This window comes from Achromobacter sp. (assembly GCF_032102605.1).
Taxonomy (GTDB): Bacteria; Pseudomonadota; Gammaproteobacteria; order Burkholderiales; family Burkholderiaceae_B; genus Achromobacter.
In genome coordinates, this window is the sequence record NZ_DAMDGT010000020.1 from 1 (window position 1) to 54,744 (window position 54,744).

At 64.2% G+C, this 54,744-nt stretch carries 56 protein-coding genes and 4 tRNA genes (1 of these 60 only partly in view); 35 read left to right on the top strand and 25 right to left on the bottom strand.

From position 1 onward, the window contains the following. Window positions 1-61: 61 nt before the first annotated feature. From RT614_RS26945 to RT614_RS26955, 3 genes are all read right to left on the bottom strand, one after another. Entirely contained in the window at window positions 62-754 is a 693-nt protein-coding gene (locus RT614_RS26945; protein ID WP_313625442.1) for a cytochrome b/b6 domain-containing protein, read from the bottom strand. A gap of 88 nt (window positions 755-842) precedes the next feature. Next, window positions 843-1,124: a hypothetical protein gene (locus tag RT614_RS26950; protein ID WP_313625444.1), complete on the bottom strand. Its 282-nt coding sequence runs from the start codon at window positions 1,122-1,124 to the stop codon at window positions 843-845. Window positions 1,125-1,895: 771 nt separating this feature from the next. Continuing rightward, complete coding sequence (locus RT614_RS26955; protein WP_313625446.1) at window positions 1,896-2,255, bottom strand: hypothetical protein; 360 nt, start codon at window positions 2,253-2,255, stop codon at window positions 1,896-1,898. A gap of 240 nt (window positions 2,256-2,495) precedes the next feature. On the opposite strand from RT614_RS26955, the gene RT614_RS26960 reads away from it, so the two are divergent. The 4 genes from RT614_RS26960 (at window position 2,496) to RT614_RS26975 (ending at window position 6,458) form a co-directional block, all read left to right on the top strand. Continuing rightward, a complete protein-coding gene (locus tag RT614_RS26960) occupies window positions 2,496-3,209 on the top strand; it encodes a DUF3053 family protein (protein WP_313625448.1) in 714 nt (237 codons plus the stop codon). Between the two features lie 89 nt (window positions 3,210-3,298). Next, window positions 3,299-4,390 carry an AI-2E family transporter gene (locus RT614_RS26965; RefSeq protein WP_313625450.1) on the top strand — a complete coding sequence of 364 codons (1,092 nt, stop codon included), beginning with the start codon at window positions 3,299-3,301 and terminating at the stop codon, window positions 4,388-4,390. A 106-nt stretch (window positions 4,391-4,496) separates the two neighbouring features. Next, window positions 4,497-4,718, top strand: coding sequence for a hypothetical protein (locus RT614_RS26970; RefSeq protein ID WP_313625452.1), 222 nt, complete (start codon window positions 4,497-4,499; stop codon window positions 4,716-4,718). A gap of 165 nt (window positions 4,719-4,883) precedes the next feature. Then, a complete protein-coding gene (locus RT614_RS26975; RefSeq protein WP_409558524.1) occupies window positions 4,884-6,458 on the top strand; it encodes a diguanylate cyclase in 1,575 nt (524 codons plus the stop codon). Between the two features lie 24 nt (window positions 6,459-6,482). On the opposite strand, the gene RT614_RS26980 is transcribed toward RT614_RS26975, so the two are convergent. After that, on the bottom strand, window positions 6,483-6,725 hold the full coding sequence (locus RT614_RS26980; protein WP_313625456.1) for a 6-phosphofructokinase: 243 nt from the start codon (window positions 6,723-6,725) through the stop codon (window positions 6,483-6,485). Between the two features lie 98 nt (window positions 6,726-6,823). On the opposite strand from RT614_RS26980, the gene yddG reads away from it, so the two are divergent. Then, window positions 6,824-7,732 carry an aromatic amino acid DMT transporter YddG gene (yddG, locus tag RT614_RS26985; protein WP_313625554.1) on the top strand — a complete coding sequence of 303 codons (909 nt, stop codon included), beginning with the start codon at window positions 6,824-6,826 and terminating at the stop codon, window positions 7,730-7,732. Window positions 7,733-7,761: 29 nt separating this feature from the next. Here the strand turns inward: yddG and RT614_RS26990 are convergent, their stop codons facing one another. Beyond that, window positions 7,762-7,953 carry a hypothetical protein gene (locus tag RT614_RS26990; RefSeq protein WP_313625457.1) on the bottom strand — a complete coding sequence of 64 codons (192 nt, stop codon included), beginning with the start codon at window positions 7,951-7,953 and terminating at the stop codon, window positions 7,762-7,764. 257 nt (window positions 7,954-8,210) lie between these two features. Between RT614_RS26990 and RT614_RS26995 the strand changes: the two genes are divergently transcribed. The 3 genes from RT614_RS26995 to RT614_RS27005 all read left to right on the top strand — a co-directional run bounded on the left by RT614_RS26995 (window position 8,211) and on the right by RT614_RS27005 (window position 9,909). Beyond that, on the top strand, window positions 8,211-8,462 hold the full coding sequence (locus RT614_RS26995) for a hypothetical protein (RefSeq protein WP_313625458.1): 252 nt from the start codon (window positions 8,211-8,213) through the stop codon (window positions 8,460-8,462). A 147-nt stretch (window positions 8,463-8,609) separates the two neighbouring features. Continuing rightward, on the top strand, window positions 8,610-8,807 hold the full coding sequence (locus RT614_RS27000) for a hypothetical protein (protein WP_313625460.1): 198 nt from the start codon (window positions 8,610-8,612) through the stop codon (window positions 8,805-8,807). A 187-nt stretch (window positions 8,808-8,994) separates the two neighbouring features. Continuing rightward, window positions 8,995-9,909, top strand: coding sequence for a hypothetical protein (locus tag RT614_RS27005; protein WP_313625462.1), 915 nt, complete (start codon window positions 8,995-8,997; stop codon window positions 9,907-9,909). Window positions 9,910-10,368: 459 nt separating this feature from the next. Here RT614_RS27005 and RT614_RS27010 read toward each other — a convergent pair whose 3' ends face one another. The 6 genes from RT614_RS27010 to egtD all read right to left on the bottom strand — a co-directional run bounded on the left by RT614_RS27010 (window position 10,369) and on the right by egtD (window position 14,574). Continuing rightward, entirely contained in the window at window positions 10,369-10,590 is a 222-nt protein-coding gene (locus tag RT614_RS27010) for a hypothetical protein (RefSeq protein WP_313625464.1), read from the bottom strand. Between the two features lie 42 nt (window positions 10,591-10,632). After that, complete coding sequence (locus RT614_RS27015) at window positions 10,633-11,094, bottom strand: type VI secretion system amidase immunity protein Tai4 (RefSeq protein WP_409558525.1); 462 nt, start codon at window positions 11,092-11,094, stop codon at window positions 10,633-10,635. Continuing rightward, window positions 11,091-11,429 carry a T6SS effector amidase Tae4 family protein gene (locus RT614_RS27020; protein WP_313625466.1) on the bottom strand — a complete coding sequence of 113 codons (339 nt, stop codon included), beginning with the start codon at window positions 11,427-11,429 and terminating at the stop codon, window positions 11,091-11,093. The genes RT614_RS27015 and RT614_RS27020 overlap by 4 nt, the downstream gene beginning before the upstream one ends. 622 nt (window positions 11,430-12,051) lie before the next feature. Beyond that, window positions 12,052-12,128, bottom strand: a tRNA-Met gene (locus tag RT614_RS27025). Between the two features lie 116 nt (window positions 12,129-12,244). Continuing rightward, window positions 12,245-13,561: an ergothioneine biosynthesis protein EgtB gene (egtB, locus tag RT614_RS27030; protein ID WP_313625467.1), complete on the bottom strand. Its 1,317-nt coding sequence runs from the start codon at window positions 13,559-13,561 to the stop codon at window positions 12,245-12,247. Between the two features lie 35 nt (window positions 13,562-13,596). Continuing rightward, window positions 13,597-14,574: an L-histidine N(alpha)-methyltransferase gene (egtD, locus tag RT614_RS27035; RefSeq protein ID WP_313625468.1), complete on the bottom strand. Its 978-nt coding sequence runs from the start codon at window positions 14,572-14,574 to the stop codon at window positions 13,597-13,599. A gap of 362 nt (window positions 14,575-14,936) precedes the next feature. On the opposite strand from egtD, the gene RT614_RS27040 reads away from it, so the two are divergent. Continuing rightward, the gene (locus tag RT614_RS27040; RefSeq protein ID WP_313625469.1) at window positions 14,937-15,272 is read left to right on the top strand and encodes a glycine zipper domain-containing protein; all 336 of its coding nucleotides are present in this window, start codon (window positions 14,937-14,939) and stop codon (window positions 15,270-15,272) included. Window positions 15,273-15,338: 66 nt separating this feature from the next. Next, window positions 15,339-16,772: a phospholipase D-like domain-containing protein gene (locus RT614_RS27045; RefSeq protein WP_313625470.1), complete on the top strand. Its 1,434-nt coding sequence runs from the start codon at window positions 15,339-15,341 to the stop codon at window positions 16,770-16,772. Window positions 16,773-16,816: 44 nt separating this feature from the next. On the opposite strand, the gene RT614_RS27050 is transcribed toward RT614_RS27045, so the two are convergent. Beyond that, window positions 16,817-18,448, bottom strand: a complete 1,632-nt coding sequence (locus RT614_RS27050; RefSeq protein ID WP_313625557.1) for an FMN-binding glutamate synthase family protein — start codon at window positions 18,446-18,448, stop codon at window positions 16,817-16,819. Between RT614_RS27050 and RT614_RS27055 the strand changes: the two genes are divergently transcribed. Beyond that, on the top strand, window positions 18,345-18,650 hold the full coding sequence (locus tag RT614_RS27055) for a hypothetical protein (RefSeq protein WP_313625565.1): 306 nt from the start codon (window positions 18,345-18,347) through the stop codon (window positions 18,648-18,650). The genes RT614_RS27050 and RT614_RS27055 overlap by 104 nt on opposite strands. A 31-nt stretch (window positions 18,651-18,681) precedes the next feature. Here the strand turns inward: RT614_RS27055 and RT614_RS27060 are convergent, their stop codons facing one another. The 4 genes from RT614_RS27060 to RT614_RS27075 form a co-directional block, all read right to left on the bottom strand. Beyond that, window positions 18,682-19,905 carry a YeeE/YedE family protein gene (locus RT614_RS27060; protein WP_313625472.1) on the bottom strand — a complete coding sequence of 408 codons (1,224 nt, stop codon included), beginning with the start codon at window positions 19,903-19,905 and terminating at the stop codon, window positions 18,682-18,684. A 151-nt stretch (window positions 19,906-20,056) separates the two neighbouring features. Beyond that, entirely contained in the window at window positions 20,057-21,337 is a 1,281-nt protein-coding gene (locus RT614_RS27065; protein ID WP_313625474.1) for an arsenic transporter, read from the bottom strand. A 9-nt stretch (window positions 21,338-21,346) separates the two neighbouring features. Next, on the bottom strand, window positions 21,347-22,291 hold the full coding sequence (locus RT614_RS27070) for an AEC family transporter (RefSeq protein ID WP_313625475.1): 945 nt from the start codon (window positions 22,289-22,291) through the stop codon (window positions 21,347-21,349). A gap of 33 nt (window positions 22,292-22,324) precedes the next feature. Next, on the bottom strand, window positions 22,325-23,218 hold the full coding sequence (locus tag RT614_RS27075) for a DMT family transporter (protein WP_313625476.1): 894 nt from the start codon (window positions 23,216-23,218) through the stop codon (window positions 22,325-22,327). A gap of 118 nt (window positions 23,219-23,336) precedes the next feature. Here RT614_RS27075 and RT614_RS27080 point away from each other — a divergent pair, with 118 nt between their 5' ends. Next, a complete protein-coding gene (locus RT614_RS27080; protein WP_313625477.1) occupies window positions 23,337-23,780 on the top strand; it encodes a GNAT family N-acetyltransferase in 444 nt (147 codons plus the stop codon). Window positions 23,781-24,057: 277 nt separating this feature from the next. Here the strand turns inward: RT614_RS27080 and RT614_RS27085 are convergent. Next, a tRNA-Leu gene (locus RT614_RS27085) sits at window positions 24,058-24,142 on the bottom strand. 150 nt (window positions 24,143-24,292) lie between these two features. Between RT614_RS27085 and RT614_RS27090 the strand changes: the two genes are divergently transcribed. Next, entirely contained in the window at window positions 24,293-24,904 is a 612-nt protein-coding gene (locus tag RT614_RS27090) for a DTW domain-containing protein (protein ID WP_313625478.1), read from the top strand. A 270-nt stretch (window positions 24,905-25,174) separates the two neighbouring features. On the opposite strand, the gene RT614_RS27095 is transcribed toward RT614_RS27090, so the two are convergent. Then, window positions 25,175-25,259, bottom strand: a tRNA-Leu gene (locus RT614_RS27095). 271 nt (window positions 25,260-25,530) lie between these two features. On the opposite strand from RT614_RS27095, the gene rnr reads away from it, so the two are divergent. The 12 genes from rnr to RT614_RS27155 all read left to right on the top strand — a co-directional run bounded on the left by rnr (window position 25,531) and on the right by RT614_RS27155 (window position 38,268). After that, window positions 25,531-27,996 carry a ribonuclease R gene (gene rnr, locus RT614_RS27100; protein ID WP_313625480.1) on the top strand — a complete coding sequence of 822 codons (2,466 nt, stop codon included), beginning with the start codon at window positions 25,531-25,533 and terminating at the stop codon, window positions 27,994-27,996. Window positions 27,997-28,136: 140 nt separating this feature from the next. Beyond that, complete coding sequence (gene rlmB, locus RT614_RS27105; protein ID WP_313625481.1) at window positions 28,137-28,874, top strand: 23S rRNA (guanosine(2251)-2'-O)-methyltransferase RlmB; 738 nt, start codon at window positions 28,137-28,139, stop codon at window positions 28,872-28,874. A gap of 44 nt (window positions 28,875-28,918) precedes the next feature. Continuing rightward, a complete protein-coding gene (locus RT614_RS27110; protein WP_313625558.1) occupies window positions 28,919-30,163 on the top strand; it encodes a cystathionine gamma-synthase family protein in 1,245 nt (414 codons plus the stop codon). 57 nt (window positions 30,164-30,220) lie between these two features. Next, window positions 30,221-30,901: a Fe2+-dependent dioxygenase gene (locus tag RT614_RS27115; RefSeq protein ID WP_313625483.1), complete on the top strand. Its 681-nt coding sequence runs from the start codon at window positions 30,221-30,223 to the stop codon at window positions 30,899-30,901. Window positions 30,902-31,254: 353 nt separating this feature from the next. Continuing rightward, on the top strand, window positions 31,255-31,527 hold the full coding sequence (locus RT614_RS27120; RefSeq protein WP_003812968.1) for an HU family DNA-binding protein: 273 nt from the start codon (window positions 31,255-31,257) through the stop codon (window positions 31,525-31,527). Window positions 31,528-31,672: 145 nt separating this feature from the next. Then, window positions 31,673-31,748 (top strand) — tRNA-Val (locus RT614_RS27125). Window positions 31,749-32,139: 391 nt separating this feature from the next. Then, entirely contained in the window at window positions 32,140-32,958 is an 819-nt protein-coding gene (locus RT614_RS27130; protein ID WP_313625484.1) for an energy transducer TonB, read from the top strand. Between the two features lies 1 nt (window position 32,959). Further along, the gene (locus RT614_RS27135) at window positions 32,960-33,934 is read left to right on the top strand and encodes a MotA/TolQ/ExbB proton channel family protein (RefSeq protein ID WP_313625486.1); all 975 of its coding nucleotides are present in this window, start codon (window positions 32,960-32,962) and stop codon (window positions 33,932-33,934) included. After that, on the top strand, window positions 33,934-34,419 hold the full coding sequence (locus RT614_RS27140; protein ID WP_313625488.1) for a biopolymer transporter ExbD: 486 nt from the start codon (window positions 33,934-33,936) through the stop codon (window positions 34,417-34,419). The genes RT614_RS27135 and RT614_RS27140 overlap by 1 nt, the downstream gene beginning before the upstream one ends. A gap of 64 nt (window positions 34,420-34,483) precedes the next feature. Continuing rightward, on the top strand, window positions 34,484-35,155 hold the full coding sequence (locus tag RT614_RS27145) for a response regulator transcription factor (protein WP_006218435.1): 672 nt from the start codon (window positions 34,484-34,486) through the stop codon (window positions 35,153-35,155). Window positions 35,156-35,311: 156 nt separating this feature from the next. Further along, window positions 35,312-36,337 (top strand): sensor histidine kinase, encoded by a 1,026-nt coding sequence (locus RT614_RS27150; RefSeq protein WP_409558526.1) that lies wholly within the window; start codon window positions 35,312-35,314, stop codon window positions 36,335-36,337. Further along, window positions 36,334-38,268 carry a potassium transporter Kup gene (locus RT614_RS27155; protein ID WP_409558527.1) on the top strand — a complete coding sequence of 645 codons (1,935 nt, stop codon included), beginning with the start codon at window positions 36,334-36,336 and terminating at the stop codon, window positions 38,266-38,268. Before RT614_RS27150 ends, RT614_RS27155 begins: the two co-directional genes overlap by 4 nt. A 98-nt stretch (window positions 38,269-38,366) precedes the next feature. On the opposite strand, the gene argG is transcribed toward RT614_RS27155, so the two are convergent. Next, complete coding sequence (argG, locus tag RT614_RS27160; protein ID WP_313625491.1) at window positions 38,367-39,710, bottom strand: argininosuccinate synthase; 1,344 nt, start codon at window positions 39,708-39,710, stop codon at window positions 38,367-38,369. A 159-nt stretch (window positions 39,711-39,869) separates the two neighbouring features. Then, window positions 39,870-40,778: a LysR substrate-binding domain-containing protein gene (locus RT614_RS27165; protein WP_313625493.1), complete on the bottom strand. Its 909-nt coding sequence runs from the start codon at window positions 40,776-40,778 to the stop codon at window positions 39,870-39,872. A 96-nt stretch (window positions 40,779-40,874) separates the two neighbouring features. Between RT614_RS27165 and RT614_RS27170 the strand changes: the two genes are divergently transcribed. The 4 genes from RT614_RS27170 (at window position 40,875) to RT614_RS27185 (ending at window position 43,872) form a co-directional block, all read left to right on the top strand. Continuing rightward, on the top strand, window positions 40,875-41,741 hold the full coding sequence (locus RT614_RS27170) for an amidohydrolase family protein (RefSeq protein WP_313625560.1): 867 nt from the start codon (window positions 40,875-40,877) through the stop codon (window positions 41,739-41,741). 71 nt (window positions 41,742-41,812) lie between these two features. Further along, window positions 41,813-42,766 carry a Bug family tripartite tricarboxylate transporter substrate binding protein gene (locus RT614_RS27175; protein ID WP_313625495.1) on the top strand — a complete coding sequence of 318 codons (954 nt, stop codon included), beginning with the start codon at window positions 41,813-41,815 and terminating at the stop codon, window positions 42,764-42,766. 2 nt (window positions 42,767-42,768) lie between these two features. Then, window positions 42,769-43,299 (top strand): carboxymuconolactone decarboxylase family protein, encoded by a 531-nt coding sequence (locus RT614_RS27180; RefSeq protein WP_313625497.1) that lies wholly within the window; start codon window positions 42,769-42,771, stop codon window positions 43,297-43,299. A gap of 12 nt (window positions 43,300-43,311) precedes the next feature. Beyond that, window positions 43,312-43,872, top strand: a complete 561-nt coding sequence (locus RT614_RS27185) for a DUF4286 family protein (RefSeq protein WP_313625499.1) — start codon at window positions 43,312-43,314, stop codon at window positions 43,870-43,872. A 71-nt stretch (window positions 43,873-43,943) separates the two neighbouring features. On the opposite strand, the gene argF is transcribed toward RT614_RS27185, so the two are convergent. Both argF and RT614_RS27195 read right to left on the bottom strand, forming a co-directional pair. Then, a complete protein-coding gene (argF, locus tag RT614_RS27190; protein ID WP_313625501.1) occupies window positions 43,944-44,885 on the bottom strand; it encodes an ornithine carbamoyltransferase in 942 nt (313 codons plus the stop codon). A 56-nt stretch (window positions 44,886-44,941) separates the two neighbouring features. Beyond that, entirely contained in the window at window positions 44,942-46,123 is a 1,182-nt protein-coding gene (locus RT614_RS27195; RefSeq protein WP_313625502.1) for an aspartate aminotransferase family protein, read from the bottom strand. Between the two features lie 178 nt (window positions 46,124-46,301). Between RT614_RS27195 and RT614_RS27200 the strand changes: the two genes are divergently transcribed. Continuing rightward, on the top strand, window positions 46,302-46,592 hold the full coding sequence (locus tag RT614_RS27200) for a DUF3579 domain-containing protein (protein ID WP_129246681.1): 291 nt from the start codon (window positions 46,302-46,304) through the stop codon (window positions 46,590-46,592). 169 nt (window positions 46,593-46,761) lie between these two features. Here the strand turns inward: RT614_RS27200 and RT614_RS27205 are convergent, their stop codons facing one another. The 3 genes from RT614_RS27205 to RT614_RS27215 form a co-directional block, all read right to left on the bottom strand. Beyond that, window positions 46,762-48,039 (bottom strand): TRAP transporter large permease, encoded by a 1,278-nt coding sequence (locus tag RT614_RS27205; protein ID WP_313625507.1) that lies wholly within the window; start codon window positions 48,037-48,039, stop codon window positions 46,762-46,764. A 36-nt stretch (window positions 48,040-48,075) separates the two neighbouring features. Then, complete coding sequence (locus RT614_RS27210) at window positions 48,076-48,576, bottom strand: TRAP transporter small permease (protein WP_313625509.1); 501 nt, start codon at window positions 48,574-48,576, stop codon at window positions 48,076-48,078. A 101-nt stretch (window positions 48,577-48,677) separates the two neighbouring features. Beyond that, window positions 48,678-49,652 (bottom strand): TRAP transporter substrate-binding protein, encoded by a 975-nt coding sequence (locus tag RT614_RS27215; protein WP_313625511.1) that lies wholly within the window; start codon window positions 49,650-49,652, stop codon window positions 48,678-48,680. A gap of 102 nt (window positions 49,653-49,754) precedes the next feature. Here RT614_RS27215 and RT614_RS27220 point away from each other — a divergent pair, with 102 nt between their 5' ends. The 5 genes from RT614_RS27220 to RT614_RS27240 all read left to right on the top strand — a co-directional run. After that, entirely contained in the window at window positions 49,755-52,286 is a 2,532-nt protein-coding gene (locus tag RT614_RS27220) for an ABC transporter permease (RefSeq protein ID WP_313625512.1), read from the top strand. After that, window positions 52,286-52,708, top strand: coding sequence for a group II truncated hemoglobin (locus RT614_RS27225; RefSeq protein WP_313625513.1), 423 nt, complete (start codon window positions 52,286-52,288; stop codon window positions 52,706-52,708). Before RT614_RS27220 ends, RT614_RS27225 begins: the two co-directional genes overlap by 1 nt. After that, window positions 52,698-53,429, top strand: coding sequence for a 3-deoxy-D-manno-octulosonic acid kinase (locus tag RT614_RS27230; RefSeq protein WP_313625514.1), 732 nt, complete (start codon window positions 52,698-52,700; stop codon window positions 53,427-53,429). Before RT614_RS27225 ends, RT614_RS27230 begins: the two co-directional genes overlap by 11 nt. Window positions 53,430-53,573: 144 nt before the next feature. Then, window positions 53,574-54,677, top strand: a complete 1,104-nt coding sequence (locus RT614_RS27235; protein ID WP_313625516.1) for a polyamine ABC transporter substrate-binding protein — start codon at window positions 53,574-53,576, stop codon at window positions 54,675-54,677. Between the two features lie 5 nt (window positions 54,678-54,682). Next, window positions 54,683-54,744, top strand: the 5' end (the start) of a protein-coding gene (locus RT614_RS27240; protein WP_313625517.1) for an ABC transporter ATP-binding protein. 1,066 nt of this gene lie beyond the right edge of the window; only the first 62 of its 1,128 coding nucleotides appear in the window; it begins with the start codon at window positions 54,683-54,685; the stop codon falls past the right edge of the window.

The window sequence follows — 54,744 nt, forward strand, 5'->3', positions numbered from 1 at the left end:
CGTAGCTTGCTACGGATACCGTCCCGTAGGTGTCAACCTATGCCAGGACGGGTCAGCGGAATCACGAGAAGGACATGTCCGACACGACTTCGAGTGACCGTATCCACAGCACCAGGCCTGTCACGCAGGCGCCCAGGACCAGGGCGCGCAGCCATACTGCAAGCCCGTCCTGCGCCGGCGGCGTGCCGGCGGGCACGTCCTTGGCGTCGACGTCGCCGGTGATGATGGCCCGCACCAGGCGCTTGCGGCGCACCGCCACGTACCAGGTCACGGCCAGCAGATGCAGGGCGACGAGGCCGATGATCACCCATTCATTGAGCTTGTGCCAGGACGTCATGGCGCTGGCGGTGGATTCCGCGACGTGCCCGAACAGGGGGCCTTGCGTCATGATGTCGTCGGTGGTGAAGAGACCGCTGACGGCCTGGAATCCCACGACCAGCAGCAGCGCCATCACGGACAGCGCGCCCAGCGGATTGTGTCCGGCAGGCGCGGCGGCGCCCTTCAGGTACTTGGCCACTGCTGCGGGGCCGCGAAGGAAATGCGCGAACCTGGCGTAGCGTGTGCCGAAGAATCCCCATAGCAGGCGAAAGATAATCAGCCCCAGCGCCGTACAGCCGAAGCGCACGTGCCAGTCCATGTACAGTCCGCCGAGCTTTACGCTGACGAATGCGCCGACGATGCAGACGACGAGCGCCCAGTGGAAGATTCGGGTGGGAAGGTCCCAGATGCGGACCGCGAGACGATTGTTCTGCATGTTGATATCGCCAGGGCAGAGGGGTGCGGGGACTTTATCACGCACAAAGCAAACCGCCGCGTCGTAAGCGCGGCGGTTTTGAGCTTGCTCAGCGAGCGTTGCGGCGTACCGGTTCGATGCGGTGCACGTGTTCGTGGCGGAAGCGGATGTGCTGGCTAGGCGCTTTCTGCGTGGCCACGTTGCACGGTACCGCGTCGGTGGTGTAGGTGGTCGTGCCGTTGATCGGCGCGTTGAAAATGACGGTTGCGCGGATTTCCGGGCCGTTGGCGGGCTTCAGGTAGACGATGTCGCCGATGTGGATGGGCATGTCGTCAAGCTGGGTATGTGCCGGGCGACGGACCAGGTCCGAGGTAGTGAAACGAGTGTTCATGGTGTGTTCTCTAAAGTTCTAGTTATTGGAAAAGCTGCGTCGAGCCATGTTGCGCGAGCGCGGCGGCGATGGCGCCGGGCATTCGCGAGTTGTGCCGTGTCCGCCGGTTTGTATTGGACAGGCATTTCATGACACTAACGCATTGCAGCTGCCGCTCCTTTGCGCATTCTCATGTTTTCGCGCGCCGGATCGGCGGGTGATGCCATCGTTCAGTCCGAGATGGCATGTTTCAGGTTGCTTGGCGCGACAGACGCAAGGCGATCGTCTGAAGAACGAGCTATAGCGAGGGCGCGCGTGCAACCTTAACGGTGCTCAGAGTGGGTTGGCTCTGGCGTTCGCGGCCGTCTTGCCGCAGTGCGTGTTACCGCTGCCGTGGCAGCAGGTCTTGCTGATTGTGGTTGCTTCAAGCCGGATCCGGACTGGCGGATTGGTGAAAGCGCGTATTCCCGAAGGACCCCTGGTTTGCGTTTTTCGCGTTGTACTTCGCAAATGCGAAGGGGCTTTCGGATGGGTAAAAGTCAGATGGGCAAAATCGCTGGCGTTGGGATTTTTACCGCTAGCCTGGGCCCCTGGGCCTTTTACCGCTGACTTATCGCTGGATCTCTTTTCGGCGTTTGGCCTGATTCGTCCGTCTGACTCATTGGCCGCCTGATCCAACCAACGATAATACTGCCAGAAGACTGATTTTGCAAGCAATTTCGCGCGAGTAGGCCAGATCCGGCGTTTTAGCGTTATGGCTGGCCCCGCGCGGGCGCTAACGTCCCCAGGGGATCAGTGTGCAGTCGGACGGGCCTGGCGCTGCGCCTCGATAATCAGGCCCTCAAGTCGGGGCGACATGCGCAGCGCAACCTGGGCGCCAGTCGTACCGTCGGGCTGCGGCAGCGTTTCCAGCGCAAGGACGATGCGCTCATTGTCGAAGGCCTCTGGAGCGGCCTGGATTTCCACGTATCGGTCCAGCAGCGCGTCGACCGCCTTCTGGGCATCCGCCAGCGCTTCTTCCGACAATTGCCCGTTGCCCAGATACTGGTTGACCACCCGCGCCAGGTCGTTCATGAAAAGAAGCAGCGCATTCGCGCCGCGGCAGTCGGGATGGGTGAAGCCCCAGGAATGGGTGGAAGCGTTCTGAGTCATGGGGTGCGCCAATGCAATGTTGCCAAGCGGCCGCCAGCGGCCGAAACCGTGATTTTAGTGGATGCGCGCGCCGCGACAGCCGGTGCGTTCATGGCGCAGGGTCGGCCCTGTGTCAACACGCTTCGATGGCAACAAAATCCGCCCCGCGACGCGATAGACGAACCTACCGGATAATCTGCCCTGAGGGGCCGGCGCCGCCGGCCCGGTAATCCGCGAATCTAAGTGCAAGGAGGATTGCGCATGGGGTGGTTCCGCGCGTGCGTGACGGGCTTGGCGATGGCCTCGATGCTGTTCCTGACGGCCTGCGTCAACAAAGAACCCCAGGAGCGCGCCGCGTTCATACAGTTGCTGCAATCCAGGATGAGCGGCGTCACCCTGGTGCCGATCGGCGTCTTGACCAAGCCCGAAAAAGAGGCGGTGGGCGATTATGCCGATGCCTACGGGGTGATCACCGAATTCCAGGAATCCCTGGCGGAAGCGGCCAAGCCGCTGCGCGACGTGTTGTCCGTCGAAACGATCCGCTCGGTGGGTGAGATCGTGGAGCGCAAGGCCGGGTTCGAGGCCGCCCGCAAAACCCTCGCCAACAGCGCTGCAAAGGTGCAGGATGCGCGCGCCAAGGCGGACAAGGCGCGCGCGGCGCTGACTTTGCCGCCCGAACTGGCGCCCGTCTATGACGGCGTGTATGACGAGGCCGTCACCGCGCCCGCCGCGGAATTGATGGACGCCGCATCCCGAATGGATTCGGTTGCGCGCGACGCGCTGGGCGTGGCGGAATTCGTTGCGGCCCATGCCTCGGACATCCTGCTGGTGGACGGTCAGACGCGCGTGGCGACGCCGACGATCCAGCAGGAATTGAACCTTAGGCTGCAAGGTCTGAATGCGCAGTCCGATGGGCTCGAAGCGGCCCGCGCGACCGTGCTCGAGGCCGCCGGCGCCGGCACGACCGCGCCGTAGTCACGCATGGCGCGCGCCCTCTTGAGCCCCGTGCGGCGGCGCTTTGTACAATGCGGCTCTCGCGGCGTTCGCCGTGTCTTGGACCGACTATGAGTCAATCTTCCAGCGTGCACTACAGAACCTTTCTGCTCCTGCTCGTGGTGGTCACCATCGCGTTCGGCTGGATCTTGTGGCCTTTCTATGGTGCTGTCTTCTGGGGCACCATTCTTGCGATCCTTTTCGCCCCGTTGCAACGCCGCCTGGTGGCCCGAATGGGCGGGCGACGCAATATGGCTTCGCTCATCACCTTGCTGCTGGTGCTGCTGCTGGTGATTCTTCCGTTGATCGTGATCAGCGGCTCGCTGGTGCGCGAAGGCGCGAATCTCTATCAAAGCATCAAGTCCGGCCAGATCAACTTTGGCGCCTATTTCCAGCAAGCGATGGAGGCTTTGCCGCCGTCAGTGCATGCTCTGCTGGCGCGCTTCGACCTGGCCGACATTCCCAGCCTGCAGGAAAAGCTCAGCGCGGGCGCGATGCAGGCCAGCCAGTTCCTTGCCACCCAGGCGCTGAGCATCGGACAGGACACGTTCCAGTTCGTGATCGGCTTCGGCATCATGATGTACCTGCTGTTCTTCCTGTTGCGTGACGGCCCGCAGCTGTCCGCGCGGTTGCGGCGCGCGGTTCCACTGAGCGACACGCACAAGCAGCACCTGTTCCGCAAGTTCACGACCGTGGTGCGCGCCACCGTCAAGGGCAACGTCGCAGTGGCGGCGGCGCAGGGTGCGCTGGGCGGCATCATCTTTTCCATCCTGTCGATCCAGGGCGCGCTGCTGTGGGGAGTGATCATGGGCTTCCTGTCGCTGTTGCCTGCGATTGGCGCAGGCCTGATCTGGGCGCCGGTAGCTGTCTATTTCCTGCTCACGGGCGCGGTGGTCAAGGGCGCCGTGCTGATCGCCTTCGGTGTGCTGGTGATCGGGATGGTCGACAACGTCCTGCGTCCCATCCTGGTGGGCAAGGACACCAAGATGCCGGATTACGTGGTCCTGATTTCCACGTTGGGCGGGATGGCGCTGTTCGGCTTGAACGGTTTTGTCATCGGCCCGCTGATCGCGGCCCTCTTCATGGCCAGCTGGGATCTGTTCTCGCCCGCGGCGGGTGACCCCTCTGCCGTGTCCGAAGACCGTCCAACCCCCGGCAAATAGCCGCCGGCCACGGGCGCCCGCGCCCGGCCAGGTGTATGGTGTAGCAGCGCCGGCTTTTCAAGGCCGGCCTTTCGTGTCAACTCCGCCACACAGGAGCGCGTTGAATATGGAATGGAAACTGCATCGATCGGGCTGGATCGAAGAACGCAACTTCGATATTGAATTCGCCGAGACACCCGAGGGATACCACACCCGGGTGCGCGTCTTCGGATTTCCGATACTCGAAGACACCAGGCATGTGTTTCCCAACGAGGCCCTGGCGGAAAAAGGCGCGCTGACGCTGCTCAAGAGCCAGTTCGCCGGCACTCCCGACCTCGAGGACAAGTAACGCAAAGGCGCCCGGGGCACGATCGCCGTGTTCTGCAATAATTTCCGGATTTCCTTCGTCGCGGAGCGGGGCGCCCGATGGAGAGCAAAGGGAGGCGCATGGGTCCAGGGAGCTGGTGTTGGTGGAACGTCCGCGGGATGCGGATGACGAAACGCGAGCCGCGCCATGGCTGATGGCGAAAGTCGCCCTGACTCGCGCCGCGCGCCGCCACGCCGGTACTCCATGCGCACCGGCCTTCTGGGCCTGGTCTTCGCCTGTATTACGCCGGCACTCATCGTGGCGACGGTTGCGGTGTACGAAAGCTACGTCATCCAGAAGGAAAGGATTTTTCGCGACACCATCTTCCTGGCGCGCAACCTCACGGCGATCCTGGACCGCGAACTTACCGGCGTCGAGGCGGGCCTGCAGATGCTGGCTCCCTCTCCCGACCTGGTCGGCGGCGATCTGGCCGGATTCCATCGGCGCGCGCGGGAAGCCGTGCGTTTCCAGATCGTGGACAGCTACGTCCTGACCAACAAGGAAGGGCGGCAGGTCGTCAACACGCAGGTGCCGTACGGCACTGCGCTGCCGGCCAACGGGGCGCCCGAAGAGCTGATACGCGTATTCCAGTCGCGCATGCCGGTCCTGACGGGCCTGTTCGTCGGTGGCCTGACGCGGGATCCGACGATCGCGCTGGGCGTGCCCGTGGTGCGTGGGGAAGAGGTGGTGTACAGCCTGAACGTGGGGCTTTCCCCCGAGCGCATCGGCAATGTGCTGGGCCGACGGGCATTGCCCGAGGGATGGGTGGCGGCGGTGCTGGACAATTCCGGCACCATCGTCGCCCGGACGCGGGACACTTCCAAGTTCGTGGGTGAGAAGGCAGTGCCTGCGCTGGCGCGCGCCGTCCAGCAGGAAGGCGAGGGTTCGCTCGAAACCATCACCAAGGAAGGCGAACCTGTCTACACCGCGTTCAGCCGATCGGCGCTGTCCGGCTGGACCGTTGCGGCGGGCGCCCCGATGCAGCTGCTGACGACGGACCTGTACCGCTCGATTGCCTGGATCGGCCTTGGCACCTTGTTCGCGTTCGGCTTGGGTCTATGGCTGGCGATCCGCCTTGCAAACCGCCTGACTTCTGCGGTGCAGGGGCTGGTCGCGCCGGCGCTGGCGTTGGGCGAGGGGCGGACGGTGGAACTGCCGGCAACACGCATCAAGGAGGCGCAGGAGGTCGGCGCCGCGATGCTCCAGGCATCGCGCATGTTGGCGCGCGCGCAGCACCTGGCGCATTACGACCCGCTGACCGGACTGTGCAACCGCGTGCTGTTCGGCGAGCTGGTGCTGCGCGAACTGGCGGTGGCGCAGCGCAGCGGCGGGGAGTTTTCCATCCTGGCGATCGACCTGGACGGATTCAAGGCGGTCAATGACATGCACGGTCATGCGGCAGGCGACACCGTGCTGAAGGAAGCGGCCGACCGCATGGCGCGGGCCATCCGCGTATCGGACGTGGCGGCCCGGTTGGGCGGCGACGAATTCGCAGTGCTGCTCCTGGGGGCCAGCCAGGAAAATGCCCGGCAGGTCGCCGAAGCGCTGGTCGAAAGCCTGTCGTTGCCGTATCCCAACGTCCGTGTCGCCGTATCGGCAAGCGTGGGCATGGCGGTGTTTCCCCAATCGGGGGTGACGATGCTGCAGTTGCTCGAGCGCGCGGATGCGGCGTTGTACCGGGCCAAGGGGCGGGGCAAGCGGCGGGTGGCGCTGGATCAATAAGCCTCCCGCCTGGATGCCTGGTCGTCAGATGTCCGGGCGTTGCTGGGGCAGGGCGGTCAGGACTTCGCCCGACCTCAGCCGGTAACGCCTGTCGTCCAGCGCGATGACATGTTCTCCATCGGTGGTCCGGAGGATATAACGCGTGTCGGCCGGCGGCGGCGCGGCTCCGCCCGGGGCATCCGCAAGCAGGAACACCTCTATCCGGTAAAGTCGGCCCGAAACCGTGCTTGCCAGCACGTCGCTCATCCTGCGTGTCGAAATGGCCATGCAGCTATCTCTCCCTTGGGTTTTCGCTAAACTTCCTGCCTTGGCGCCGGGGCGGGCTCGTTGATGAAGCGGCCTTCGGCGGGCAATCGGATACGGTAATGCAATTGACTCCAGGCCGGAATGCGGCCACGACTTTGGGTTTGCTGGCGATTCTGCTTTGGGGCACGGTCGTCGGCCTGATTCGCGGCGTCAGCGAAAACTTCGGCGCCATCGGCGGCGCCGCGCTGATCTATACCGTGGGGGCGATCTTCCTGGTTCTCTTGCTGGGCTTTCCCAAGCTGAGGACCTTTCCCCGGTCGTACCTTGTTGTGGGCAGCATCCTGTTTGTCGCCTATGAAATATGCCTGTCGCTGTCGCTGGGATTCGCCGCCAATCGCGGACAAGCCATCGAGCTGGGCATCGTCAATTACCTGTGGCCATGCTTTACGGTGGTTCTTGCTATTTTGATCAATGGCCAGCGGGCGAGCGCGTGGGTGGCGCCGGGCATCTTGTTGTCGGTGTGCGGCATTGTGTGGGTGGTGGGCGGATCCGGCGGCCTGTCCATCGAACGCACGGTCGCCAATGTGTCGAGCAATCCTCTCAGTTATGGGCTGGCATTCAGTGGCGCCATCATCTGGGCCGTGTACTGCAATGTGACCAAACGCTTTGCCGACGGCAAGAACGGTGTCGTGCTGTTCTTCATGCTGACGGCGGCGGTCCTGTGGGCCAAGTATTTCCTCAGTACGGAGCCTTCCCTCGTGTTCAAAGGGCCCGCCACGATCGAGCTGGCCGTGGCAGGCGGCGCCATGGCGGCCGGCTACGCTTTCTGGAACGTGGGAATCCTGCGAGGAAACCTGACGCTTTTGGCGACCGCGTCGTATTTCACACCGGTGTTCTCCACCTTTTTTGCCGCGTTGTGGCTTTCAACCCCACTGACCTTGGCGTTTTGGCAAGGCGTGGCCATGGTCACCGCCGGCTCGCTGGTGTGCTGGGCGGCAACGCGCGGCAAGCCGTCTCGGAACGGATAGTTCCGAGGCGGGCATTCAGCAGGCGGGAATCACTCGATAAGCATCGTCTGGGCGACGGCGTATCCCAACGGGATCAGCAACAGCGATGCAAAGGTGGAACTGACGATCGCCGCCGATATCTTCAGCAAGGGCTCTGGCCCTGCGCCTTGAATCGTTTGAATCACCAACGCGACGATACCCACAACCATCAAACAGCTCATGAAAACTGCCAAGTAAGTCATGTTGTCTCCGTCCTCGCCTGATTAAGGGGATTCGGCGCCGCTGAGCGGTCTAGATGTTTGTATCGATTGTGCGCCTGTATTGCATAAGTTCGCCCTAGGGTTTTCCTGGCGCAACGTTGGCTTTGTGGTGTATTTGCCTCGGTGTGTGCAGCATGAAATGATGTGCGGGCGCAGCATATTTTTGGCTTTGCAGGGCCGCCGGAAGCCGTCCGGATTGCGCTACGATGGCAACACCACACCATTGAAGAGGCCGCCAGATGCCGCAAGAATTGCGCCCCGGCACGCGCGCCACATTGCAGGTCCGCCAGCTGTCGCCCGGCGAATTCGCATGGATCATCACGCTGCTTGATCCCGAATCCGGAAATGTGCGCAGCACCAATTACTCGCAAAAGCGCTATGGCAGCCTTGACGAGGCCTCGTCCGCGGGCAAGGCAGCCGTCGTTGCGTTTCTAGGCGGTAATTCGCCGGATGCGGATGCGCCCGGTTCCGGGTCTCGGCTCAGGGCCTGAAGCACGCCTGTTCAAGCCTCGTCGAATATCCAGCGCGGCCATCACGCGCTGCGTTCGGCCACTGGGATTGTTCTTAAGTCAGCCGTAGGCACGCGATTTGCTGATTCTCCGGCAAGGCGCGCTTGGCGCCGCTTGAGGAGATGCATCATGTCCCAACCCCCGCATCGTGAGCCCGGCCAGCCGGACGACATTTCGCCGGACGATCCCGCACTGCCGGGTATTTTGCCGGCGGACGATCCCCGTCCGCAGCCGGATCCCGGTCGCCCGGCCTCCAACCCCGACACCGTCGATCCCACCCCGCCCGCGCCGGACCCCCGCGCTCCGGGCACCATCGACCTGGCTTGAACGCGCGTTTCGCGCCGCGATTTCCATCTGACCCAAGGAGGTTTCCATGCGCTCAATCTTGCTTTGGCTGCTTGGCGTACCCATCCCCATCATCATCCTGCTGGCGCTGTTCTGGCATTGACCCCTTCGTTCACCGCCATGGCGCCGCGCAAGCGCGGCCACATATGACAAGGAATAAGGATCGATCATGGAAAATTCGTCTTCATTGAGCCACCCCTACGCCGATGGCGTGCCCCCACGCGAATCCGCGATTTCCGCCGTCTCGTGGGCAGCGGTGTTCGCCGGCGCGGTGATTGCCGCCGCGCTGTCCCTGGCGCTGTTCGCGGGCGGCACGGGCCTGGGCTTTTTATCTGTTTCGCCGTGGGGCGACGAGGGCGTGTCCGCCCCGGCCATCGGCATCGGCATCATCGTCTGGATGCTGTTTACGCAGATCGTGTCGTACGGCATCGGCGGCTACGTCGCCGGCCGGCTGCGCACCAAGTGGGTGGACGTGCACTCGGACGAGGTCTATTTCCGCGACACCGCGCATGGCTTCCTGGTGTGGGCGCTGAGCGCCGTCGTCAGTGCGGCGCTGTTGGGTTCCGCTCTGGCGTCCATGGCATCGGGCGCGGCCAAGGCCGGCGCTTCGGTGGCGGCGGGGGCGGGCACGGCTGCTACGGCGGCCGCTGCGTCGGGGGCAAGCGGGGGCGGCATGGAACGGGCCACCGATTACTTCACCGATACCTTGATGCGCTCGGACCGTCCCGAAGCCGCGGACGATCCGGAAGCCGCCCGCGCCGAAGTGGGCCGCATCGTGGCGATGAGCCTCACCCGCGGCGACATGACGCCGGAAGACCGTGAATACGTGGCGAAGGTGGTGGCGGCCCAGACGGGCGTCGAGCCCGCCGCGGCGCAACGCCGCGTGGACCAGGCCATCCAGAATGCCAAGAAGGCTGCCGACGATGCCAAGCAGAAGGCCAAGGAGGCGGCCGACACGGCCAGAAAGGCCGCTGCCGCATTTGCACTGTGGGGCTTTGCCTCCATGCTGATCGGCGCATTCGTGGCCAGCCTGGCTGCAACCTGGGGCGGCCGTCGCCGCGACACGCTGCATAGGGTGGTCTGAGGCGGGGGTTGAAAGCGGCAAAGGGGCTAGAAGCATCAAGCGCCTTTGCTGCCTGCCTTTGCTGCCTAATAGTGCCGCCTAAATTGCCGCCTGAAAGGCTCGGGGTTCGATGGCTCGATTCCCCACCGCGCCATAGAAGGATCCGATGCACGCGGAACGCCCAAAGCAAAAGGCCTGCACCGTGCGCGGGCCTTTTAAGTTCTTTGGAGGCGCATCCCTGATTCGAACAGGGGATCTGCGGATTATGATTCAGTTCGATTGAACCGCATTGGACCACCATTGCAATCAAAGACTTAGGGCGTCCGGTGCTCGCTATAAATTAGCTGTGTTTCGCTATGGCGTTGACGCTATGTTGACAGCCTGATAGCAACTGAAGATCTCCGCTTCTCGATGCAGAGCCGGGATTGACGCGGGTAAGACGGCTGATCGGCGCCGAATGAGCTTTTCGTCACAACGGATTCACGTTCCTGAAGCCCAATCGCTCGTGCAAAGCAAATGCGGTGGTATCTCATCTATCGCCGCTTCCAGCCCTAGTACATCCCAAAGGTGTTCCCAGCCGCCGGTCGAATAGCGCACCACCACAACATCCGCGTCCCATTTTTCTAACCACTCCCGAACCCAAGCCACATCTTTTGATAGAGCATCCTCAAAGTCTCCTGCAAATATTGTGGCTCTACGCATTGTTCAATTCCTTGAGCTGCAGTGGGAGTTCAGTCCTACGGTCTATTCCTTGGTTCTGCGTCCGGCGTTTTTCTGCTCAATGGTACGGTCCGGCTCAGATACCAGTTCTTTGGTCAAGGAATTCAGTTCCTTGCTGTGATAGAGATCTAAGCACTTCAAGAAGTCAAACCGCACACCCTTTACCTCTGCCTCAACCAAGGGGTTGAAATAGTTGCGAGATAAGTAGCTGTGAATTAGGGGAGAAATGGCGTCTGGGTGCTTTTCCATATCGTAGTAGCTCCAATCGCGCAAAGCGCTGATCGAACTGCCAACGTCTTTGGCTACCTCATCGGAACCCTTGTAGGCCGTCGTGAGGCATGTCGCTAACACCAAGTCCTTGTAGTTTTGAGCGTAGCTACGCTTATAGGCTTGGGGGGAATTTGTATCTTCTGCATGTGCTGTACCTAGGCACAAAGCGATAATTGTTGCGAGGGGCAGGAGTCGGCCTTTTATACGAATTTTCACGGCAAGCTCCAAAAATGGGCCCGGTCCGTGCGATAAGTCGCGCTAGGCTCGTTGAAGTAGCATGCGTCGTAGCATGCACTGCCATTGAAGAGCGTCGCGTGGCCCAGAGCGTTGTTCCAGCCCGATACTTCAAACAGGATCAACCCTTTCTTCCCGGCCAACGATCCGCCGCCGGTTGGTGGATACTTTACGATCTCAGCCTTTCCCCAACTCCGTGTCAAAAAGGCTATGACGTCGGGGACGCGGAAGAAGTATTGAAGACCGTCGCCTCCAGTAACGGTTTGCTTGAGAATTTTCGGTACCCGCGTACCGGAGTGGTTCAGGATAAAGCTCATACGCACTGCGCATGTGTTGTCCATCGCTGGTTGGGATCGGGGTTGTTGATGTTCACTGCGACCAACCCACCGACTACCTTGGCAACATGCGCCTTGGTGTCTCCGGGGTCATAAATACGCTGTGATGCTGCCCATGCTTGCGCGAAAGTTGGCCTTGCCATTGTGTTGTCCTTTGACGTCTTAAGTTCTAGAGTCGATATGGACAAAGGCTAATGGCTGGGGCCTCTACTGGCTTTAGGTATTGTCTGATGGCGCGGGATGATGATGCGTGTGCTCCCGCGCCAAGTACACGCAATCCATCCGCAATGCGCGAGCCGTGGTACACGGGCACGTGACGCTGACCAAGATGGCGCAGCTGGGGGGGGTGTACTACAAGTTGGGCAACGTGTACCACATCGACACGGGAGGGTGGCTAATGAGTGGCACATTCACGCTGCTCGATTGCAGACATTGAAGGTCTCCCGATGAGTAGGCGTGCCTCGGGCGTAAAGTCAGCCTAGAGCGTCGTCGGCGCTTTAAAGCCGCGCACCGCCGTTGACGTTCGGTTGACAGATCGCAGACCAAAAACGAAAACGCCACCTGCGCAGGTGGCGTTAATGTCCTGATTTCTCAGAGAATTCTTTGGTGGCGCATCCCTGATTCGAACAGGGGACCTGCGGATTATGATTCCGTCGCTCTAACCGGCTGAGCTAATGCGCCAACTTCCTGTTGTTTCACCGCTTGTGTTGCTAAGCGCTGATCAACGAAGAACGAAATTCTAGCACGAAGTTTTTTGGATGTGCAAGTGGTCGCGCACTACGTGGCGGCAAGCACGCTCAGGCATCCCGGGCGAGCCGGATGCCGGAAAACTGCCACCTCGCTTCGGCGGGGAAGAAATTTCGGTAGGTCGGACGGATGTGGTCGCGGGGTGTTGCGCAGGAGCCGCCTCGCAGGACGTATTGATTGCACATGAACTTGCCGTTGTATTCGCCGACGGCGCCGGCGCTCGGCTGGAATCCGGGATACGCGTCGTAGGAGCTGGACGTCCACTCCCACGCATCGCCGAAAAGCTGGACCGGACCGCCGTGGTCGTCGCGCGAAGGGGCGGGCCGCGGATCCAGGTGGCCGTTTTCCAGCATGTTGGCGCGTGCCGAAAAGGTGCCGTCGGCCGATTGGCTGGCGGCGTGCTCCCATTCGGCTTCGCGCGGCAATCGCGCGCCGGCCCAACGGGCGTAAGCGTCGGCTTCGAAATAGCTGATGTGAGTCACGGGGGCCTGCGGTTCAAGCGCTTGCAGGCCGCGCAGCGTGAAGACCTGCCATTCGTCGGCGGCGCCTTCCCAGTACAGGGGTGCGCGCCAGCCTTGAGCGCACACCATGTCCCATCCAAGGGACAGCCACAGTTCGGGGCGCGTGTAGCCCCCGTCCTGCATGAACTCAAGGTACTCGTGCCGGGTCACCAGACGGTCGGCCAGGTGGAAAGGAAGCAGCAGCACGTCGTGGGCGGGGCCTTCGTTGTCGAAGCCGAATTCACGACCGTCATGTCCGATCCGCGCGATGCCGCCCTCATAGTGCGTCCATCCCGCAGGCGTCGCGGGCGGCAGGGCGGGCGGGCCGGGCGCCACATAGGCGGGCTTCAGCGGATTGGCCGAAAGCATGTGCTTGACGTCCGTCAGGATCAATTCCTGATGCTGCTGTTCGTGGTTCAGTCCCAGTTCGAGCAACGCGTCGAAGGTTGCATCATTGCCTCCCAGCCGCGATATCAGCGCATGCATCGCATCGTCCACGTGCTGGCGGTATCGCAGCACTTCGGACAGGGGAGGGCGCGACAGCAGGCCCCTCTGCGGACGTGGGTGCTTGTCGCCGATGGCGTTGTAGTAGGAGTTGAACAGCATCCGATACTGCGGATGGAAAGGCGTGCTGGACGGCTCGAAGCGCGCCAGCAGAAAGGTTTCGAAGAACCAGGTCGTGTGCGCCAGATGCCATTTGACCGGACTGCAGTCCGGCATCGATTGCACCTGGCAATCTTCCGGACTCAGCGGAGCCGCCAGCCCCGTCGTCGTGGAGCGTACGGCGTCGTACCGGTCGTGCTGTCCGGCCTGTCCGCTGGCATAAGGCCCGATGGCGGGATGGGTCAGCAGGCATGCGGGGTCCATGGCGATCCTCCTGTGGCGTCGTGGGTGGTCCCGCGTCAGGCGCGGGCGCTGAAAACCGAAAACCAGCCGCGCGTATCCGACCAATGTTCGATGTCGTGATAACCCGCGCTATGCAGCAGGTCGCTGAACGCCTGGGGAGTGAACTTGTACGAATTCTCTGTGTGAATGCGCTCACCTTGCTTGAATTCGCGATGGCCGCCAGGCCAGGACACGCGCAGCGCGCGCTGCGCCTCCAGGTGCATTTCCACGCGCGATAGTTCGCTGTTGAAAATGGCCACGTGGCGCCAATCGTCCACCTCGAAGTCGCTCTCCAGGACTGCGTTCACGTGTCGCAGCAGGTTCAGGTTGAATGCCGCAGTCAGGTGCAGCGCGTCGTCATAGGCGGGTTCGAGCACGCTTCTGGACTTGACGCGGTCCACGCCCACCAGCAGCCCGCCGTCCGGGCACGCCGCGCGTATCCGTCGCAGCATCTCGAACGCATCGTCCGGGCCCAGGTTGCCGATGCTGGAACCGGGGTAGAAAAACAGTCGCCGTTGCTGGGGGATATCGTCGGGCAGAGCCAATTCGCGCGAGAAATCCTGGCCCACTGACGTGATCCGCATGTCGGGATACGAGAGCTTGAGCCTTCGTACCGCGGCCTCTAGATAATCGGCGGAGATATCGACCGGGACGTAGTGGCTTGGGCGCAGGCTGGAAAAAAGACGCTCGGCCTTGACGCAATCTCCCGCGCCCAGATCCACCAGCGCCTGCACCGGCCCGATGTGCCGCGCGATGTCGCCTCCATGGCGCTGGAAAATTTCGTCCTCGCACCGCGTCGGGTAGTACTCGGGCAACTGTGTGATGGCGGTGAAGAGCGAAGAGCCCAATGCGTCGTACAGGAACTTCGGGTCGATGTGAGCGGGCCTGTCCAGCAGGCCATCACGAAGCTCGATCTGTTCGGCGCTGGGGCTCTGCGGCTCGGTAGACAGGAACTCGGGCGCGACAGCGGCAAGTAGTGCGGAAGGAGAAACCATGCGTTCAGTTCCTTTTTGGGGCGGTTGAAGCGCATTGCAAAGACCTATTTTGGCGGTTGAGGGGGTTTGGGTGTCAAGCGCCAAGCCTCTGAATGCAATGGATTTTTACGAAATCGAAAATGCGTGCGGGCTGCTCTTTTGCGTGGGTTGCCCGCCCGCGACGCATGGGCCAACGCCAATGCTCAGCAAGTTTCGGTCCGCTGAAATATCGGTTTACGGCTAGTTGCGAAAGCTCGGGCAGTTTGCGAGGGATGCTGTTCACAATGGGGCTTCAGCCAAGCGGGGCGACGCCCTGCGTCCCCGGGCAATGTTGCGATGCATCAGGCGGCGTTGCGGGGCGGCTCAATTGAAAAGGAGCGACCATGAATCGAAAGCACCAGCGCGCTGAAATGGCTTTGCATCGTGAGCGGGTGAACGACAGCTTTCACGAGCTGCTCGCCGGAACGGAAGACCTTTTGCGGTCGACGGCTTCGTACACGGGCTCCGAAATCGAAGCGGCGCGCGCGCGACTGAAGCGACAGCTCGCGGACGCGCGCGGATCGGCGGGAGAGTGGGAGGGCATCGCCCGTGAGCGTGCCCGGCGCGCCTCCGCTTACGCGGACGAATACGTGCATGAACACGCCTGGAAGTCGGTCGGGGTGGCTGCATTGGTGGGCGCCGTCCTCGGCTGCTTCCTGGTTTCGGGTAGCCGTCGCTAAAGGCGCATCATGAGTCCGTGTCCGGCCTTGAGCCGGTTCGGGCCGCACCTTGGCTTGCAGGCATGGATGGTCGGCGCACGCCGGTGGGCGCGCGCTGTCCTGCTGGCCTGCGCGGCGTCCACGTTGGCCGCTTGCGCGAGCGTGCCGGACGCGCAGGAACGCCAGGCGCGCGCGGCGCAGGCGGGTCTGTCGGCCGACGCTGCACAGGAAAGCTACCGGCGCGGCCAAGGCATTGCAGCGGATCCGCAGACCCCAAAGGATGATTTTCTTGCGCGCCATCTTGCCGTGGAGCAGGCGGTCAGCGGCGCACCGCTGGTCAAGGGCAACAGCGTTCGCTTGCTGGCGGACGGCCCCAGCACATACCAGGCAATGCTGCAGGCCATCGGCCAGGCGCGGCGGTACGTCCACATGGAAACGTACATATTCGACGACGATGCCGAGGGCGCGCGATTCGCGGATGCCCTGATCGCGGCGCGCAACCGAGGCGCCGAGGTGTCGTTGATGGTCGACGCCGTGGGCACGATCAAGACGCCAGACGACCTTTTTCAGCGCTTGCGCGATGCGGGTGTCCAGGTCGCGGTCTTCAATCCGGTCAATCCAGCCCGCGCGCGCGCCGGCTGGTCTCCCAACCAGCGCAATCACCGCAAGGTGCTGGTCGTGGACGGCAAGGTCGGATTCCTGGGCGGCATCAACGTCAGCAGCGTCTACGAGTCGTCTTCGCTTTCAGGCGGGCGGGGTTCCGGATCCGGATCCGGTTCGGGTGGAAAAGGCGGCGGTCAGGCGGGCGACCCGCCCGAGGACGCCAAATCCGCGCCGTGGCGCGACACGCACCTGCGTATAGAAGGCCCGGCGGTCGCGCAGCTGGAGCAGGTGCTGCAGGCCGGCTGGGCGTCGCAGGCCAAAGAACCCATCAAGGGCGGCGACTCTTACGTCGCGCCGCCCAAGGGTGACACCAGCGTGCGCATCCTGGCCAACCAGCCCGATCGCAGCGACGGCTACACGGTCTATCTCACGTTGATGTCGGCCTTCGAAAGTGCGCAGAAGTCCATCCACATCACGATGGCCTACTTCGTGCCGGACCCTGCGTTCATCGAAGTGCTGGAAGCGGCCGCGCGGCGCGGCGTGGACGTGGTGCTGGTATTGCCGGGTTTCAGCGATTCTTCCCTGGTGTTCCACGCAGGCCGCTCGCATTACACAGGCCTGTTGGACGCGGGGGTCAAGATCTATGAACGGCGCGACGCCTTGCTGCATGCCAAGACGGCGGTGGTCGATGGCGTCTGGTCCACGGTGGGATCCAGCAATTTGGACTGGCGCAGCTTTGCGTTGAACTACGAGATCAACGCGGTGGTGCTGGGACCTGAATTCGCTGGCGAAATGGAAGCGCTGTTCCAGCGCGACGTCGCCGACGCCGTGCAGATCACGCCCGAGGCCTGGAAGGACCGCGGCGTGGACGACCGCTTCATGGAGTCGTTTTCCCGCATGTTTGAACGCTGGCTGTAGAGGGTGCTCAACGGCCCGCCCGGGCGCGGGCCGTTGAACCCGGTTCAGGCGCGGCCCGCGGCGGGCGTCGCCAGGGCGTGTTCCCGAGCCAGCGCAGTCGTGATGTCGTGCGTGGGCTGGAACGACTGGGCCTGCGCCATCGCCCAGCCGGCGCGAAACACCTGATGCCTGAACTCTCCGCGCAGCAGTTCACCGGGAGCGAGCTCGGGAAACAGCGCGGACAGCAGCCGGATTTCACTGGAAGAGATGCGTCGCGCGATATGGTGGGGGCGCAATTGGCCGGGATGGGTCAGTCCCGCTGCCGCCAGGAGTTCCGCCAGCGCGTGCAATGTGTTCTTGTGGAAGTTGGCCACGCGTTGCGCCTTGTCGGGCACCACGAGCGCGCGTTGGCGCAAGGGATCCTGCGTAGTGACGCCGGTGGGGCATTTGCCCGTATGGCAGGCTTGGGCCTGGATGCAGCCGATGGCGAACATAAAGCCGCGCGCGGCGTTGCACCAGTCGGCGCCCATCGCCATCACGCGGGCCATGTCGAACGCGGTGATGATCTTGCCCGATGCGCCCAGCTTGATGCGGTCGCGCAGATTCACGCCGATCAGCGTGTTGTGAACCAGCCGCAGCGCCTCGCGCAGCGGTGTGCCGACATGGTCCACGAATTCCACCGGGGCCGCGCCCGTGCCGCCTTCCGCGCCGTCCACCACGATGAAGTCCGGCGTGATGCCGGTTTCCAGCATCGCCTTGACAATGGCGAACCATTCCCAGGGATGCCCTACGCAGAACTTGAAACCCACGGGTTTGCCGCCGGAAAGCTCGCGCAGCCGCGCCACGAATTTCATCAGGCCGATCGGGCTGTCGAACGCCGAATGGCTTGCCGGCGAGTTGCAGTCCTGCCACGGGGCCACGCCTCGCGCTTCGGCGATTTCCAGCGTCACCTTGCCTGCAGGCAGGATGCCGCCGTGGCCGGGCTTGGCTCCCTGCGACAGCTTGATTTCGATCATCTTGACCTGTGGCGTACAGGCGTTGCGGACGAACGCCTCTTCCGAGAAAGCGCCTTGTTCGTCGCGGCAGCCGAAGTAGCCTGAACCAATGTTCCACACGAGGCTGCCGCCCGGCTGGCGGTGATAGCGGCTGATGCCGCCTTCGCCGGTATCGTGCGCGAAGTCACCTTGCCGCGCCCCTTCGTTCAGGGCAAGGACGGCGTTCGCCGACAGCGCACCGAAGCTCATTGCCGACACGTTGAACACGGACATGGAATAGGGCTGCTTGCACTCGGGGCCGCCCACCGTGACTCGAAAGTCGATGTCGTTGATGTGCGAGGGCGACATCGAATGATTGATCCATTCGTAGCGGTCTCCATAGACATCTTCCTGGGTGCCGAAAGGGCGCTTGTCGATCTCGCGCTTGGCGCGCTGGTAGACGATGGAGCGCTGGGCCCGCGAGAATGGCGCGGCCTGGGTGTCGTCTTCCAGGAAGTACTGGCGGATCTCGGGGCGGATGAACTCGAAGAGGAAGCGCAGATTCCCCAGCACCGGATAGTTGCGGCGGATGGCGTGGCGGGTCTGGATCACGTCGTAAATGCCAAGCGCGCTCAAAAGCGCCAACGGCACGGCGGCGGCCAACCACCACAGGGATAAGGTCGCCGCAAGTACCGCCGTGATTGCCGTGGCAGCCAGGGTCAATAAAAAGGCCGAGTACCGGCCGGCTATCCACATCATGTCCATCTCCGTGTTTCGGAATGGAGCAACCATACACCAGCGTGGCCGACTGGCGGATGAATTGAAAGCGGCCGGCGTGCTCGGCCTTGCCGGTGCGGCGGCGGCGTATTTCATGGGAGAAACCGCGCGCTGGCTGGCGTTGCGGGTCGAAAAAAAGGCCTCCTGAAGTCAGGAGGCCATTCGTGGAACTCTGTTTTTCAGCAGCTGGACGCCGGCGGCGTCTTTTCCACCGCCAGGCCAAAGAGCGGACGCAGACGCACGCCAAACGCGCTACCCGCGAACGCGGCCGGCAACCACAGCCACGCATGCAGGCTGCCCGACAGGATGCCGCTGAAGTAGGCGCCGATATTGCACCCGAAGGCCAGGCGCGCTCCGTAGCCCAGCAGCAATCCGCCGATGACGGCGCCCGCCAGCGAGCGAGCCGGCACCTTCCAGACGGGGGCGAACTTGCCTGCGGCGCTGGCGGCGGCAAGCGCGCCCAGCATCAAGCCGATATCCATGACGGTGGTGACGTCCTGGCGCAGCGGCGCGGCCAGCGAAGGCTGCTTGGCCCAATAGGCCCAGGTGGCCACATCGCCGCCCGTTGCGTCCAACGCCTTGGCGCCCCACAGCGCGAATGCGGACGTGATGCCCCACGGGCGTCCGGCCAACGCCAGTGTGGCGAAGTTGAGCACCACCAGCGCCACACCGCCCCAGATGAGCGGCCAGGGGCCTTGCAGCAGCGAGGCGGGGCGAGCGGTGCGCGACGCGAAGGAAATCACGTGGCCGTGACGGCGCTTTTCCAGTGCGGTGGCGGCCCACGCGATCAGGCAGAACACCGCGAGGTTGGCGATGAGCGCCGGAGCTAGGCCCCAAGTCTTGATCAGCGACGTGGGCGCCAGCGCCGGCAGGTTGGACCACCAGCCGAAATTGGCGGTTGCGATCACCGAGCCCACGATGAAGAACAGCAGCGTCACCACCATCCGCGTATTGCCGCCGCCGACGGCGAACAGCGTTCCCGACGCGCATCCGCCGCCAAGCTGCATGCCGATGCCGAACAGGAAGGCGCCCAGCACGACCGACACGCCCGGGGGGGACACGAATCCGCTGACGGGCTGGCCAAACAGGGTGCCGGCGGCAAGGAACGGGAAGAACAGCAACACGCCCACGCCCAGCATGAACATCTGCGCGCGCAGCCCCGCGCCACGGCGGTCAGACACGAACACCCGCCACGCCTGCGTGAAACCGAAAGAGGCGTGGTAGAGCGTCACGCCAAGCAAGGCGCCGATCACCCACAGCGCGCCCTGCCGCCAGCTGACGGTCTGATGCAGGTACAGCGCGCCGGCCAGCACCAGCAGCACGGCGATCCAGAGCGGCTTGCGGTTGATCTGGATGGCGGGCAGGCCTGAGGGCAAAGGTAGGGAGGAAGCGTTGGCGCTCATGGCAATCCGGGAGTCAAAAAGTCTTAAATGCAAACGGGTGCGTAGTCGCACCCGTGGGAATAGCCGTCAGTCTAAAGTGGCGTTTAAATTTCTCAAACCACTTATTCGTGCTTCATAAATAACTAGAAGTTATATATAGCCACGTTTTCGTTTACTGCAGCCGCCACGCCAGGGCGGCCAACGTCAGCAGCAGCACGGGCAGCGTCAACACGATGCCGACCTTGAAGTAGTAGCCCCAGGTGATGCGCAAACCCTTGCGCGCCAGCACGTGCAGCCAGAGCAGGGTGGCCAGGCTGCCGATGGGCGTGATCTTCGGGCCAAGGTCGCTGCCGATGATGTTGGCGTAGATCATCGCGTCCCTGACGGGCCCCGTGGCGCTGGTATCCGCGATGGACAGCGCGCCGATCAGGACGGTCGGCAGGTTGTTCATGATGGATGACAGGAAGGCCGTGATGAGGCCGGTGCCCATGGCTGCGCCCCACACGCCATGTTCCGCAAAGCGATCCAGCACTTGGGCCAGATGGGCTGTCAGGCCGGCATTGCGCAGGCCGTAGACCACCAGGTACATGCCCAGCGAGAAGATCACGATATGCCAGGGCGCCTCCCGCATGATGCGACGCGTTCCAACCACGTGTTGGCGGCCCGCGATCAGCAGCAGGCCGATCGCGCCGGCGGCCGCGATCGCGCTGACCGGAATGCCCATCGGTTCCAGGATGAAAAACCCCGCCAGCAGCAGGCCCAGGACCACCCAGCCCGCGCGAAACGTGATGTGGTCGCGGATGGCTGAGGCAGGGGCCGGCAACTGGTTCACGTCATAGCGCGGCGGGATGCTGCGGTGAAAGAACAGCAGCAGCACGGCCAGCGTCGAGCCCACCGCCACCATATTCACGGGCAGCATGATGGACGCGTATTCCCCGAAGCCGATGCCGAAGAAATCGGCCGACACGATGTTCACCAGATTGGATACGATGAGGGCGATGCTGCCGGTATCCGCAATGAAACCCGCAGCCATGACGAAGGCCAGCGACGCCCCGGGGCCGAAGCCAAGGGCCAGCAGCATTTCCATCACGATGGGCGTCAGGATCAACGCGGCGCCGTCGTTGGCGAACAGGGCGGAGACGGCGGCGCCCAGCAAGACGATCAGGACGAACAGCAGCCTTCCGCGTCCACCGCCCCAGCGCGCAACATGCAGCGCCGACCATTCGAAGAAACCCGCTTCGTCCAGGATCAGGCTGGTGACGATGATGGCGATGAATGTCGCCGTGGCGTTCCAGACGATCCGCCAGACGTCGGCGATATCGGCCAGGTGGACGACGCCGGTCGCCAAGGCAAGGCCGGCGCCCAGCACGGCGCTCCAGCCAATCGACAGGCCCCTGGGTTGCCAGATGACCAGCGTGATGGTGAATACGAATATGGCGGAGGCAAGCAGCATGGTGGGGCTTCAGGAGATCGGATGGGCGCTGATCCACGCCACCAGAAGACTGACGGTGAGCACCGAGGCGACGGTGCTCACCAGAATGGCGCGGGACGTCACTCGGGCGTCGCGGCCGTACATCTTGGCTAGCATGAAAGGCCCCGTGCCGATGGGAAGCGCGCTCATGAGCACGGCGGTCCAGGCCCAAATCGGCGGCATGGAAAAGACATAGAAGGCGAGCACCGCCGTGGCGGCCGGCTGCAGCAGCAGCTTGCCCGTCACCAGGCGCAGCACGCCGGGGCCCGAAGTGGAGGTTTCCGTCTGCGCCAGGAACAGGCCGATGGTCACCAGCGCGCAGGGGCTGGCGGACGCGCCAAGCAAGGACACGTAGCGGTCCACGCCTTCGGGAAGGGGCAGTCCGGTGGCGGCCCAAGCTACTCCCAGGACCGGGGCGGCCAACAGCGGATTGCGGATCAACGCCCGGCCAACCTTGAGCAGTGTCGACGCGAGGTTGGGCGTCTGCTGGCGATCGAACTCAATAAGCGCGATCGCAAATCCGAAGAGCACGCTGGCCGTGAGCAGGGTGGTGAAGGTGGCGGGCGCCAGGCTTTCCGCGCCCAGCAGCGCCAGGCAGAGCGGGATGCCCATGTAGCCGGCATTGGCGTAGGACGCCGCCAGGCCTTCGATACTGCGATCGGTCAGTGACTGCGATCCGCGCTTGCCCAGCAGGAAGGACGCCAGGAACGTGATGGCGATGCCGCCCGCGAACGCGCCGACGAATCCCCAGTGCGCCATATGGGCCAGGTCGACCTGCGTCATGGCGCGAAACAGCAGTGCGGGCAACGACAGGTAGACCACGTAGCGGTTCAGCGCGTCGGTCGCGCCGGGCCCCAGGATGCGCCAGCGGGCCGCCAGCCAGCCGGTCAGGATCAGCGCAAAGACCGGCAGGGCGGCGGTGACGACGGCGTTCATGGGAAATGGGCGGGGGGCGGAAAGGCGCTCATTCTACTTGGGTGAGGCGTTAGCCTTGCGGGTCACGAGCAGGATGCCCAGGGCCGCCAATCCCATTCCGGGCCAGGCCAGCACGGGAATGGGTTCGCCCAGGATCACGAGCGCGATGACGGCCGTGCAGGGCGGCACCAGGAAGAACAGCGCGGACACGCGCGAGGCTTCGCCGTAGCGGATCATGGTCAGCAGCAGCGTGATGGCCACCAGGGAATTTCCCACGACAAGGTAGGCCAGCGAGCCCAGCAGCGGACCGGTCCATTCAATGTGCATCGGTTCCAGCCAGAACGCCAGCGGCGCGGACACCGCAAACCCGACGCCGTACTGGACCAGGTTCGACGTGACAGGGTGGACCTGCACGCCGAAGCGCTTTTCGTACAAGGTTCCCCCGGTGATGCAGAGCAAGGCCGCGACCGCGAACAGCAGCCCCAGCGGCTCCAGCACATCGATCGATGCCTTCGCCACGATGACGAGGGCAGCGCCGGTCACGCCCAGCGCCAGGCCGGCCCAGCGCCGCGCATCGACACGTTCGTGCGCGAACACGGGCGCCAGCAATCCGACCAGGATGGGTTGCAGCGATGTGATCAGCGCCACGCCGCCCGCGGACATTCCCTGTTTGAGCGAAAGATAGGTGAAGCAGAAGTAGCCTGCCTGCAACAGCAGGCCAACCATGGCCAGGTGCCCCCACGCACGGGCGCCGGCGGGCAGGGGCGGTCGCAGGGCGAGCAGCAGGGGAGTCAGGATGAGCACTACGCACGCGTAGCGCAGCGCCAGGAACGTCAGCGGATCGGCATAGGCCAGGCCCACTTTGAGCACGACGAAGCCGCTGGACCAGAGCACGAGAAAGAGCGCGGGCGCGATCTTCAACCAGGCGGGAGGAGCGGCAGGCGGCATGGCGGCACACAGGCGTCGGAGGCAAGCCGCGATCGTACCCCGTTTCGCGTCTTCTTCATCCCTGGGAAAATGCGGCGTAGGATTCAGTTATTCATTTGCTGCAACGTAGGGGAAGGATATGTCGGTCACTAAACAAGCAACGGTGCGTATCGCTTTGGGAACGTGGGATCGCCTGCGCGAAGACGCCTATTCCGTTCGCCACGAGGTATTCGTGGTCGAACAAAAGGTGCCGCCCGAAATCGAACTGGACGACGACGATGCCGTCTCCGTGCATGCCGTGGCCTATGGGCCCGATGGCGCGCCGATGGGAACGGGGCGCCTGCTGCCCGACGGCCACATCGGCCGGATGGCCGTGCACAGGAAAGCGCGAGGCATGGGCGTGGGCGGCCAGTTGCTGGACGCGCTGATCGGCCAGGGGCACGGCGACGGCCACCGCATGCTGGTATTGCATGCCCAGACGCATGCCGCCGGTTTCTATGAAGCCCATGGTTTCAAGGCAGAGGGCGAGGAATTCGTCGAAGCGGGCATTCCGCACGTCGTAATGACGCGCGTGCTGAAGTAGGCTGGGGGCGCGACGCCTCGCTGCAATAGGCTGGCAGCGGGGCGCTTGTATTTCGGAGGCTTGTTTTCAGGTGCTTCCCGGGTGCTTGCCTCGGGGATGCTTGTCTTCACGCACTGGATGCAGGGGCAGTGGGCGCACTGGAGTTGGAAGTTGTGTCGCTGAAGCGGGAGCCCGACAAACCTGCGCGCTCAGCCGCCGGAAAAGAAAAAACCCCGGACGCTTTCGCGAACGGGGTTTTTCTTGGCGCATCACGACAGGTACCTCGTGATGTAATAATTGGTGCCCAGGAGAGGACTCGAACCTCCACACCTTGCGGCACACGGACCTGAACCGTGCGCGTCTACCAATTCCGCCACCTGGGCGCTGGTGCTTCACATTTTGCGTCGCTTTCGCGTCGTTTCTTGTTCAGCAGCAGAGGAACGAGATTATGCATACTTTTTTTGAAGTGTGCAAGTCGTTCTGCATTTTTTTCACTTTTTTTTGTTCGGGCCGCTTTCGATATAGTGTCGCCCATGTCCCGAGCCATCTGTACGCGCTGCCTGCGTCCGCAATCGCACTGCCTGTGCGCCCTCATTCCCGCTTTGTCTTGCCGCACGCGCGTCGTGGTGTTGCAGCATCCCAGCGAATCTCGCCATGCCTTGAACACAGCCCGGCTTGCAGTGCTGGGTCTTGCCGGCGCACGACGCGTGGTGGGTGAGTACTTTTCCGAAACCGAATGGTCCGAGCCCGGTCACGCGGTCCGTTTGCTGTTTCCCGGCGAGGGCGCCGATGTCCTGACGCCAGGCTATGGGCAGGATCTGGACACGCCGATCCGGTTGATCGTGCCGGACGGCACCTGGGGGCATGCACGCAAGCTGCTGCACATCAATCCGGCGCTGGCCGCGCTGCCGCGCGTGATGCTGCCGGCCGGCCTGACTACCCGCTACCGTGTCCGCCATGCCGACGTGCCAGGCGCGCTGTCCACCATCGAGGCGGTGACCCACGCCTTGAACGCGATCGAGGCGCCTCGCAATTTCGATGCGCTGCTCGCGCCATTCGAAGCGCTGATCGATGGGCAGATCGAAGGAATGGGTACGGATCTTTATGCGCGTCATCACCTGAATCGAAAGGTGCCTTGGCGATAAAAGGGCAGGGGGTGGGGTTGGGGAATCAGGTGCTGCGGCGCCGATCGGCGATGACAGAATGAAAATCCGGCGCGCAAACCAGGCCTGTCGCTTAATGCCAATCCGATGCACAGGGCCAGCCTGGTACCCAAGGCCAATCTGGTACACAAGGTCATCTGGCACGCAAAGCCAATCGGGCGCACAAAGCAAAAACCCCGGAAATCATTCGATTTCCGGGGTTTTTAACCTTTGCCATCAAGCCAGTTCAAAACTGCCTTGATATAAATTCCGTGGTGCCCAGGAGAGGACTCGAACCTCCACACCTTGCGGCACACGGACCTGAACCGTGCGCGTCTACCAATTCCGCCACCTGGGCACTGAAAGATACTGTCAGAGCTATGTGCTACCCTGCCGTCAGTCGCATCGCTGTAGTTTTCAACAGCTGCCGTTCAACATATTCAACCAATCGGCTGAAAACAAATCGTTGAACTAAACCATGCGTCTAAGTGCAGTTGGTTTTACAATGGGTTTTTAACGCGGGTCTTTCAAACAACCCGGGTTTTCAAACCCTCTCCGACCATTTCTGCTTCAGTGTTCAGCCTTGGGCGAACCACAGAAGCTGCGCATTATATACGGAAAATTTAGCTTTGGCAAAACGATCGAATAACGAATCGAATAACAACAGATCAACACCCTTGCCCGAAGCGCCGCCGGACTTCGATCCTGATGTTCCGTCCCGTGAAGCCATCCTGACAGCACTGCGCGCCGCCGGTTCGCCGTTGTCGCCTGTTGAACTGGCCGAGCGCATGGGCATCGAACGCCCTGCGACGATGGTGGGCTTCGAGCGCCGTCTGGGTGCGATGGAGCGCGATGGGCAACTGATGCCCAATCGCAAGGGCGTGTTGCTGCTGGCCACCAAGCTGGACTTCGTGGCCGGCAAGGTGCTGGGCCATCGCGATGGCTTCGGTTTCCTGCTGCGCGATGATGGCGGCCCGGATCTGTTCCTGTCGCCGCGCGAAATGCTCAAGGTGCTGCACGGCGACCGCGTGCTGGTCAAACCGTCGGGCGAATACCGCGGCAAGCCCGAGGGCACCATCGTCGAAGTCATCGAGCGCCGCACCAACAAACTGGTGGGACGCTTCCTGCACGAGCACGGCCTGTCGATCGTCGTGCCCGAAGATCAGCGCATCAAGCACGACATCCTCATTCCGCCCAGCGACACCAACGGCGCCCAGCATGGGCAGGTGGTTGCGGTGGAAATCATGGCGCAACCCACCCGCCATACGCAGCCGCTGGGCCGCGTGGCCGAGGTGCTTGGCGAAATCGACGATCCCGGCATGGAAATCGAGATCGCGGTGCGCAAGTTCGACGTGCCGGTCGACTTCACGGAACCGGCCCTGAAACAGGCTGCCCGTCTGCCCGACGTTGTCCGCAAGACCGACCTGAAAGACCGGGTTGACCTGCGTGACGTGCCGCTCATCACCATCGACGGCGAGGACGCGCGCGATTTCGACGATGCGGTCTATTGCGAACCGGTGGAACTCGGCGCGGGTCAGCGCAAGCGCCCCGGCTGGCGCCTGCTGGTGGCCATTGCCGACGTCAGTCATTACGTGCGTCCCGGCGACGCGCTGGACGACGACGCGATCGAGCGCGGCACCAGCGTGTACTTTCCGCGCCGCGTCATCCCGATGCTGCCCGAATCGCTGTCCAACGGCCTTTGCTCGCTGAACCCGGATGTGGATCGCCTGGTGCTGGTGTGCGACATGGTCATTCCGGCTTCGGGCGCCAAGGCCGGCACGGTCACTGCCTACCAGTTCTATAACGCGGTCATGCATTCGCACGCCCGCACCACCTACACGAATATCTGGGCTGCGCTTCAGCAGCCGGGCGGGCCGGCCGCGCACGCGATGCGCAGCGTCATGCCTCAGGTCCAGCATCTCTACGAACTCTTCCAGTTGCTGTCGCAGGGGCGCAAGAAGCGGGGCGCCATCGACTTCGACACCGTCGAGACCAAAATCGTCTGCAATGAGTTGGGCCGCATCGAACAGATCGTGCCGTCCGTGCGCAACGATGCCCACAAGCTGATCGAAGAGTGCATGCTGGCCGCCAATACCTGCGCGGCGGACTTCATGACGCGCAGCAAGCATCCTGGCCTGTACCGCATCCACGAAGGCCCCACGCCGGAACGCCTGCAGTCGCTGCGCGAGTTCCTGCGCACCATGGGGCTGTCGCTGGGCGGAGGCGAGACGCCCACCGCCAAGGACTACGGCGATTTCCTTGATTCGGTGCGCGGGCGCCCGGATTATCAATTGCTGCAGACGATGTGCCTGCGCTCCATGCAGCAGGCGGTGTACAGCCCGGACAACATGGGCCACTTCGGCCTGTCCTACCCGGGCTACAGCCACTTTACTTCCCCGATCCGCCGCTACCCGGACCTGCTTACGCATCGCGTGATCAAGGCCCTGTTGGCGGGGCAGCGGTACGTGCCCAGCCTGGATGACCACGCCGTCGTCATTGGCCGCACGCAGCGCGAACACGAACATGCCATCTGGGAAAAACTGGGCCTGGTGCTGTCCGCCAGCGAACGTCGTGCCGACGAGGCGTCGCGCGACGTCGAAGCCTGGCTCAAGTGCTGGTTCGTCAAGGAGCGCGTTGGCGAAGACTTCAGCGGCACCGTTACGGGCGTGGCCAGCTTCGGCATCTTCGTCACGCTCGACACGTTGCACGTCGAAGGCCTTGTTCATGTGTCCGAACTCGGCGGAGAGTACTTCCAGTTCAACGATGCGTTGCACGAACTGCGCGGCGAACGCACCGGCATGCGGTATCGCCTGACCGACAAAGTCCAGGTGCAGGTGTCCCGAGTGGACCTGGAGGCTCGCCGCATCGAGTTCCGCCTGGTCCAGGGCACCAGCTTCGACGCGCTGCGCAAGGCGGCGGCCCGCGGACCCGACGAGCCCACGCGCCGGGTCAAGAAGGCCGCGTCGCCCAAGCCCGCCGCCCTCAAGGGGCAAACTGCCAAGGAAAGGCGCGCCGAGGCCAAGAAGGCCAGCAAACCTCCCAAGGTCGCGCAGCGGTCCGCGCCCGCCAAGAAGGCCACCCGCAAGCGCCACTGACAGGCGGGTCGCCTGACCCTTATGGCCAGGCCGTCGTTGGGCGGCATGGCCTTAAGGGGTAACATTGCGGTTATTGCCGGCCTGCTCCGGCGGCCCGCCCCCTCTGGGGCGGGTATTCGTTTATCTAAAGGTATTGCTTTATGGCGTCGACCCAAGTCCTGGCCGGGTTTCACGCGGTTGTCGCGCGGCTGCGGCACGCGCCCGAGTCGATCAAGGAAATCTACGTCGAGGCCTCGCGCCGCGACAAGCGCATGCAGACGTTCATCGAGCAGGCGGAAAAGGCGGGTCGCCGCCTGCATCCCGTGCCGATGGAACGCCTGGACGGCCTGGCGCGCGGCACGCGCCACCAGGGCGTCGTGGCGTTGGCCGACGAGCGGCAGCTCGCCGTCGACGTGGACGAAGTGCTGGATGTGGTCGAAGGGCCCCCGCTTCTGCTGATTCTTGATGGCGTGACCGATCCGCACAACCTGGGCGCATGCCTGCGCACCGCGGACGCCGCCGGTGTGCATGCCGTGATCGCGCCGCGCGACCGCGCGGTCGGCCTGAACGCCACCGTGCAGCGCGTGGCCTGCGGTGCGGCCGACACGGTCCCCTATCTGATGGTCACCAACCTGGCGCGCACCATGCGCAGCCTGAAAGACCGCGGCGTGTGGCTGGTCGGCACGGACGACCAGGCGACGGGCGGCATGCACAGCATCGATGCGCGCCAGCCCATGGCCTGGGTAATGGGCGCGGAAGGCGAGGGCATGCGCCGCCTGACGCGCGAGACCTGCGATCAGCTCGTGAATATCCCCATGCTGGGTTCAGTCGAAAGCCTGAACGTCAGCGTCGCCAGCGCCGTGTGCCTGTACGAGACCGTTCGCCAGCGCCAATCCTGATCCGCCTTATTTTGTAGATTCCCTTCTTTTTGCGTCAGCCCATCATGCACCAGAACGGCTTTACCACCACGATCCTCCATTCCGACCGCAATCAATCCGTCGAGCACGGAGCGGTGCACAAGCCGATGCATCCGTCATCCGAGTTCGCGTACGAAGACGCGCGCGAGCTGGCTGCCGTGTTCCAGGGCAAGGCGGGCTTTACGTACGCGCGTCAGGGCACGCCGACCACGACCGCGCTGGAAGCCAAAATCAGCCAGATGGAAGGCGGCAAGGGGACGGTCAGCTTCTCGACCGGCATGGCCGCGCTGGCCGCCATTTTCACGACCCTGCTGCGTCGAGGCGATCATCTCGTCTCCAGCCAGTACGTGTTCGGCAATACCAACAGCCTGTTCGGCACGCTGCAGGAACTGGGTGTGGAAATCACCTTCGTGGACGCGACGGATTCGTCGCAGGTGCGCGCGGCGATCCAGCCGAATACGCGCATGGTCTTCACCGAGACCATCGCCAACCCCGGTACGCAGGTGGCTGACCTGGCGGTGATCGGCGAGATCTGCCGCGAGAAGGGATTGATCTACGTGGTGGACAACACGCTGACGTCGCCCTGGATGTTCCGGGGCGCGTCGGTCGGGGCGTCGCTCGTGATGAACTCGTTGTCCAAGTACATCGGCGGCCACGGCAACGCGCTGGGCGGCTCGGTCACGGATACCGGCCTGTACGACTGGGCCGGCAACGAGAACATCTACGAAGCCTATCGCAAGGGCCCGTCCACCGGTTGGGGGCTGACGCAGATCAAGAAGAAAGGCCTGCGCGACATGGGCGGCACGCTGGCCGCTGAGCCTGCGCACCGCATCGCGGTGGGCGCCGAAACGCTGGCCTTGCGCATGGCGAAGCATTGCGCGAACGCGCTGGCGTTGGCGCGCTTTCTTGAAGAACATTCCGGCGTGGCCAAGGTGCATTACCCCGGCCTGGCAAGCCACCCGCAGCATGCGCGCGCGGCGGCGCTGTTCGGCTCGCGCTTTGGCGGCCTGTTGGGCGTCGAACTCGCCGATGGCGTCGATTGCTTCGATTTTCTCAATCGCCTGCGGGTCGTGCTGATGGCGACGCACCTGGGCGATACCCGCAGTCTGGCGCTGCCGGCTGCCCACACCATCTACTACGAGATGGGCGCTGAACGCCGCAAGCAAATGGGCATCGCGGACAGCCTGATCCGGGTGTCGGTGGGGATCGAAGACGAGGCCGATTTGCTGTTTGATTTCGATCAGGCGCTCAATGGGTGCCTGAAGGGATAATGCGGCAGGCGTCGTCCGGCCGCCGGACGCGCCAGCAACGCAATCGGGTAGGAACCCATGCTCATACAGATCGCAGAAGTCTTCACGCCGCAGGAAGCGGCCGACATTCGCCAGCGGCTGGATGCCGCGGACTGGGTGGACGGCAAGGTCACCGCGGGCTACCAGTCTGCCGAGGTCAAGCGCAACCGGCAGTTGCCCGAACAGCATCCCTTGGCGCAAGAGCTCGGTGCGCTGATCCTCCAGCGCCTGGCCGCCAACAACCTGTTCATGTCGGCGGCCTTGCCCCGCAAGATATTCCCGCCCCTGTTCAACCGCTATGAAGGCGGAGAAGCCTTCGGTTATCACGTGGACAACGCCGTGCGCGGCATTGCCGGCACGTCGGAACGCGTGCGTACGGATCTATCCGCCACCCTGTTCTTCTCGGACCCGGATTCCTATGACGGCGGAGAGCTCGTCATCGATGACATCTACGGGCCGCGCGCAGTGAAACTGCCGGCCGGCCATATGGTGCTGTATCCCGGAACCAGCTTGCACAAGGTCAATCCGGTCACGCGCGGCGCGCGGGTCAGTTCGTTTTTCTGGATGCAGAGCCTAGTGCGCGAAGACAGCCAGCGCGCGTTGCTGCTGGAAATGGATGTGGCCATCCAGCGCCTGAATCAAGACGTTGCGGGTCACGCGTCGATCGTGCAATTGACCGGCATCTATCACAACCTGCTGCGTCGCTGGGTCGACGTTTGATGAAGCTTAAAGTGTTTCTCGGGGGTGTCGCGCAAACCCCGAAATGCGCGTTTTTGTTTATTGCGAAAACGCCTAAAAGCTAGTATTGGCGCGGGTTGCGGTGAGGTTTTCGCTTGACAGCGGCTCTACGCCAAGGCCTAATACACGTCTGCGTCGCTGACGATTTGGGGGCAACACGCCATCGAATCCTAAGCGGCGCAGCAGTTTAAAAGTTGTGCTTTGCAGCGCAAGAAAAAAGTTTATCCACTGTCTGTTCGTCGTTTGCCTGGTCTTGCGTCCATTTGTGGCATCCATCCTGACGGCCATGAACTCCGCCCCCTGGCAGACTCCACACTTGTGAGGGGTACACCTGCATGAACAAAACCGAACTCATCGATCATATCGCCAGCAAGGCCGATATCTCCAAGGCTGCCGCTGGCCGTTCGCTCGACGCCCTGATCGGTGCCGTGAAGACCACGCTGAAGAAGGGCGGTACGGTCACGCTGGTCGGTTTCGGCACGTTTGCCGTGTCGGCTCGCGCCGCTCGCACGGGCCGTAACCCGCGCACCGGCGAAACCATCAAGATCAAGAAGGCCAAGGTGCCGAAGTTCCGTCCGGGCAAGGCCCTGAAGGACGCCGTGAACTAATCACGGCAGGCGGATCGCCAGGCGCCTCGCGCGGCGATTTGCCGACAAGTACGCGGTCCGGTATACTCCGGCCCGCGTATTGCTTTTGAGTATCCCAATTGGCAGTTTCCCAACTCGCTTTAACGGCGGGCAGCTGCAACGAAATGGGTGCTTAGCTCAGTTGGTAGAGCGGCGCCTTTACACGGCGTAGGTCACAGGTTCGACCCCTGTAGCACCCACCAAAAGCTTTTCAAGTATTTGCTTTCCCAGGATTCGCCAGGACATCAGTGTCCGACCGAACCGACGCATACAACCCGCACACGTCGACGTGGCGGGTTTTTTGTTTTCCGGCTGCCGAATTCCGGCTTTCGTTTTTTTCCCTGCTTTCGCATCGATCGCCCTCGAACCCTGTCGTCGGGGTGATTGCGTCGTTGCCCGCACTTTTTCGTAAGCCTTTTATTGATTTCGCTTTGATCCGAATCAGCGGTGTTACGCTGTTCCAGACGAAATACAACGTGCGAATCATTCGCATTTAAGATATTATGACGGGCTTGTACCGGTCAGCCGGCGTCGCCATCTGGTGCGCGTCATTGTTCTGGCTGGCCGGATAAGTCAATGCACCCTGGCTGATTCATGCCTAGTTTTCAACCCGGTTGGAATTCTTCTTCGCGGTCTTCTTTTGGTATTCGCGCAGGCGCTGGCCTGGCGGTCGTCGCGCTTCATGCGGCGGTGATCGGGGCCATTTTCATGGCGCCGGAAAGTCGTCCTGAATTGGAGGAACCCGAGGCAATCATGGTGAGCGTGGTGGATGCCCCCATCCCCCAGATCGCCAAAGCCGAACCCACTCCCGAAGTGCCGCAGCCAGTGACGGAGACGCCGCCCGAGCCGCAACCCGAGATCGAGCCCGAACCCGAGCCCGAACCGGAACCGGAACTGACGCCCGAGCCCGAGCCCGAACCCGAACCTGAGCCGGTGGTTGAAAAACCGCCGATGCCGGCGCCCAAACCGCCTCCGCCCAAACCGAAGCCGAAGCCCAAGCCCCAGCCCAAGCAGGAGGTCAAGCCGGAGCCCAAGCCCGAAACGCCGGTGCAGCAGACGCCGCCCAGCGGTGCGCCCGAAGGCACTCAGGCGCCGCAAGGGCCTCAGCAGGGGCCTCCGCCTGATCAGCCCGTGATGGTTTCGAGCATCGAGTTCCAGGGGGCGCGTCCGATGCCGAACTACCCGATGGCATCGCGCCGCATGCGCGAAGAGGGCCGTGTCGTGGTTCTGGTGGAAATCAATACCCAGGGCCTGGTGGAGCGGGCGACCATCGATGCTTCGTCGGGGTTTCCGCGCCTGGACGAATCGGCGCTGGCCGCCGCCCGCAAAGGCCGATTCAAACCCTATACCCGCAATGGCGTGGCCTATCCCGCCAAAGCAAAAATTCCGTTCGATTTCGTAATGAGGAACTGAGATGTCCAACGCACTGCATAGCGCCACGCTGGTGGCGCAGGCGACCACGAGCCCGGCCGCGCCGGCTGCAGCGGGTGCGCCCGCGGCAGCCGCTGCCGCGCCTGCGGCCCAACAAGCCGCCACGACTGCTGGCGACGTCGCCCAGCAAGCCGCTGGCGCCGTCCAGCAATCAGCCGACGCGCTGCACAGCGCGGCCGCCGCGTTGCCCGCTGCGCCGGCTCCGGCTGCTGCGCCCGACATGGGTTTCCTGCACTTCGTCGCCCAAAGCGACTTCGTGGGCAAGAGCCTGTTCATCATCCTGATCCTGATGTCGCTGGTGACCTGGTATCTGATCCTGGTCAAGGCCGGCAGCAACGTCAGCATGCGCAAGCGTTCCGCCGACTTCCTGAACAAGTTCTGGAATGCCAGCTCGCTGGAGCAGGTCGAGCACGAAATCAACACGCACGGGGCGCGTGATCCGTTCTCGCACCTGGCCAGCCATGCAATGCATGCGCAAGCGCACCACAACAAGTTCGGCGCGACCAAGCTCGAAGAATCCGGCAGCAACTCCGATTTCGTCACGCGCACCATGCGCAAGGTGATCGACGAGGAAACCGCCAAGCTGGAAAACGGCCTGACGGTGCTGGCGTCGGTGGGTTCGACCGCGCCGTTCGTCGGCCTGTTCGGCACGGTCTGGGGCGTGTATCACGCGCTGGTTGGCATCGGCCTGTCCGACGGCGTGACGATCAACCGCATTGCGGGTCCGGTTGGCGAAGCGCTGATCATGACGGGTCTGGGCCTGGCGGTGGCAATTCCCGCCGTCCTGGCGTACAACACGTTCGTGCGCAACAACCGCGTGTTCCTGTCGCGTCTGGACGCGTTCGCGCATGACCTCTTTGCGTTCCTGACCACGGGCCAGCAAGTGGCGCTGTCCGACGGCAAGGTGCGCGCACTGCGCCGCCAGAATGGGCACGCGGTTCAACGCGGGAGCGAATAATGGCCTTTGGCAGCTTTGAGGGCAAAGGATCCGGAAGCCATGCGGTTTCCGAGATCAACATGGTGCCCCTGATCGACGTCATGCTGGTGCTGCTGGTGATCTTCATCATCACGGCGCCGTTGCTGGCGCATTCGATCAAGATCAACATGCCCCAGGTTGCGGCGGAGCAGATCGAGGAAGAACCCAAGACCGTGGACCTGGCCATTGACGCCAGCGGCGCGCTGTTCTGGGACGAGAAGCCGGTCAATATCGACGACCTGCCGAATCGCTTCAAGTCGATCGCCGGCACCAAGCCGCAACCCGAGATCCGCATTCGCGCCGATCAGAACACCCGTTACGAAACGCTGGCCAAGGTGATGGCCTCGGCTCGTCGTTCGGGCATGACGCGCATCGGATTCGTCACGACGCCGCCCTCCGGTGGCGCTCCCGCAGCGGGCGCGCCGGCCGGGGCGCCGGCCCCCGCTCCGGCACCGTCCGGCGGGTGAACGATTCCAGGGAAGGGGGCGCATTTCGCGCCCCTTTTTTTTTGGATCGCGCTAGAATCGCGGCATGCGAGTTCTGGTAATCGAAGACGACACCACCCTGGGCCATGCGCTCCAGGAATTCCTGGCCGACCAGGGTTATGCGGTCGACTGGCTGACCGAAGGCGACCGTGTACTGGGCGCCCTGGCAGGCCAGCCGTATGACCTCATGCTGCTCGACCTCAACCTTCCCGGCATGAGCGGCCTCGATGTGCTGCGGCAACTGCGCCAGGATGGCAACCAGGTTCCCGTGCTGATCCTGACTGCCCGTGACGGCATCGAAGACCGCGTCGCCGGTCTGGACGCCGGGGCGGACGACTACGTCACCAAGCCTTTCGAACTGCCTGAACTGGCGGCGCGCGTGCGCGCCTTTGGCCGCCGCCGCGCGGGCCAGGCGCAGCCGCTCATCGAAGTGGGTCCCCTGGTTTTCGATACCGTCGGTCGCGAAGTCCGCGCCAATGGCCAGCGCCTGTCGTTGTCCGTGCGTGAACTGTCCGTTCTTGAAATGCTGATGGCCCGCGTGGGCCGTGTCGTGACCAAGCGCCAGATCGTGAACTCGCTGTCTGCCTGGGATGCGGATTTCAGCGAAAACGCAGTCGAAGTCTACGTGTACCGCTTGCGCAAGCGCCTGGAAGGCACGGGCGCCAGCATCCAGACGGTACGTGGTTTCGGCTACATGCTGGATGTGGAAACGGCCTGACGGCTCGGCTGCGGCCGGTTTGATCCGGCCGCGCGCATCCATCCGCCTCATCGAGGGCTTCGCGCCATGACGCAGGAACGCACACCTCACCCGTCCCCGGCTGCGCGCCCCTTGCTCCCCTCCCGTTCCCTTGCGCGGCATCTGGTCATCCGACTGATGCCCCCGATCCTGCTGCTCGTCCTGCTGGACCTGGCGGCCACCTGGGTCATCACGCACAAGATCGACATGTCGCTCTGGATGCTGGAAGACTTCTTCTGGCTGATGGTCGTGGGTCAGGTGGCGCTGATCGCCCTGTTCACCTGGGTGGTGGTGCAGGGCGTGCGGTCCGGCCTGCGGTCGGTGAACCACCTGTCCGAGGAAATCCGCCAGCGTTCCATCGACGATATGCAGCCGCTGGAGGTCGCGGGCGTGCCGGTGGAGATCGAGCCCCTGGTCACGCATACCAACGACCTCCTGCTGCGGCTGGATGCGTCACTGGCGGCGCAGCGGCGTTTCATCGGCCATGCCGCGCACCAGTTGCGAACGCCGCTGTCCGGACTGAGGCTCGAATCCGAGTTGATGCTGGCCCGACCCCTGCCGGATGACGTCCGGGCCCGCGCGGAGCGCATCAAGGCCGTCAGCGACCGCATGATAAGGCTGGGCCAGCAGTTGCTGGTGCTGGCGCGCGCCGACCCGAATGCGCGGCCGCAGGACAGCTTCGTGCGCATCGACCTTTGCGAATGGGTGCGCGTGCACGGCGCCGAGTGGTTTCCCCGTGTGCGCGAAGCCCACTACGAACTGGACCTGGCCGCGCCCGACACGCCGATCTGGATCGATGCAGACCCCTTGCTGCTGGCGGAACTGCTGGGCAACCTGATCGACAACGCGCTGCGCTACGGCAATCCAAGCGGCCGGATCACCCTTATCGTGGGCGCCAATCCTCCTTCGCTCACCGTGGAAGACGATGGCCCCGGCATTCCCCCCGAAGAGCGCGACCGCGTTTTCGAGGCCTTCTACCGGTCTCCCACCGCCACGGCGGGCGGATCGGGCCTGGGGCTGGCTATCGTGCGCGAGATCGCGCATGCGCACGGCGCCTGGTGGAAGCTGACCAGCCGTCCTGATTTTTCCGGAACACGGTTGTCGGTCGTGTTTCCTGGCCCCCGCAAAGGGGCTCAACTCACTCGCCAAGAACCCGCATCATGAGCCAAGACACGGTCAGCGCTCCATCCTCGTCCTCAGGCCACCCCGGTCTCGGCGGCATGCACGCGCCGTCGTCGCGTGCCGCCCTGGTGCTGGGCGCGCTGGGGGTGGTGTACGGCGACATCGGCACCAGCCCCTTGTACACGCTGCGCGCCTGCCTGACCGGGCTCAGCGTGCATACCGACCTGGAACCCGCTCATCTGCTGGGCGTGCTGTCCATCCTGTTCTGGATGCTGATGGTGGTGGTGTCCCTGAAATACGTAACGCTGGTGCTGCGCGCGGATAACCGGGGCGAGGGCGGCACCCTGGCGCTGCTGGAACTGGCGGTGAGGGCGCGCGAAGGCAAGCTGCGCTGGATCCTGATCGTGCTTGGCATCTTCGGCGCGGCGCTGTTCTACGGCGACAGCATGATCACGCCGGCGATCTCGGTGCTGTCGGCGCTGGAAGGCATCGGCATCGTGTCGCACACGCTGGACGCCTGGGTGGTGCCGATCGCGCTCGTCGTCCTGATCGCGCTGTTTGCCATCCAGTCGCACGGCACGGCTACGATGGGCAAGCTCTTCGGCCCCGTGATGTTCGTTTGGTTCGCGACGCTGGCGGCCCTGGGTGGCTGGCAGATCTGGCAGACGCCCGAGGTGTTGGCCGCGCTGAACCCCATGTGGGGACTGCGCTTCATCGTCGAATCGCCCTGGATCAGCTTCGTCCTGCTTGGCGCGGTGGTGCTGGCGCTGACCGGGGCCGAGGCGCTTTATGCGGACATGGGGCATTTCGGCCGTCCGGCGATCCGCCGCGCCTGGTTCAGCATGGTGCTGCCGGCGCTGACGTTGTGCTACTTCGGCCAAGGCGCGCTGCTGCTGCGCGATCCCACGGCAATCCGCAATCCGTTTTTCCTGATGGCGCCGGAATGGGGGCTTGCCCCGCTGGTCGCGCTGGCCACCATCGCGACGATCGTCGCGTCGCAGGCCGTGATCTCCGGCGCCTATTCCGTGACGCGCCAGGCGGTCCAGCTCGGCTTCTGGCCGCGAATGCAGATCCTGCACACCTCGGCAATCGAAAAGGGCCAGATCTATCTGCCTCAGGTCAACGCGCTGCTGCTGTGCGCGGTGCTGGTGCTGGTGTTGTGGTTCCGCGATTCCGACAATCTGGCCGCGGCCTACGGCTTCGCGGTCACGGGCACGATGTTCACGACGTCGGTTCTGGCGTTCGCGGTGCTGCCGCGGGGCAGCACCGGAATCAAGCGCGTCATGTGGTTCCTGGTGCTGGGTCTGCTGCTGTTGCTGGACGTGCTGCTGTTTTCGGCCAATGTCTTCAAGATCCATGAAGGCGGCTGGTTGCCGCTGATGGTGGCGATCGTGGTGTTCACGCTGATGATGACCTGGCGGCGCGGCCGCCGCCTGCTGTCGGACATGCAACAGCGCGACCGCCAGCCGCTCAAGGAATTCATGGAGCAGCTCGAGGAATACCCGCCATCGCGCGTGCCGGGCACCGCCATCTTCATGACCATGAATTCGGGCAACGTGCCGCCCGCGCTGCTGCACAACCTGAAGCACAACAAGGTGCTGCACGATCACGTGCTGTTCCTGACCATTCTTGTGGCCGACGTGCCGTACATTGCTCCGGAAGAGCGTTTCGAGGTTCACAAGCTCAGCGCATCGAGCTGGGCGACGACGGTCAATTACGGCTTCAAGGAAGATCCCGACGTGCCGGAAGCGTTGCGGCTGGTGGCCGAAGCCTATCCGGAGCTGGACCTGGAACCGATGCGCACCTCGTTCTTCCTGTCGCGGCAGACGGTCGTGGCGGCCAAGAGGCCCGCGCTGTCGCGCTGGCGCCGGGCGGTGTTTTCGTTCATGGCGCGCAATTCGACGCGCAGCACCAAGTTCTTCAAGATTCCCGCGAACCGGGTCGTGGAAATGGGGATGCAGGTGGAGCTGTAGGATTCGCAATGGCCGGCGCAAGCTGCCGGTCGCCGCGGCAGCGGCGCAATAAAAAACCCCTCGGAATTTCCGAGGGGTTTTTGCTTGGCCTTGAAGAATTACTTCTTCTTCGAGGTAGCGTCCTTGAGCTGGGGCAGCGACGTGCCGCTGGAGGCCAAGAGGCCGGTCTTGACGTACGTGAACAGCTTTTCGCGGGTGTCGACGATGTCGAGGTTGCGCATGGTCAGCTGGCCGATGCGGTCGGCCGGCGTGAAGGGGGCGTTATCCACCTTTTCCATCGACAGGCGCTCGGGCGCGTACGTCAGGTTGGACGACACGGTGTTCAGCAGCGAATAGTCGTTGCCACGGCGCAGTTCGATCGTGACTTCGCCGGTGATGGCGCGGGCCACCCAGCGCTGCGCGGTTTCACGCAGCATGATGGCTTGCGGGTCGAACCAGCGGCCCTGGTACAGCAGGCGGCCCAGCTTGCGGCCGTTTTCGCGGTACTGCTCGATGGTGTCTTCGTTGTGAATGCCGGTGACCAGGCGTTCGTAGGCGATGAAGAGCAGGGCCAGACCCGGGGCTTCGTAGATGCCGCGGCTCTTGGCTTCGATGATGCGGTTTTCGATCTGGTCGCTCATGCCCAGGCCGTGGCGGCCGCCGATGCGGTTGGCTTCGAGCATCAGTTCGACGGGGTCGCTGTATTCGACGCCGTTCAGGGCGACGGGCTGGCCTTCTTCGAAGCGGACGGTGACTTCTTCGGCCTTGACGGCAACGTCGTCGCGCCAGAAGGCCACACCCATGATCGGCTTGACGATGCGGATGCCGGAATTCAGCTGTTCCAGATCCTTGGCTTCGTGGGTGGCGCCGAGCAGGTTCGAGTCGGTGGAGTAGGCCTTTTCAGCCGACATCTTGTAGTCGAAGCCGGCCTGGCGCATGTATTCGGACATTTCCGAACGGCCGCCGAGCTCGTCGATGAAGCGCTGGTCGAGCCAGGGCTTGTAGATCTTGAGTTCCGGGTTGGTGAGCAGGCCGTAGCGGTAGAAACGCTCGATGTCGTTGCCCTTGAACGTGCTGCCATCGCCCCAGATGTTGACGTTGTCTTCCTTCATGGCGGCCACCAGCATCGTGCCGGTGACGGCGCGGCCGATGGGCGTCGTGTTGAAGTACGTGATGCCGGCGGTCGAGATGTGGAACGCGCCCGACTGCAGGGCGGCGATGCCTTCGGCCACGAGCTGCGCGCGGCAGTCGATCAGGCGGGCATTTTCCGCGCCATAGGCCATGGCCTTGCGGGGGATCTCGTCGTAGTCGGATTCGTCGGGCTGGCCCAGGTTGGCGGTGTAGGCGTAGGGAATGGCGCCGTTGTTGCGCATCCAGAGGAGCGCCGCGCTGGTGTCCAGGCCGCCGGAAAAGGCGATGCCGACTTTCTGGCCGGTGGGCAGGTTCGGGAGGATAGTGGTCATTGTTTGAGGTGAGACGCCAACAGGACTTTGACAGCAACGAGCCGCCAAACAAGAAAAGTAGCCCGCCATTTTAACTCTTTTGGGACGAGGCTGACCGCACGGGGCTGCCCGCCCGGGGCCGCTCGCCGGGGGCCGCCCGCCCGGAGCTCCCCCCTCGGCTCACCCGCCCGGCGCGAACAGCTCTGCAAGGCGCAGGCCCCGGATCAATTCGCCCGTGGCGGCCGACAGCCGCGTGGCGGGACGGTGGCGGGCGCTGGCCAGGACGAGGTTGTTGGTGATCGTGGGAGATCCGATGGCGCTGAGTGACAGGTCGTGCTCGGCGGCGGGGCCGCGCGCCGCCGACCGGGGAAGAATGGCGTAGGCGTCGCCTTGCGCGGCCAGTTCCACGATGGTCTGCACGGCGTCGACCTCGGCGGCCACCTTGAGCCGCACGCCCTGCGCGCGGCAGACGCTTTCGACCAGGGTCCGGATGGCGTTGGGCAGGCTGGGAAGCACCAGTGGGTAGTCGCCCAGCCGCGCCACGGGCACGCGTTCCGGCAGGGGAGGCTGGTGCCCCGCAGCCGCCGCCAGGACGAGGTCTTCACGGAAGAGGGACTCGTAGGCCAGTTGCGGCGACGGCGCGGGATCGTAGAGCAAAGCCAGGTCCACGCGGCCAGCCAGCAGCCATTCGCGCACTTGGGCGCTGAGGCCTTCGGCCACGGCGATGGAGGCGTCCGGAAAGCGCCGGCGGAAGGCCTGCACCAGGGGCGGCGTGAGCACGCGCGCGATGCGGGGCGGCAACCCCACCACGACTTTGCCGGTGGGCGTTTCCCGCAGCGTCTGCAGATCTTCCTTGGCGCGTTCGGCCAGCGTCAGCAAGGCGCGGGCGTGTTCCAAAAAACGCAGGCCGGCCTCGGTGGGCTCCGCGCCGCGGCCATTGCGGTAGAGCAAATGTTGTCCGAGTTCGAGTTCCAGCAGCCGCACCTGGCGGCTGAGAGTGGGCTGGGCGACGTCGAGCATTTCGGCCGCGCGCGAGAAACTGCGCCGCTCGGCCACCCGAACGAAATACTCGATCTGCTTCAGGTCCATCGGATATTCAAATTGTCTATATCTGAAATATTGGTTATAGCATTGTTCGCCCATCGGCGATCCGCGACCATGGCGCTTTCCATGCTGGGAGCCCCCGTGTCCGATTGCCGTCCCCCGCTTGCCTCGCCGTCCCGTCCGCGCCATGTGCTGCCGGCGGGCGCGTGCGACGCCCATTGCCACGTTTTCGGACCTGGCGACGTGTTCCCGTATGCCGAGGGCCGGTCCTACACGCCGCCTGACGCGCCGTACGCCCGAATGGCCGCGCTGCACGCGCACCTGGGCATCGAGCGCGCGGTGGTGGTGCAGGCCAATTGCCACGGATCGGACCATCGCGCACTGCTCGACGCCCTGGCGCAAAGCGCGGGCCGTTATCGCGGCGTGGCGCTGCTGGGCGCCGACGCTACCGCGGCCAGCGTCAAGGCGCTGCACGACGGCGGGGTGAGGGGGGCGCGGTTCAATTTCGTGCCCCACCTGGGTGGCGCGCCCGATCCGGCCGTGTTTGACCATGTGGTGGCGCTGATCGCGCCGCTGGGTTGGCACCTTTGCCTGCATGTTGACGGCGCCATGCTGCCTGAACTGCTGCCGCGCTTGCAGGCGCTTCCGGTGCCCTTCGTCGTGGATCACATGGGACGCCTGAAGGCGGCCGACGGGCTGGATTCTCCGGCCATGCGCGCCCTGCTGACCCTTGCCGACGTAGGCGGTGCATGGGTCAAGGTGTCCGGCATCGATCGCATTGCGTCGGGTGTGCGTCCCTTTGCGGAAGGCATCCCGTTCGTGCGTGCGTTGGTCGAGGCCATGCCGGATCGCACCTTGTGGGGCACGGACTGGCCACACCCGAATGTGGCGGGCGACATGCCCGACGATGGCGAGCTGGTGGACACGTTCTTCGAGGCGTGCCCCGATGCGCAGCTTCGTCAACGTGTGTTGGTGGACAACCCCGCGCGGCTTTACGGATTTCAGTAGCACGCAACGAACGCGGCCGGCATCCCGTGATGCCGGATCCGCAAAAAAACTTCATTCATCGAGGAGACACCATGTTCAAAAAGATTCTCTCGGCCACCGTGCTGAGCCTGGCCGCCGTGAGCGTGGCCCACGCCGACGGTCCCGTGCGTCTGATCATCGCTTTTCCGCCCGGCGGTCCGGTGGACCTGGTGGGCCGCGTGCTGGCCGAGCAATTGGGCAAGGAGCTCAAGCAGAACGTCATCGTCGAAAACAAGGCCGGCGCCAATGGCAACATCGCGGCCGCGTACGTCGCCAAGGCGCCCGCCGACGGTTCCGTGCTGTTCCTCACCAGCGTGGGCGCCGTCGCCATCAGCCCGGCGCTGTACAAAGACCTGCCGTACGATCCGGCGCGCGATTTCGCGCCGGTGTCGCGCGTGGTGAACAATGCCACGGTGTTCGTGGTGAATCCGTCCAACCCCGCCACCGACGCCGCGGACTTCGTGAAAAAGTCCCAGGCAGCGAAGCAGTCCGTGGCCATCGGTTCGTCGGGCATCGGCAGCATTCCGCACCTGACCCTGGAAATGTTCGCGGATTCCAGCAAGGCCAACGTGCTCCACGTGCCCTACAAGGGCGCGGCGCCGGTGATCAATGACGTCATGGGCAACCAGGTGTCGGGCTTTTTCGGCGACGTGCCGGGCCTGATCGGCCACATCCAGGGTGGCAAGCTCAAGCCCCTGGGCATCGCCGCGCCGACCCGCCATCCGCTGCTGCCCAACGTCAAGACGCTGGCCGAGCAGGGCATTGCCGGCGTGGAATCCAACAACTGGTACGGCATTGTCGCGCCCGCAGCCACGCCCGCCGCCACGGTGGACAAGCTGAATCAGGCCCTGCGCGCCGCGCTGGGCTACGAGGCCGTCCGCGCTCGCCTGGAGAAGTTCGGCGCCGAGGCCGCGCCCAGCACGCCTCAGGAACTGGCCCAATTGATCGCGTCGGATCGCGAGAAGTGGACCGCGCTCATCCAGCGCAAGAACATTCGTCCGGAGTAAGCATGAGCGCCAGCAGAGTCGAACCCGTCGTGCCGGGCACGCGCCCGGAACTGGCCGTGCTGGAGGCGCGCATCGCCGCCGCCCGCGGTCGCATTTCGCCGCTGTACCAGGTGCTGCTGAACAGCCCCGCCGTGGTGGAAGGCTGGGAAGCCATGCTGACCGCCATCCGGCAGAAGACCTCGTTGGCGCCGCGCCTGCGCGAACTCATCATCCTGCGCGTGGCCACCTTGAACAACGCGCCGTACGAATTCGAGGCGCACGTGCCGCACGCGTTGGCCGGCGGGATGCCGCAGGAAGTGATTGACGTCCTGCGCGGCAATCCCGCGCCGGAACAGGTGCCGGGGCTGGCGCCGGGCGAGGCCGAGGTGCTGGCGCTGACGGATGCCATGACGCGCGACATCGAGGTGTCGGACGCGGTGTTCGCGCCGCTGCGCCAGCGCTACGATGATGCGCAATTGGTTGAGCTGACGGCCACGGTCGGCGCGTACAACATGGTGTCGCGCTTCCTGGTGGCCTTGCGCGTCGGACATTGAAAGGAGATGGCAGTGCAGGAAACGATATTGCTGGTGTCGCTGGGCGAGCGCTTCGACGAGCCGCGTGCCAAGGATCTGGCGGCCCGTCTGACGGATGGCCTGGCCGACGCGCGTGTCAGCGCGTTCGCGGCGCTGGAGGCCGAGGACACCTATGTGTACGTGACGGGGTTGGCGGCGCTGCCCGAGATCGAGGCCCGACTGGCCGAGCTCGTCCCGGGCGCCCATGCGCGCCTGCTGCACCAGACGCTGGATCTGGCGGGCGCGTCGGCCGGGCAGAACGCGCCGTGGCATTACATCGTCGAGACCGACGTCGTGCCAGAGGCGGAAGCCGACCTCAACGCCTGGTACGACCAGGAACATCTGCCGGGCCTGGCGTCCGTGCCCGGCACGGTGCGCGCCCGGCGCTACGAATGCCGCGACGAGTCGCCGCGCTATCTGGCCTGCTATGACCTGCACACGCAGGAAACCTTTGGCAGCCCGCCGTGGCTTGCCGTGCGCGCGACAGACTGGAGCAGCCGCGTGAGGCCGTCGTTCCGCAACACGCGCCGCACGATGTTCAGGAAGATCCTGTAGCGTTGCAGCGCCGAAAGAAAAAGGCCCGGACATCACCAGATGTCCGGGCCTTTTTGCCGGGGAAGCAGGCTTCAGTCGACCTGTCCGAGCAGCAGGAATTCCATCAGCGCCTTCTGCACGTGCAGGCGGTTCTCGGCCTCGTCCCAGACCACGCTTTGCGGTCCGTCGATGACTTCGCCGGTGACCTCTTCACCGCGGTGGGCGGGCAGGCAATGCATGAACACCGCCTGCGGATCAGCCGCGGCCATCATTTCGGCGTCCACGCACCAGTCGGCGAAGGCCGCGCGGCGCTCTTCGTTTTCGGCCTCGTAGCCCATGCTGGTCCAGACGTCGGTGGTGACCAGGTGCGCGCCCTTGCAGGCCTCCATGGGGTCCTTGAACTGGCGCAGCACGTTGGCGGGCGGCGTGCCGATGCGCGCGGGCTCGAGTTCATAGCCGGCCGGCGTGGACACGTGCAGCGTGAAGCCCAGCATCTCGGCTGCGTGCAGCCACGTGTAGGCCATGTTGTTGGCGTCGCCCACCCAGGCCACCGTCTTGCCGGCGATGGGGCCGCGGTGCTCGATGTAGGTGAAGATGTCCGCCAGGATCTGGCAGGGGTGGTATTCGTTGGTCAGGCCGTTGATCACGGGCACGCGCGAATGCGACGCGAAGCGCTCGATGCGGGTCTGCTCGAACGTGCGGATCATCACGATGTCGACCATGCGCGAAATCACGCGCGCGGTGTCTTCGATGGGCTCGGAGCGGCCAAGCTGCGAATCGTTGGACGTCAGGTTGATGACCGAACCGCCCATCTGGTACATGCCGGCCTCGAAGGACACGCGGGTGCGCGTGCTGGCCTTTTCGAACACCATCGCCAGCGTGCGGTCGTGCAGCGGCATATGGGGTTCATAGCGTTTGAACTTTTCCTTGATCAGGCGCGCGCGTTCCAGCACGTAGGCGATCTCGGCGGACGAAAAATCCTTGAACTGGAGGAAATGCCGCAGCGGGCCGTTTTGAGTCGTGGGAGGAGTCATGGTGATGTCGCAGGTCAGTGGGCCCGGCCGGGCTCGTGGCCCGGGTGGGACGTTGATTATGGTTTTTCGGCCAGGAACTGTTGGATGAGCGGGACGAGGATGCCGACGACGTGGTCGGCCTCTTCCCGGGTCAGGATCAGTGGCGGCAGCATGCGGATGACGCGGTCGCGCGTGACGTTGATAAGCAGGCCGGCCTCCAGGGCGCGCAGGGCAAGCACGCCGCAGGGGCGGGCCAGTTCGATACCGAGCATCAGGCCGCGGCCGCGGATGTCGGCGACGCCGGCCGTGCCGGTCAGCGCGCTTGCCAGGCGATCTTTCAGGTAGGCGCCCACGGTGTGGGCGTTCTCCAGGAGATTTTCGGATTCCAGGGTGTCCAGCACTGCCAGTCCGGCCGCGCACACCAGCGGGCCGCCGCCAAACGTGGTGCCGTGGCTGCCGGGCGTGAAAACGCCGGCGGCAGGTCCGGCGGCCAGCATCGCACCGATGGGGACGCCACCCGCCAGGCCCTTGGCCAGCGTCATGACGTCGGGACGGATGTCGGCCCATTGGTGTGCGAACCACTTGCCGGTGCGGCCGATGCCGGATTGCACTTCGTCGATCATCAGCAGCCAGCCGCGTTCGGTGCACAGGCGGCGCAATTCCTGCAGATAGGCGATGTCGGACGGCCGGATGCCGCCTTCGCCCTGCAGTACTTCAAGCAACACCGCCGCGGTGCGGGGCTCGGCGTCGCCGGCGGCGCGCACTGCGTCCAGGTCGTTGTAAGGCACCTGGGCGAATCCGGTGGGCAGGGGCTCAAAGCCTTTGCGCGCCTTTTCGCTGCCGGTGGCCGCCAGCGTCGCCAGGGTGCGGCCATGCCAGGACGAATCCATGGTGATGATGTGCGCGTGCTTGTTGCCGCGCTGGTACGCGTAATAGCGAGCCAGTTTGATGGCGGCTTCGTTGGCTTCGGAGCCGCTGTTGCTGAACGCGACCTCCTGCATGCCGGACAATTCCGCCAGGCGCGCCGCAAGCGCCGTCTGCTGGGGAATTTCGTAGATGTTGGAGGTGTGGATGACGCGGGCCGCCTGTTCGGTGATTGCGGCGACCAGCTTCGGATGAGCATGTCCCAGGCAGGAAACGCCGATACCAGCCAGGGCGTCCAGGTACTTGCGGCCGCCAGCGTCCCACAACCACACGCCCTGGCCGTGCGTGAACGACACCGGCAGCCGGGCATAGATGTTGGCCAGAGGCGAGCTCATCGCGGATCCTCCTGGGTGATGGCATCAAACCATGCCTTTTTTCGTGAGGGGATCCGGGGGCGAATCGCATTACGAAAGAGGGCAAAGGATCAATCATATACAATTCGCGGCGCGGGGCGCATGTTTGATCACGCCGAAGATCCGGCTTTCGTGAGAGGCGTCCCGCAGTGAAGAACTCATGGCAACTCGCGTCAGACAATTCGTAATTCATGGCGTTACCGAAAGCGGTAGCCGATTCCGTCCCAGCGATTGGGCAGAACGGCTCGCCGGCGTAATGGCACAGTTCCGGCCCGCCGGCTGTGCTGGTAACCACCTCACTTATTCGCCCTATGTGCTTCCCGTCGTGATCGACGGCGTGCGCGGGATCGTGGTCGATCAGCGCCTGCGCGACCTGGAACCGTTGGCCTACAAGTTTGTGGTGGACTTCGCCCGCGATAACAACCTCAAGACGGAAGAACGCGAAATCTAGCTCTCCAGAACCAAAAAGCGCCCCAACCGGGCGCTTTTCTCATTCTGGCCTTCCTGTGCGCCCCTTGGGCCGTGCGGGACGTCGTTCCGTCCCCTGAAAAAACGCCGTGTGGGTTCGGCGGCAGGCGCTTGCCTGCGGCGCGGGGTGCGCCGCGGGCAAGCGCCTGGTTTCACTTCGCGTACACCAGATCGCGCAGGCCCAGCGACAGCCCCGGCCAGTAGGTAATGACGATCAGGCAAAGGATCACGACGCCGACGAACGGCACCAGCGGCTTGATCAGCCGTTCAAGCGGCAGCTTGGCTACCGCGCAGGCCGCGAATAGGTTCACGCCGAACGGCGGGGTGATCATGCCCAGCGCCAGGTTGACCACCATGATGATGCCGAAGTGCACGGGATCGAGGCCGAACTTCAGCGCCACGGGGAGCAGCAAGGGCGCCAGCACCACGATGGACGCCGATGTCTCGATGAACATGCCGATCACGAACAGCGCGGCGTTGATGCCCATCAGGAACGAGATCTGCGTGTCGAACAGTTGCGACAGCCACACGCCCAGCGCGTCGGGAATGCCGGCGCGATTGAGCAGGAAGCTGAACACGCCGGCGTTGGCGATCACGAACATGATGACGGCGGTGGACACCACGGACTTGTGCAGTGTGTCCGACAGTTGCCGGAAGCTGAGGCGGCGGTAGATGAACTTGCCGACCACCACGGCGTACATCACGGCCACCACGGAGGCTTCCGTGGGCGTGAAGACGCCGCCGTAGATGCCGCCCAGGATGATGACGGGCATCATCAGCGCCAGCCACGCCCGCTTGAACGCGGGCCACAGCGGCAAGCGGCCTTCGCCATCGCGTTTGCCCAGGTTGTTGCGCTTGGCGTAGAGCCAGACGTAGAACATCAGCGCCACGCCGATCAGGATGCCGGGCATCACGCCGGCGATGAAGAGTTCGCCCGTGGACGTGTCGGTGGACACGGCGAACAGGATCATCGGGATCGACGGCGGGATGATCACGCCCAGTTCGGCCGCGCTGGCCTGCAATGAGGCGGCAAAAGGGGCTGGGTAACCGTGCCGGATCATGGCGGGGATCAGGATCGCGCCCACGGCGAAGGTGGTCGCCACGCTGGACCCGGCGACGGCCGCGAAGATCATGCAGGTCAGCACGCAGGTGCAGGCAAGACCGCCCTGGATGCCGCCCACCACGCTCTTGGCGAATTCCACCATGCGTTCGGAGATGCCACCGGCTTCCATGAGGTTGCCGGCCAGGATGAAAAAGGGAATGGCGACGAGCGGGTACTTGTCCAGCGCGGCGAAGAGTTGCTGCGCCACGACCAGCCAGGGCAGGCCGGATGCGCCGACTCCCGCCAGGCTGGCCAGACCGATCGACACGGCGACCGGCACCGACAGCCCGAAGAAAATCAGCATCGAGACAATCATTAATTGGGACATGGCGATATCTGCTGCTCAGGTTCTGTAGGGTTCGGCTCAGCCTTGCGCGTCGTTGCGAACGGGCACGTCGTCTTCCTCGCCGGCGCACCAGCGGGCCAGCACGGCGATGGCGGCAAGCGTTGCCCCCACGGGAATCGCCAGATAGATCCAGGAAATCGAGATGTCCAGGCTGGGCACATTCTGGAAGCGCACGCGGTAGGTCATGTTGCCGCCGATCCAGGCCAGGGATCCCAGGAAACCGGCGCAGATCAGGCCGATGATGGCCTCGAGCACGCGGCGGCGCGTGCCGCCCAGCATGTTGCGCAGCAGCTCCACGCTGATCATGGCGCCGTGGCGGAAGGCCAGGGCCACGCCCAGCAGCACGGTCCAGATCAGCAGGGCGCGGGTCAGCACTTCGCTCCAGTCGGCGGGCGAGTGCAGCACGAATCGGGCGATGACTTGATAGAAGGCGGCGGCCGCGGCGGCCACCAGCAATAATTGGGCGAGGACCGAGACCAGTTTGAACAGGCCGCGGTCGAAAGCGCAGAGCAAACGCATGGTGAATTCCGTTGGCGATAAACGCGGAAGGTTGGGCGGGCAGCGCATCGCAAGCCGCTCCCGCCCCAGGGCAAACGGCCCCGCGAGGGGGCCGTGCCTGCTTACTTGGTATCGCGGATCGAGTCGACCAGCTTCTTGTCGAACTTCTTGTAGTACTCGGGGTAGGCCGGTTCAACGGCGGCGGCAAAGGCGGCGCGGTCGACTTCCGACACTTGCATGCCTTCTTTCTTCAGCTGTTCGACGCCCGTCTTTTCGATGTTGTCCACGTAGGCGCGCATGGCCAGGGCGGATTCCTTCCCGGCCTTGTCGAAGTTGGCCTTGTCGGCGGCCGACAGGCCTTCATAGACGTTCGCCGACATCAGCACCAGCGCCGGGCCATACACGTGGCCGGTCAGCGACAGGTACTTCTGCATCTGCGACAGCTTGGCCGAGGTGATCACCGACAGGGGGTTCTCCTGGCCGTCGATGGTGCCCTGCTGCAGGGCGGTGGCCACTTCGGGCCACGCCATCGGCGTGGGCAGGATACCGATCTGGCGGAATGCGGTAATGTGGATGGGGTTTTCCGTCGTGCGGATCTTCAGGCCCTTGGCATCGGCCGGCGTCTTGACCGGGCGCACGTTGTTGGTCAGGTGGCGAAAGCCCTGTTCACCCCAGGCCAGCGCCACGATCCCGCGGCTGGGGAACTTGGCCAGCATGTCCTGGCCGATTTTGCTGTCCAGCACCGCGCGGGCGTGCTGCAGGTCGCGCAGCAGGAACGGAATGTCGAAAACGCCGGTTTCGGGAACAAAATTCAGGGTAGCCCCTGTCGAAACGATGGCCAGGTCGATGGTGCCGATCTGCAGGCCTTCGATCACTTCGCGTTCGCCGCCCAGCGCGCTGTTGGCGAACTGCTGCACCTTGAACTTGCCGTTGGACGAGGCCTCGATGGACTTGGCCATCGCGTCGGCGCCGGCGCCGTAGTGCGACGATGTCGACAGGGCGTAGGCCATCTTAAGGGTGGTCTGGGCTGCCGAGGGCAGCGATGTGGCGGCCGCGCAGGCGGCCAGAATCGTGGCCGCAAGCCAGGATTTACGCATTGTCTTCTCCGGAATTGGTTATCTTTATGGGCGACTTGGCCGCCCGCCCCGGGATGATATCGGGATTCGGACGCCCCACAGGCGCTTAGTTAACGTAGATGAATGATGGATTTCCCTGATATGTCACAGGCCAAGCGCCCCGGTTTCTGGTCCACCCTGCGCCTGGGCGCCCGGATGATGATGCGCGACGCGCGGGCCGGCGAATTGCGCCTGCTGGTGCTCGCCCTGGTTGTCGCGGTGGCCGCCGTGACCAGTGTCGGCTTCCTGGCCGACCGGGTCGGCCGCGCACTGGAGCGCGACGCCGGGCAGATGCTGGGCGGCGATCTGGTGCTGGACGCCGACGAACCCGTGCCTGCGGCGTTCAAGGAGCAGGCGCGCGAACGCGGCCTGTCCGTGTCCAGCACCTGGCAGTTCCCCTCCATGGTGGGGGCGGGGGACAGCGCACAGCTGGCCGCCCTGAAAGCGGTGGAACCTGGGTATCCGTTGCGCGGCGCCCTGCGCGTGGCGGGGGCGCCGTTCGAGCCCGACGCGCCCACGCAGGACATCCCGCCGGAAGGCGCGGTGTGGGTCGACGGCCAACTGCTGTCATTGCTGAACCTGAAGGTGGGTGACACGCTCAACGTGGGCGACGCCCACCTGCGCATCGACCGCGTCATCACCTATGAGCCGGACAAGGGCATGCAGTTCGTCAACGTTGCGCCGCGCGTGCTGCTGCGCGCCAGCGACCTGCCTGCCACCGGCCTCGTCGCGCCCGGCAGCCGCATCGGGTATGCCCTTCTGGTCGCCGGCCAACCTGACGCCGTGGCGGGGTATTCAGCCTGGCTGAATCAGAACCTCAAGCGTGGCCAGAAGGTCGCTACGCTGGAGTCGGGGCGCCCGGAAGTGCGGCGCACGCTGGATCGCGCGCAACGATTCCTGTCGCTGGTAGCGCTGTTGGCCGTGTTGATCTCGGCAGTGGCGGTGGCGCTGGCGGCGGGCCGGTACATGACGCGCCACCGCGACGGCATCGCGGTCATGCGATGCCTGGGGGCCGTGCAATCGCAGGTCGCGCGCATGCTGACGCTGGAATTCACGCTGGTGGGGCTGTTCTCGTCGGCGGCCGGGTGCCTGCTTGGTTACGCCGTCCATCAGGTGCTGGTGATGATGCTGGGCGCGCTTATCGACACGACCCTGCCTGCGCCTTCGGCCATACCGGCGTTGCAGGGCCTGCTGACGGGGCTGCTGCTCTTGCTGGGCTTTGCCTTGCCGGCGCTGGCGCAACTGCGGCACGTGCCGCCGGCCCGGGTGCTTCGGCGCGACGCGGATACGATCAGCGCGCGCAGCGCCTTCGGTTACATCCTGGGCGCCGTGGGATTCGCGCTGCTGATCTGGTGGTTCGCCGGCGACGCCAAGCTGGGGGGCGTGGTGGCGGGCGGTTTCCTTGGGGCCTTCGGCGTGTTCGCCCTGGTGGCCTGGCTGTGCATCCTGGGACTGGCGCGGGTGCGCCGGCTGGCCGCGGGATTGCCCGCGCTGCGCTTTGCGCTGGCCGGCGTGGTGCGCCGCCGGGCGGCGACCATCACCCAGGTGTGCGCGCTGGCTGTCGGCCTGATGGCGCTGCTGCTGTTGACCATGACACGGACGGATCTGATCCAGGGCTGGCAGCGCACGATGCCGCCGGATGCGCCTAACCGCTTCCTCATCAATGTGCAGCCCGACCAACGCCAGGCGGTGACGGATGCGCTGGCCCGGGAAGGCCTGGATCGCATCGTGCTGTCCCCGATGGTGCGCGGACGGCTGATCGCCGTGAACGGCAAGCCGGTGGGCCCGGACGATTACGAAGAACCGCGCGCCAAGCGCTTGGTGGACCGCGAGTTCAACCTTTCCTATGGCGACGAGATGCCATCTTCCAATCGCATCGAGCAGGGCCGTTGGCTGGCGCCGGGGTCCGCCGAGGTGTCGCTGGAGTCGGGGCTTGCGAAGTCCCTGCGCATCGGACTGGGCGACAAGATGACCTTCGACGTGGCCGGGCAGCAGGTCGAAGTGGCCGTGTCGAGCATCCGCCGGGTGGATTGGGATACGATGCGCGTCAATTTTTTCGCCATCCTGACGCCCGCGGCGCTGGCCGACATGCCCCAAAGCTGGATCACTTCCTTCTACCTGCCTCCGGAAAAAGCGGCGGTGCTGCCCGCCCTGGTGCGGGAGTTCCCGAACCTGACGGTGTTCGACGTGGGGGCCATCCTGCAGCAATTGCAGTCCGTGCTGAATGAAGTGGGCAGGGCGGTGCAGCTGCTGTTCCTCTTCACGCTGGCCGCCGGCGTGCTGGTGCTGTCGGCGGCGCTTACCGCCACCCGCGACGAGCGCATGCGCGAGGCCGCGGTGCTGCGCGCGCTGGGCGCCACGCGAAGCCAACTGGCCCGGTCGCAGCGCATCGAACTTTGGGCGGTGGGCGGACTGGCGGGCCTGCTGGCCGCGGCCGGCGCCACCGCGATCGCTTGGGTCTTGTCAACCCAGGTTTTCGACTTCGCCATTACTCTCAGCCTTTGGCCATGGCTGGCGGGCATCGGCACCGGCATGCTGGGCGCCTGGGCCGGCGGGGCGCTCGCCCTGCGCGGTGTCCTGCGCACGCCTCCCCTGGTCACCCTCCGAGAAACCTGATGACGTCCCGCGTCCACACTATCAAAGAACCCGTGGAAAACACCCGCACCATGTTTGATCTCCTTGGCGGCGAAGCCGGCGTGCGCGCCCTCGTCGACCGTTTCTATGACCTGATGGACATGGAGCCCGACCTCAAGGAGTTGCGCGCCGCCCACGGGCCCAGCCTGGACGAGGCGCGCGACAAGCTGTTCTGGTTCCTGTGCGGGTACTTCGGCGGTCCGGATCACTATATAGAGCGCTTCGGGCATCCGCGCCTGCGCGCCCGCCACCTCCCGTTCTCCATCGGCGAGGTCGAGCGCGACCAATGGGTGACATGCATCGGACGCGCAATGGAAGACGAGGGCATCGAGCCCGCGCTCGTCGAGCGCCTGCTTGAATCCTTCTACGGCGTGGCCGACTGGATGCGCAACCGTGAAGGGTGACGATCGGTCCGGCGCACGGCGCACATCCTGGAGCGGTCCGCTGGCGGGCGCCATGCTCAGCGACGCCGGCCGGCTGGCCGAGGCGGGGCCTGAAGTCTTCAATCCCGCGCATTATGGCGAGCAGGCCCGGCCGGTGGACGCCGGCGGGCGCCAGGCCGCCTGGTTCGTCCAGGGGCAGGGATGGCAGGGCGTGTTGCGACGCTATCGCCGCGGCGGCATGGTCGCCCGCGTGAGCCGCGACGCCTATCTCTGGAACGGCGAGGACCGCACCCGCAGCTTCCGCGAGTACCGGTTGCTGGCGGCCATGCGCGCGCAAGGGCTGCCGGTGCCCGCGCCGCTCGCCGCCGCCTATTGGCGGCAAGGGCCGATCTACCGGGCCGCCATCGTGGTCGAGCGCATACCCGGCGTGCGCCCTTTGGCGCAGGCGCTGGGCGAACCTGTCTGGCAAGCGGTGGCCGACGCCATCGTGCGCATGCACCGGGCGGGCGTCTGGCACGCCGACCTGAACGCATTCAACATCCTGATCGGCAGCGACGCCCGCGTCTGGCTCATCGACTTCGACCGCGGAACCCAGGGCGCCTTGTCCGAACGGCAGCGCCAGGCCAATCTCGAGCGGCTGCGCCGTTCGCTGCGCAAGGTGGCCGGCGACGACGGGGAGCGCTTCTGGCTGCGACTGCGCGACAGTTATTGGTCGGCCTGGGGCGTTGGAATCCAGCCTTGATTGCGGTCACGGCTGCGGGTGGCCGCCAGCGGCCAATTGCGCCAATTACCCCCCAAAGTTGGGCAGGTCATCGCTAAAAAGCTTTATCATTTCGCCTTTTGGTACTCCTGTCACATTCGGCATAGAGCTAGGGGGCTGGTAATAATGGAACTAAAGGCGGGAATGCGCTGGGCGCTCGGAGCGGTGCTGGTTGCTGCGGCTACATCCGCGGCGGTGGCGCAGAACAAGGTCGTCAACGTCTACAACTGGGCCGAATACACGGCTCCCGACACGATTCCGGGTTTCGAAAAGGAAACCGGCATCAAGGTCCGCTATGACGTGTACGACAGCAACGACGCATTGCAGGCCAAGCTGCTGGCCGGCAAGTCGGGCTATGACGTCGTTGTCCCGTCCACCCATTACGCGTCGCGCCAGATCGAAGCCGGCCTGTTCCAGAAGCTGGACAAGTCCAAGATCCCCAACTGGAAGTACCTGGACCCCGAAGTCATGGCGCTGGTCGCCACGGTCGATCCCGGCAACGAACACGCCATCCCCTGGGGCTACGGCACCAACGGCCTGGGCTACAACGTCACCAAGGTCAAGCAGATCATGGGCGACGGCGTCGACCTGGCCAGCTGGGACATGATCTTCAAGCCCGAGAACGCCGCCAAGCTCAAGGAATGCGGCATCTCCATGCTGGACGAAGCCGCCCAGGTTTTCCCCGCCGTCCTCAAATACCTGGGCAAGGATCCCAACAGCACCAACGCCGCCGACTACCAGGCCGCCATGGAAGTGCTGAAGCAGATCCGCCCGTACATCCGCCAATTCAGCTCGTCGGGCTATATCGACGAACTGGCCGTCGGCGACTTGTGCATGGTCTACGGCTTCTCCGGCGACGTCATGATCGCGCGCAAGCGCGCGCAGGACGCCAAGAAGCCCTACGAGGTGAACTACTTCATTCCGAAGGGCGGCGCCCCGGCGTGGTTCGACCTGATGGTCATCCCGAAGGATGCGCCGCACCCCGAAGAGGCGCTCGCGTTCATCAACTACATCGAAACGCCGAAGGTCCATGCGGCCATCACCAACACCATGTTCTACCCCAACGCCAACAAAGAGGCGCGGCAGTTCGTGAACAAGGACGTGGCTGAAAATCCCATGATCTACCCGTCGGCCGAGGTCTCCAAGACCCTGTACGTGATCAAGGCGCTGCCCTTGAATATTTCACGGCTGCAGAACAAGTTGTGGTCCGAGCTGAAGTTGGGAAAATAGTCATCATGAACGATAGCCGTTACTCGGCGCAGCATTCGGCGGACCCGGACGAGTTCGTCCGGGTCTC

Bases quoted from the DNA above. Each gene is read 5' to 3' on its own strand.
- RT614_RS26945 (WP_313625442.1), bottom strand. From the start codon at position 754: ATGCAGAACAATCGTCTCGCGGTCCGCATCTGGGACCTTCCCACCCGA.
- RT614_RS26950 (WP_313625444.1), bottom strand. From the start codon at position 1,124: ATGAACACTCGTTTCACTACCTCGGACCTGGTCCGTCGCCCGGCACAT.
- RT614_RS26955 (WP_313625446.1), bottom strand. From the start codon at position 2,255: ATGACTCAGAACGCTTCCACCCATTCCTGGGGCTTCACCCATCCCGAC.
- RT614_RS26960 (WP_313625448.1), top strand. From the start codon at position 2,496: ATGGGGTGGTTCCGCGCGTGCGTGACGGGCTTGGCGATGGCCTCGATG.
- RT614_RS26965 (WP_313625450.1), top strand. From the start codon at position 3,299: ATGAGTCAATCTTCCAGCGTGCACTACAGAACCTTTCTGCTCCTGCTC.
- RT614_RS26970 (WP_313625452.1), top strand. From the start codon at position 4,497: ATGGAATGGAAACTGCATCGATCGGGCTGGATCGAAGAACGCAACTTC.
- RT614_RS26975 (WP_409558524.1), top strand. From the start codon at position 4,884: ATGGCTGATGGCGAAAGTCGCCCTGACTCGCGCCGCGCGCCGCCACGC.
- RT614_RS26980 (WP_313625456.1), bottom strand. From the start codon at position 6,725: ATGGCCATTTCGACACGCAGGATGAGCGACGTGCTGGCAAGCACGGTT.
- yddG (WP_313625554.1), top strand. From the start codon at position 6,824: ATGCAATTGACTCCAGGCCGGAATGCGGCCACGACTTTGGGTTTGCTG.
- RT614_RS26990 (WP_313625457.1), bottom strand. From the start codon at position 7,953: ATGACTTACTTGGCAGTTTTCATGAGCTGTTTGATGGTTGTGGGTATC.
- RT614_RS26995 (WP_313625458.1), top strand. From the start codon at position 8,211: ATGCCGCAAGAATTGCGCCCCGGCACGCGCGCCACATTGCAGGTCCGC.
- RT614_RS27000 (WP_313625460.1), top strand. From the start codon at position 8,610: ATGTCCCAACCCCCGCATCGTGAGCCCGGCCAGCCGGACGACATTTCG.
- RT614_RS27005 (WP_313625462.1), top strand. From the start codon at position 8,995: ATGGAAAATTCGTCTTCATTGAGCCACCCCTACGCCGATGGCGTGCCC.
- RT614_RS27010 (WP_313625464.1), bottom strand. From the start codon at position 10,590: ATGCGTAGAGCCACAATATTTGCAGGAGACTTTGAGGATGCTCTATCA.
- RT614_RS27020 (WP_313625466.1), bottom strand. From the start codon at position 11,429: ATGAGCTTTATCCTGAACCACTCCGGTACGCGGGTACCGAAAATTCTC.
- egtB (WP_313625467.1), bottom strand. From the start codon at position 13,561: ATGGACCCCGCATGCCTGCTGACCCATCCCGCCATCGGGCCTTATGCC.
- egtD (WP_313625468.1), bottom strand. From the start codon at position 14,574: ATGGTTTCTCCTTCCGCACTACTTGCCGCTGTCGCGCCCGAGTTCCTG.
- RT614_RS27040 (WP_313625469.1), top strand. From the start codon at position 14,937: ATGAATCGAAAGCACCAGCGCGCTGAAATGGCTTTGCATCGTGAGCGG.
- RT614_RS27045 (WP_313625470.1), top strand. From the start codon at position 15,339: ATGGTCGGCGCACGCCGGTGGGCGCGCGCTGTCCTGCTGGCCTGCGCG.
- RT614_RS27055 (WP_313625565.1), top strand. From the start codon at position 18,345: ATGCCAAGCGCGCTCAAAAGCGCCAACGGCACGGCGGCGGCCAACCAC.
- RT614_RS27060 (WP_313625472.1), bottom strand. From the start codon at position 19,905: ATGAGCGCCAACGCTTCCTCCCTACCTTTGCCCTCAGGCCTGCCCGCC.
- RT614_RS27065 (WP_313625474.1), bottom strand. From the start codon at position 21,337: ATGCTGCTTGCCTCCGCCATATTCGTATTCACCATCACGCTGGTCATC.
- RT614_RS27070 (WP_313625475.1), bottom strand. From the start codon at position 22,291: ATGAACGCCGTCGTCACCGCCGCCCTGCCGGTCTTTGCGCTGATCCTG.
- RT614_RS27075 (WP_313625476.1), bottom strand. From the start codon at position 23,218: ATGCCGCCTGCCGCTCCTCCCGCCTGGTTGAAGATCGCGCCCGCGCTC.
- RT614_RS27080 (WP_313625477.1), top strand. From the start codon at position 23,337: ATGTCGGTCACTAAACAAGCAACGGTGCGTATCGCTTTGGGAACGTGG.
- RT614_RS27090 (WP_313625478.1), top strand. From the start codon at position 24,293: ATGTCCCGAGCCATCTGTACGCGCTGCCTGCGTCCGCAATCGCACTGC.
- rlmB (WP_313625481.1), top strand. From the start codon at position 28,137: ATGGCGTCGACCCAAGTCCTGGCCGGGTTTCACGCGGTTGTCGCGCGG.
- RT614_RS27110 (WP_313625558.1), top strand. From the start codon at position 28,919: ATGCACCAGAACGGCTTTACCACCACGATCCTCCATTCCGACCGCAAT.
- RT614_RS27115 (WP_313625483.1), top strand. From the start codon at position 30,221: ATGCTCATACAGATCGCAGAAGTCTTCACGCCGCAGGAAGCGGCCGAC.
- RT614_RS27120 (WP_003812968.1), top strand. From the start codon at position 31,255: ATGAACAAAACCGAACTCATCGATCATATCGCCAGCAAGGCCGATATC.
- RT614_RS27130 (WP_313625484.1), top strand. From the start codon at position 32,140: ATGCCTAGTTTTCAACCCGGTTGGAATTCTTCTTCGCGGTCTTCTTTT.
- RT614_RS27135 (WP_313625486.1), top strand. From the start codon at position 32,960: ATGTCCAACGCACTGCATAGCGCCACGCTGGTGGCGCAGGCGACCACG.
- RT614_RS27140 (WP_313625488.1), top strand. From the start codon at position 33,934: ATGGCCTTTGGCAGCTTTGAGGGCAAAGGATCCGGAAGCCATGCGGTT.
- RT614_RS27145 (WP_006218435.1), top strand. From the start codon at position 34,484: ATGCGAGTTCTGGTAATCGAAGACGACACCACCCTGGGCCATGCGCTC.
- RT614_RS27150 (WP_409558526.1), top strand. From the start codon at position 35,312: ATGCCCCCGATCCTGCTGCTCGTCCTGCTGGACCTGGCGGCCACCTGG.
- RT614_RS27155 (WP_409558527.1), top strand. From the start codon at position 36,334: ATGAGCCAAGACACGGTCAGCGCTCCATCCTCGTCCTCAGGCCACCCC.
- argG (WP_313625491.1), bottom strand. From the start codon at position 39,710: ATGACCACTATCCTCCCGAACCTGCCCACCGGCCAGAAAGTCGGCATC.
- RT614_RS27165 (WP_313625493.1), bottom strand. From the start codon at position 40,778: ATGGACCTGAAGCAGATCGAGTATTTCGTTCGGGTGGCCGAGCGGCGC.
- RT614_RS27175 (WP_313625495.1), top strand. From the start codon at position 41,813: ATGTTCAAAAAGATTCTCTCGGCCACCGTGCTGAGCCTGGCCGCCGTG.
- RT614_RS27180 (WP_313625497.1), top strand. From the start codon at position 42,769: ATGAGCGCCAGCAGAGTCGAACCCGTCGTGCCGGGCACGCGCCCGGAA.
- argF (WP_313625501.1), bottom strand. From the start codon at position 44,885: ATGACTCCTCCCACGACTCAAAACGGCCCGCTGCGGCATTTCCTCCAG.
- RT614_RS27195 (WP_313625502.1), bottom strand. From the start codon at position 46,123: ATGAGCTCGCCTCTGGCCAACATCTATGCCCGGCTGCCGGTGTCGTTC.
- RT614_RS27200 (WP_129246681.1), top strand. From the start codon at position 46,302: ATGGCAACTCGCGTCAGACAATTCGTAATTCATGGCGTTACCGAAAGC.
- RT614_RS27205 (WP_313625507.1), bottom strand. From the start codon at position 48,039: ATGTCCCAATTAATGATTGTCTCGATGCTGATTTTCTTCGGGCTGTCG.
- RT614_RS27210 (WP_313625509.1), bottom strand. From the start codon at position 48,576: ATGCGTTTGCTCTGCGCTTTCGACCGCGGCCTGTTCAAACTGGTCTCG.
- RT614_RS27215 (WP_313625511.1), bottom strand. From the start codon at position 49,652: ATGCGTAAATCCTGGCTTGCGGCCACGATTCTGGCCGCCTGCGCGGCC.
- RT614_RS27220 (WP_313625512.1), top strand. From the start codon at position 49,755: ATGATGGATTTCCCTGATATGTCACAGGCCAAGCGCCCCGGTTTCTGG.
- RT614_RS27225 (WP_313625513.1), top strand. From the start codon at position 52,286: ATGACGTCCCGCGTCCACACTATCAAAGAACCCGTGGAAAACACCCGC.
- RT614_RS27235 (WP_313625516.1), top strand. From the start codon at position 53,574: ATGGAACTAAAGGCGGGAATGCGCTGGGCGCTCGGAGCGGTGCTGGTT.